At 45.8% G+C, this 57,671-nt stretch carries 46 protein-coding genes, 1 tRNA gene and 1 other annotated feature (1 of these 48 cut by a window edge); of the genes, 30 read left to right on the top strand and 17 right to left on the bottom strand.

The features are described from left to right. Both MKY75_RS15590 and MKY75_RS15585 read left to right on the top strand, forming a co-directional pair. On the top strand, window positions 1-2,075 hold the 3' portion of the coding sequence (locus tag MKY75_RS15590; protein WP_318627886.1) for a beta-galactosidase. It extends 13 nt beyond the left edge of the window; 2,075 of the gene's 2,088 nt are visible here — the last part of the coding sequence; its start codon lies beyond the left edge, outside the window; the stop codon is at window positions 2,073-2,075. A gap of 101 nt (window positions 2,076-2,176) precedes the next feature. After that, complete coding sequence (locus tag MKY75_RS15585) at window positions 2,177-3,229, top strand: glycoside hydrolase family 53 protein (RefSeq protein ID WP_340885860.1); 1,053 nt, start codon at window positions 2,177-2,179, stop codon at window positions 3,227-3,229. Between the two features lie 96 nt (window positions 3,230-3,325). Here MKY75_RS15585 and MKY75_RS15580 read toward each other — a convergent pair whose 3' ends face one another. The 4 genes from MKY75_RS15580 to MKY75_RS15565 all read right to left on the bottom strand — a co-directional run bounded on the left by MKY75_RS15580 (window position 3,326) and on the right by MKY75_RS15565 (window position 9,830). Beyond that, window positions 3,326-5,089, bottom strand: coding sequence for a methyl-accepting chemotaxis protein (locus MKY75_RS15580; protein WP_340885856.1), 1,764 nt, complete (start codon window positions 5,087-5,089; stop codon window positions 3,326-3,328). A gap of 326 nt (window positions 5,090-5,415) precedes the next feature. Further along, a complete protein-coding gene (locus tag MKY75_RS15575; RefSeq protein WP_340885855.1) occupies window positions 5,416-6,375 on the bottom strand; it encodes an AEC family transporter in 960 nt (319 codons plus the stop codon). A 99-nt stretch (window positions 6,376-6,474) separates the two neighbouring features. Continuing rightward, on the bottom strand, window positions 6,475-8,193 hold the full coding sequence (locus MKY75_RS15570) for an NAD-dependent malic enzyme (protein WP_318627887.1): 1,719 nt from the start codon (window positions 8,191-8,193) through the stop codon (window positions 6,475-6,477). Between the two features lie 395 nt (window positions 8,194-8,588). Further along, on the bottom strand, window positions 8,589-9,830 hold the full coding sequence (locus tag MKY75_RS15565) for a nitrate/nitrite transporter (RefSeq protein ID WP_340887096.1): 1,242 nt from the start codon (window positions 9,828-9,830) through the stop codon (window positions 8,589-8,591). A 419-nt stretch (window positions 9,831-10,249) separates the two neighbouring features. On the opposite strand from MKY75_RS15565, the gene nirB (MKY75_RS15560) reads away from it, so the two are divergent. Next, a complete protein-coding gene (nirB, locus tag MKY75_RS15560) occupies window positions 10,250-12,424 on the top strand; it encodes a nitrite reductase large subunit NirB (RefSeq protein ID WP_340885853.1) in 2,175 nt (724 codons plus the stop codon). A gap of 81 nt (window positions 12,425-12,505) precedes the next feature. Next, window positions 12,506-14,686: an assimilatory nitrate reductase catalytic subunit NasC gene (gene nasC, locus MKY75_RS15555; RefSeq protein ID WP_340885851.1), complete on the top strand. Its 2,181-nt coding sequence runs from the start codon at window positions 12,506-12,508 to the stop codon at window positions 14,684-14,686. A 125-nt stretch (window positions 14,687-14,811) separates the two neighbouring features. Here the strand turns inward: nasC and MKY75_RS15550 are convergent, their stop codons facing one another. Then, window positions 14,812-15,885 (bottom strand): anthranilate phosphoribosyltransferase, encoded by a 1,074-nt coding sequence (locus MKY75_RS15550; protein ID WP_029517670.1) that lies wholly within the window; start codon window positions 15,883-15,885, stop codon window positions 14,812-14,814. A 19-nt stretch (window positions 15,886-15,904) separates the two neighbouring features. Continuing rightward, window positions 15,905-16,507 carry an ANTAR domain-containing response regulator gene (locus MKY75_RS15545; protein ID WP_029517669.1) on the bottom strand — a complete coding sequence of 201 codons (603 nt, stop codon included), beginning with the start codon at window positions 16,505-16,507 and terminating at the stop codon, window positions 15,905-15,907. A gap of 445 nt (window positions 16,508-16,952) precedes the next feature. Between MKY75_RS15545 and nirB (MKY75_RS15540) the strand changes: the two genes are divergently transcribed. Beyond that, window positions 16,953-19,385, top strand: coding sequence for a nitrite reductase large subunit NirB (nirB, locus tag MKY75_RS15540; protein WP_340885850.1), 2,433 nt, complete (start codon window positions 16,953-16,955; stop codon window positions 19,383-19,385). A 12-nt stretch (window positions 19,386-19,397) separates the two neighbouring features. Further along, window positions 19,398-19,727 (top strand): nitrite reductase small subunit NirD, encoded by a 330-nt coding sequence (gene nirD, locus MKY75_RS15535; RefSeq protein WP_029517667.1) that lies wholly within the window; start codon window positions 19,398-19,400, stop codon window positions 19,725-19,727. A gap of 249 nt (window positions 19,728-19,976) precedes the next feature. Here the strand turns inward: nirD and MKY75_RS15530 are convergent. Next, window positions 19,977-20,048, bottom strand: a tRNA-Val gene (locus MKY75_RS15530). A gap of 142 nt (window positions 20,049-20,190) precedes the next feature. Here MKY75_RS15530 and MKY75_RS15525 point away from each other — a divergent pair. Both MKY75_RS15525 and MKY75_RS15520 read left to right on the top strand, forming a co-directional pair. Next, window positions 20,191-20,634 (top strand): GNAT family N-acetyltransferase, encoded by a 444-nt coding sequence (locus MKY75_RS15525; protein WP_029517666.1) that lies wholly within the window; start codon window positions 20,191-20,193, stop codon window positions 20,632-20,634. A gap of 87 nt (window positions 20,635-20,721) precedes the next feature. Further along, window positions 20,722-20,958 carry a DUF3892 domain-containing protein gene (locus MKY75_RS15520; protein WP_069010570.1) on the top strand — a complete coding sequence of 79 codons (237 nt, stop codon included), beginning with the start codon at window positions 20,722-20,724 and terminating at the stop codon, window positions 20,956-20,958. A gap of 108 nt (window positions 20,959-21,066) precedes the next feature. Here MKY75_RS15520 and MKY75_RS15515 read toward each other — a convergent pair whose 3' ends face one another. Further along, window positions 21,067-21,825 carry an MBL fold metallo-hydrolase gene (locus tag MKY75_RS15515; protein ID WP_340885848.1) on the bottom strand — a complete coding sequence of 253 codons (759 nt, stop codon included), beginning with the start codon at window positions 21,823-21,825 and terminating at the stop codon, window positions 21,067-21,069. A 201-nt stretch (window positions 21,826-22,026) separates the two neighbouring features. Between MKY75_RS15515 and MKY75_RS15510 the strand changes: the two genes are divergently transcribed. Then, complete coding sequence (locus MKY75_RS15510) at window positions 22,027-22,584, top strand: hypothetical protein (RefSeq protein WP_013310940.1); 558 nt, start codon at window positions 22,027-22,029, stop codon at window positions 22,582-22,584. A gap of 79 nt (window positions 22,585-22,663) precedes the next feature. Beyond that, the gene (locus MKY75_RS15505; RefSeq protein ID WP_007431055.1) at window positions 22,664-22,969 is read left to right on the top strand and encodes a DUF1292 domain-containing protein; all 306 of its coding nucleotides are present in this window, start codon (window positions 22,664-22,666) and stop codon (window positions 22,967-22,969) included. A 110-nt stretch (window positions 22,970-23,079) separates the two neighbouring features. On the opposite strand, the gene MKY75_RS15500 is transcribed toward MKY75_RS15505, so the two are convergent. Beyond that, the gene (locus MKY75_RS15500) at window positions 23,080-24,555 is read right to left on the bottom strand and encodes an aminotransferase class I/II-fold pyridoxal phosphate-dependent enzyme (RefSeq protein ID WP_307346627.1); all 1,476 of its coding nucleotides are present in this window, start codon (window positions 24,553-24,555) and stop codon (window positions 23,080-23,082) included. Window positions 24,556-24,742: 187 nt separating this feature from the next. Here MKY75_RS15500 and MKY75_RS15495 point away from each other — a divergent pair, with 187 nt between their 5' ends. After that, window positions 24,743-26,026 carry an MFS transporter gene (locus tag MKY75_RS15495; RefSeq protein ID WP_340885846.1) on the top strand — a complete coding sequence of 428 codons (1,284 nt, stop codon included), beginning with the start codon at window positions 24,743-24,745 and terminating at the stop codon, window positions 26,024-26,026. Between the two features lie 25 nt (window positions 26,027-26,051). On the opposite strand, the gene MKY75_RS15490 is transcribed toward MKY75_RS15495, so the two are convergent. Continuing rightward, entirely contained in the window at window positions 26,052-26,684 is a 633-nt protein-coding gene (locus MKY75_RS15490; protein ID WP_340885844.1) for a YktB family protein, read from the bottom strand. 279 nt (window positions 26,685-26,963) lie between these two features. Between MKY75_RS15490 and MKY75_RS15485 the strand changes: the two genes are divergently transcribed. Both MKY75_RS15485 and gndA read left to right on the top strand, forming a co-directional pair. After that, a complete protein-coding gene (locus MKY75_RS15485) occupies window positions 26,964-27,563 on the top strand; it encodes a hypothetical protein (protein WP_039270817.1) in 600 nt (199 codons plus the stop codon). Between the two features lie 173 nt (window positions 27,564-27,736). Next, entirely contained in the window at window positions 27,737-29,143 is a 1,407-nt protein-coding gene (gndA, locus tag MKY75_RS15480) for an NADP-dependent phosphogluconate dehydrogenase (protein ID WP_307346611.1), read from the top strand. A gap of 248 nt (window positions 29,144-29,391) precedes the next feature. Here the strand turns inward: gndA and MKY75_RS15475 are convergent, their stop codons facing one another. After that, the gene (locus MKY75_RS15475; RefSeq protein WP_010345522.1) at window positions 29,392-29,697 is read right to left on the bottom strand and encodes a rhodanese-like domain-containing protein; all 306 of its coding nucleotides are present in this window, start codon (window positions 29,695-29,697) and stop codon (window positions 29,392-29,394) included. 269 nt (window positions 29,698-29,966) lie between these two features. On the opposite strand from MKY75_RS15475, the gene aroA reads away from it, so the two are divergent. From aroA to ptsP, 4 genes are all read left to right on the top strand, one after another. Then, the gene (gene aroA / locus MKY75_RS15470) at window positions 29,967-31,259 is read left to right on the top strand and encodes a 3-phosphoshikimate 1-carboxyvinyltransferase (protein ID WP_165150279.1); all 1,293 of its coding nucleotides are present in this window, start codon (window positions 29,967-29,969) and stop codon (window positions 31,257-31,259) included. A gap of 33 nt (window positions 31,260-31,292) precedes the next feature. After that, a complete protein-coding gene (locus tag MKY75_RS15465) occupies window positions 31,293-31,727 on the top strand; it encodes a CoA-binding protein (RefSeq protein ID WP_029517656.1) in 435 nt (144 codons plus the stop codon). A 302-nt stretch (window positions 31,728-32,029) separates the two neighbouring features. Then, window positions 32,030-33,913, top strand: a complete 1,884-nt coding sequence (locus MKY75_RS15460) for a glucose PTS transporter subunit IIA (RefSeq protein WP_340885841.1) — start codon at window positions 32,030-32,032, stop codon at window positions 33,911-33,913. Further along, the gene (ptsP, locus tag MKY75_RS15455) at window positions 33,910-35,655 is read left to right on the top strand and encodes a phosphoenolpyruvate--protein phosphotransferase (protein WP_029517655.1); all 1,746 of its coding nucleotides are present in this window, start codon (window positions 33,910-33,912) and stop codon (window positions 35,653-35,655) included. The genes MKY75_RS15460 and ptsP overlap by 4 nt, the downstream gene beginning before the upstream one ends. Window positions 35,656-35,848: 193 nt before the next feature. On the opposite strand, the gene MKY75_RS15450 is transcribed toward ptsP, so the two are convergent. Beyond that, complete coding sequence (locus MKY75_RS15450) at window positions 35,849-36,379, bottom strand: type 1 glutamine amidotransferase domain-containing protein (RefSeq protein WP_029517654.1); 531 nt, start codon at window positions 36,377-36,379, stop codon at window positions 35,849-35,851. 338 nt (window positions 36,380-36,717) lie between these two features. Here MKY75_RS15450 and MKY75_RS15445 point away from each other — a divergent pair, with 338 nt between their 5' ends. The 4 genes from MKY75_RS15445 (at window position 36,718) to MKY75_RS15430 (ending at window position 39,535) form a co-directional block, all read left to right on the top strand. Continuing rightward, on the top strand, window positions 36,718-37,164 hold the full coding sequence (locus tag MKY75_RS15445) for a hypothetical protein (protein WP_029517653.1): 447 nt from the start codon (window positions 36,718-36,720) through the stop codon (window positions 37,162-37,164). A 101-nt stretch (window positions 37,165-37,265) separates the two neighbouring features. Further along, window positions 37,266-37,607, top strand: coding sequence for a bacillithiol system redox-active protein YtxJ (gene ytxJ / locus MKY75_RS15440; RefSeq protein ID WP_069010576.1), 342 nt, complete (start codon window positions 37,266-37,268; stop codon window positions 37,605-37,607). 107 nt (window positions 37,608-37,714) lie between these two features. Further along, window positions 37,715-38,722, top strand: a complete 1,008-nt coding sequence (gene ccpA, locus MKY75_RS15435; RefSeq protein WP_029517652.1) for a catabolite control protein A — start codon at window positions 37,715-37,717, stop codon at window positions 38,720-38,722. 114 nt (window positions 38,723-38,836) lie between these two features. Then, complete coding sequence (locus MKY75_RS15430) at window positions 38,837-39,535, top strand: 5'-methylthioadenosine/adenosylhomocysteine nucleosidase (protein ID WP_025724019.1); 699 nt, start codon at window positions 38,837-38,839, stop codon at window positions 39,533-39,535. Between the two features lie 13 nt (window positions 39,536-39,548). On the opposite strand, the gene MKY75_RS15425 is transcribed toward MKY75_RS15430, so the two are convergent. After that, window positions 39,549-40,181 (bottom strand): GNAT family N-acetyltransferase, encoded by a 633-nt coding sequence (locus MKY75_RS15425; protein ID WP_069010578.1) that lies wholly within the window; start codon window positions 40,179-40,181, stop codon window positions 39,549-39,551. A gap of 240 nt (window positions 40,182-40,421) precedes the next feature. Between MKY75_RS15425 and acsA the strand changes: the two genes are divergently transcribed. Next, window positions 40,422-42,137 carry an acetate--CoA ligase gene (acsA, locus tag MKY75_RS15420; protein ID WP_340885840.1) on the top strand — a complete coding sequence of 572 codons (1,716 nt, stop codon included), beginning with the start codon at window positions 40,422-40,424 and terminating at the stop codon, window positions 42,135-42,137. An 88-nt stretch (window positions 42,138-42,225) separates the two neighbouring features. Here the strand turns inward: acsA and MKY75_RS15415 are convergent, their stop codons facing one another. Beyond that, window positions 42,226-45,249, bottom strand: coding sequence for a transglycosylase domain-containing protein (locus MKY75_RS15415; protein WP_340885838.1), 3,024 nt, complete (start codon window positions 45,247-45,249; stop codon window positions 42,226-42,228). 135 nt (window positions 45,250-45,384) lie between these two features. Further along, window positions 45,385-45,650, top strand: a binding site (T-box leader). A gap of 66 nt (window positions 45,651-45,716) precedes the next feature. Between MKY75_RS15415 and tyrS the strand changes: the two genes are divergently transcribed. After that, window positions 45,717-46,970 carry a tyrosine--tRNA ligase gene (gene tyrS, locus MKY75_RS15410; protein WP_165150271.1) on the top strand — a complete coding sequence of 418 codons (1,254 nt, stop codon included), beginning with the start codon at window positions 45,717-45,719 and terminating at the stop codon, window positions 46,968-46,970. Window positions 46,971-47,171: 201 nt separating this feature from the next. Further along, window positions 47,172-48,041, top strand: coding sequence for an AraC family transcriptional regulator (locus tag MKY75_RS15405; protein ID WP_029517647.1), 870 nt, complete (start codon window positions 47,172-47,174; stop codon window positions 48,039-48,041). 78 nt (window positions 48,042-48,119) lie between these two features. Here the strand turns inward: MKY75_RS15405 and rpsD are convergent, their stop codons facing one another. Continuing rightward, the gene (rpsD, locus tag MKY75_RS15400; protein ID WP_013310919.1) at window positions 48,120-48,719 is read right to left on the bottom strand and encodes a 30S ribosomal protein S4; all 600 of its coding nucleotides are present in this window, start codon (window positions 48,717-48,719) and stop codon (window positions 48,120-48,122) included. Between the two features lie 436 nt (window positions 48,720-49,155). Here rpsD and MKY75_RS15395 point away from each other — a divergent pair, with 436 nt between their 5' ends. The 5 genes from MKY75_RS15395 (at window position 49,156) to MKY75_RS15375 (ending at window position 54,144) form a co-directional block, all read left to right on the top strand. Beyond that, the gene (locus MKY75_RS15395; protein WP_340885835.1) at window positions 49,156-51,141 is read left to right on the top strand and encodes a sensor domain-containing diguanylate cyclase; all 1,986 of its coding nucleotides are present in this window, start codon (window positions 49,156-49,158) and stop codon (window positions 51,139-51,141) included. Window positions 51,142-51,336: 195 nt separating this feature from the next. Next, window positions 51,337-52,188: a hypothetical protein gene (locus MKY75_RS15390; RefSeq protein WP_165150258.1), complete on the top strand. Its 852-nt coding sequence runs from the start codon at window positions 51,337-51,339 to the stop codon at window positions 52,186-52,188. Window positions 52,189-52,264: 76 nt separating this feature from the next. Continuing rightward, window positions 52,265-53,380: an aminopeptidase gene (locus MKY75_RS15385; protein WP_340885832.1), complete on the top strand. Its 1,116-nt coding sequence runs from the start codon at window positions 52,265-52,267 to the stop codon at window positions 53,378-53,380. Between the two features lie 89 nt (window positions 53,381-53,469). Beyond that, window positions 53,470-53,712, top strand: coding sequence for an HPr family phosphocarrier protein (locus tag MKY75_RS15380; RefSeq protein ID WP_013310915.1), 243 nt, complete (start codon window positions 53,470-53,472; stop codon window positions 53,710-53,712). A 141-nt stretch (window positions 53,713-53,853) separates the two neighbouring features. Next, a complete protein-coding gene (locus MKY75_RS15375) occupies window positions 53,854-54,144 on the top strand; it encodes a YlaN family protein (RefSeq protein WP_007431028.1) in 291 nt (96 codons plus the stop codon). A gap of 141 nt (window positions 54,145-54,285) precedes the next feature. On the opposite strand, the gene cax is transcribed toward MKY75_RS15375, so the two are convergent. Further along, window positions 54,286-55,356, bottom strand: a complete 1,071-nt coding sequence (cax, locus tag MKY75_RS15370) for a calcium/proton exchanger (RefSeq protein WP_029517643.1) — start codon at window positions 55,354-55,356, stop codon at window positions 54,286-54,288. A 314-nt stretch (window positions 55,357-55,670) separates the two neighbouring features. On the opposite strand from cax, the gene MKY75_RS15365 reads away from it, so the two are divergent. Beyond that, window positions 55,671-56,036 carry an Asp23/Gls24 family envelope stress response protein gene (locus MKY75_RS15365; protein ID WP_013310912.1) on the top strand — a complete coding sequence of 122 codons (366 nt, stop codon included), beginning with the start codon at window positions 55,671-55,673 and terminating at the stop codon, window positions 56,034-56,036. Between the two features lie 226 nt (window positions 56,037-56,262). Here MKY75_RS15365 and ftsW read toward each other — a convergent pair whose 3' ends face one another. Then, on the bottom strand, window positions 56,263-57,522 hold the full coding sequence (ftsW, locus tag MKY75_RS15360) for a putative lipid II flippase FtsW (protein ID WP_029517642.1): 1,260 nt from the start codon (window positions 57,520-57,522) through the stop codon (window positions 56,263-56,265). Window positions 57,523-57,671 lie beyond the last annotated feature (149 nt).

Below are 57,671 nucleotides of genomic sequence, written 5' to 3'. Positions count from 1 at the left end.
ACATAACTAAGTACCCCCCGATTAGTGAGCGAATTCCACGTATGCTGCATGGAGCGGACTATAACCCGGAGCAATGGCAGCATTACCCTGAGGTGTTAGCGGAGGATATTCGTCTAATGAAACTAGCCAAATGTAACGTGATGTCTGTTGGCATTTTCTCATGGGTATCATTGGAGCCTGAGGAAGGTGTATTTACGTTTGAGTGGCTGGATCGTATTCTGGATTCGTTTGCTGAGAACGGAATCTATGCATTTTTGGCTACTCCTAGTGGAGCAAGACCAGCCTGGATGTCACAAAAATATCCTGAGGTGCTGCGTGTGGAGGCTAACCGTGTCCGTAATCTGCACGGGTTTCGCCATAATCACTGTGCTACATCGCCTGTTTACCGGGAAAAAGTACGTATCATGAATACGAAGCTAGCCGAGCGTTATGCTAACCATCCGGCTGTGATTGGCTGGCATATTTCCAATGAATTTGGTGGAGATTGCCACTGTGATTATTGTCAGGAGGCATTTCGCGCTTGGGTCCAGGATAAATACGGTACGCTGGACAAGCTAAATCACGCATGGTGGACGACCTTTTGGAGTCATACGATTACGGACTGGAGCCAAGTTGAGTCCCCGGCACCTCACGGTGAAACACAGGTTCATGCCATGAATTTGGACTGGAGACGGTTTGTGACCGATCAGACCGCAGATTTTATCAAGCATGAGATTGTGCCGCTCAAGGCTGCAAATCCAGCAATTCCGGTCACAACCAATTTGATGGAGTTTTTTGAAGGATTGAACTACTGGAAGTTTGCTGATCTGCTCGATGTTATATCCTGGGATAGTTACCCAACATGGCATGATCGTGAGGGAGATGATAGCCGTCAGGCTGCTAAAGTGGCCATGATGCATGATATTATTCGTTCAATCAAGGGAGGTAAGCCTTGGATGCTCATGGAGAGTACACCAAGTTTGACGAACTGGCAAGACGTTAGCAAGCTGAAGCGGCCGGGAATGCATCTGCTCTCGTCTTTACAGGCTGTGGCACACGGGTCAGACACCGTTCAATATTTTCAGTGGCGGAAAAGCCGCGGTTCGAGTGAAAAGCTGCATGGTGCGGTTGTCGATCATGTCGGACATGAGCACACTCGGGTATTCGGGGATGTGACCCATGTCGGTAATACGCTGGAAAAATTGGAGGAGGTTATCGGTACATCTGTACCGGCGGAGGCCGCAGTCATTTTTGACTGGGAGAACCGTTGGGGAATCAACGATTCACAGGGACCGCGGAACAAAGGTGTGAAATATGAAGAGACAGCTGAAGCGCATTATTTGGCGCTGTGGGAGCAGGGTGTGCCTGTAGATGTCATTCATATGGATGCAGATTTCTCCAAATACAAACTTTTGGTAGCTCCGATGTTATATATGGTCCGCAGCGGTGTGGGGGAGCGTATACAGAAGTTTGTTGAAAACGGTGGTATTTTCGTAGCAACCTATTGGTCTGGTATCGTAGATGAACATGATTTGTGCTTCCTTGGAGGCTTTCCGGGCCCGCTTCGTAAGACGCTGGGGATCTGGTCGGAAGAGATTGACGGATTGCATGATCATGACCGTAATCACATTTTGCCGGTTGAAGGCAATGAGCTGGATCTGCAAGGGGAGTATGAAGCTGTAGAATTGTGTGATCTCATTCATACAGAGGGTGCAGAGGTACTGGCTGTGTACGGTTCAGACTTTTATGCAGGACGCCCAGCTTTGACGGTGAACCGTTTGGGACAAGGAAAGGCTTATTACATCGCATCACGCAACATCGGACTATTCCACAGTCATTTTTACAGAAGTTTAATTGATGATGCAGGAATCAGTAAAGCGCTCAATGTGAAGTTGCCTCATGGAGTGAATACGGCGATTCGTACCGATGGAGTTCATGATTATATTTTCATATTGAATTTCACGCATGAGCCGCAAAAGATTATGTTGGATGGACGAACTTATGCGGATATGCTTGAAAATCATGTGATAGAAGATGGTAGCATTCAATTGGATGCCTACGCTGTTAAGGTTTTAAAGACAGAGCGCAATAAATAGAACATGATATATTAAGTGTGATCTCTATCGTTTTCCCGAGTGGGAGCTGGTAGATTGGTCAGAGGCAATGAGAAGTATACAATTCGGATGGGAGATGACTTATGAAAACAGGTAACCGCACGATGGTATTTGCGATGTTGATCTTGTTATCCAGCTTATTGTATCCGTTCGGTTCTGTAGGGTTGGGTGCGGCTTCGGCCGCCCCTGCTTTCGCCAAAGGAGCAGATATAAGCTGGGTAGCAGGAATGGAAGCGCAAGGTATGAGTTGGAAGGATAAGAAGGGTGTTCGTCGAGATATACTGCAAATTTTGCGAGATGACTATCAGATCAACTCGGTGCGTATCCGTGTGTGGGTAAACCCTGACATGAAAGATTATGCAAGCGGATACATGAATGCCGAAAAGGCAGCAGAACTGGCGCAACGAGCTAAAAAGTTAGGTATGAGCGTTATGCTGACTCTACATTATAGTGATTCTTGGGCAGATCCAGGGCAACAGAACAAACCTTATGCGTGGCGCAATTTCACATTTACACAACTTATGGATGCAGTCTGGTCCCATACGGTCTATGTTATGGACACGATGAAAAGCAAGGGGGTAACACCGGACTGGGTGCAGATCGGTAATGAGACGAACAATGGAATGCTCTGGGAAGATGGCAAAGCTTCGGTGAACATGAAAAACTATGCCTGGCTCGTCAATACAGGTAATAATGCTGTAAAATCGGTAAGCAGTAGTACTAAAACGATCGTACATTTAGCCAACGGGGATAACAGTTCTGTGTTGAACTGGAATATCGGCGGGCTGATTGATAATGGAGCTCAGTTTGATCTCATCGGACTGTCTCTGTATCCGTCTCCTTCTGACTGGCAGGGCAAGGTGGATCAGACGATTACCAATGCCAATAACCTCATTGCAAAATACGGCAAAGGTATTGTCATCAGTGAAATCGGGATGGAATATAATGAACCTGCGGCTTCCAAGTCATTTATATTTGCAATCAAAACGAAGGTTCGGGACATCGGAGGCGGTAAAGGTACAGGGGTATTTTATTGGGAGCCTGCTGCAACTCCAGGTTACAATCAGGGTTATAACAAAGGTGCTTGGCAGGCTGACGGTAAGCCAACTTCAGCTTTGGAAGGATTTATAAATTAAGAAGTACGTAAGAGTATATCAAAGAACCTCTGATGCGCATTATATGCAGATTAGAGGTTCTTTACTGTTATCTATGGCTATTTAGAAGTTATAAAATTAGGCTTCTCGGTTTACCTTGAAGAAAGAAATAAGCTCTTCCAGCTCGCCAGACATCAATGTAAGCTTGTCAGAAGCTTTGACAATAGAAGCCATGGATTCAGCTTGTTCTCCAATGGTTTGTTCAATTTGTTTGCTGCTGTCCACTGTTTTGCTAACTGTGGAAGACAGCTCGTCAGAGGTAGCTGACATTTCCTGCGTGCTGGCCGAGATCTGCTCCGTTGCACTGGATACTTCCTGGATTTGTGACGACACTTTATTAGACGCATCTAAAATTTCAGAGAACATTTCGCCTGTCTGCTTTGTAACTTCCAGCCCGACGTGAACTTCTTTTGTACCAACGCTGATGCCTTTTACAGTTTGCTCAATTTCTTTTTGGATTTCTTCAATAAGCTCTGCGATTTGTTTGGCAGACTCTTGAGACTGCTCAGCCAAATTACGCACTTCTCCCGCTACGACTGCAAAACCTTTGCCTTCTTCACCGACTCTGGCAGCTTCAATAGAAGCGTTCAGTGCAAGCAGATTCGTTTGACTGGCAATGCCTGTAATGATGCTGACGATATTGCTGATTTCGTTCGAACGGTTCTGCAGCGCATTAACGGAATCAGCTGTACTTTCCATTGTAGTGGAGATAGAGTCCATTTGAGCGGAAAGCTTTTGGGCTACCTGATTGCCTTCAACGGAGCGTTTTTCCATAGAATAAGCTTGATCAGCTACGGAAGAGGAGCTCTCCGCAATGGTTTGGATAACTGTCGACATTTCATTCATAGCTCTGGAGCTTTCATGTGCTGCGTGATCCTGAGCTTCAAGCCCCTGGGTTATTTCCTGAATATTGCTGTTAATGACGTTCGTATTCGTACTGTTTTTCTCGCTAATGCTTAACAATTCTTGGGCAGATCCCGTAACTTCTTGTGTCGTATCCTGTACTTTCACCATAGTATCGTTAAGGCGTTTGATCATAGAATTAAATTTTTGATTGATAATGCCAAGGTCGTCCTCGCCTGTCTTGATTTTTACATTCAGATTACCCTCGCTGACTTCTTCAATGCCCTTCATCAGGCTACGAATCGGGGAGAGGGTGCGCTTTACCAGTAAATATTGAATCGTTAAGAAGATGGCAAGAAACAGAATGAGCAGTGAAACACCGTATACAAGCAATTTATGAAGGCCGGTAGGTACAGAGCTCGCATCTACGTCAAAGTAAATCGCACTTGTGACTTTCCCGCTTGCATCTGTAATCGGGTAAACAATGGTAGTCCATGTGCCATATTCGTCCGTGTAAAAGCTGCTTAATGCTGATTCATTAGATTGAAGCATTTTATTTACGGCTTGTGCATTTTCGTCAGGAAGAGTGTACATGTCCCCAATGTTCATCTTTAAGTCTTGGAAAGCTTGGACTAAATTTGTGGGAACGCCAATAATGGAGGTCTGATTACCTTCTGTTAGCTCTGTACCAAATATGTAAGCTTGGGCAACATTCGGATAAAAGGCGTGAATAGAATCGAGAAATTTGCGTAGATCTTGTTGAGCAGAGCCGTTATAATCTTTTTCATTCAATGCTTGTTGTACTTTTGTTTTATCAACATCTTCTGCCCATTTTTTAGTCAATACCTTAACTTGATCTTGCAGCTGCGTGGTGAGAATGTTCTTTTGAAGTATATAGCTGGATGTGATGAGAATAGCTCCTATTAATACGATGTTAAGAAAAGAGATTAATAGATTTTTACCAAAAAAGGACATAGTTCTCCACTTCAAGTTTTTCACGTTTTCTTCTCCTTTGAATTAGCAATTTAGTTTCATATACAACCTACCCCATATATATTTCGACAATTTGCTTTCTAAATGTTAGGTATTTATTAAAAGGGAGAGTAGAAGGTTATTCAAAAAGAACGGCGGCCCCCTAGTGAATGAAACGATGGGGCCGCCGCTTGTCGGCAAACTGGATTTATGTTGTTTTTCCAACTCAATTCTTACTAAATCACTTTATTGTTCAGACAATATTTAAAAAATAAGATAAATGAGGACAAACGGGTTTGCTTTACACCTATAAATACCTGGATTGCATTGAGGGTTCTTAACTTTTCTGTCCCTTATAAAAGAAGTGAAATGAGCAAGGGTAGTGAAATGAGCGATAAGACTGAGCTAATAACAAATGCAGATGCAGCTTCCGTTTCCAGTGTTTCATAACGGGTAGCAATCATAGCGGCCACAGCCGAGCCGGGAAAAGCGACAAGCAGTACGGCTTTGCTTACATCTTCATGGGATAGTCCTATCAGAACAGCAATACCGAGCATAACAATAGGCATTACGATGGCTTTCAGCACAGCAATGCTAAGTGCTTTTGGACTGAACGTAATCTTCTTGATACCAATGGTTACCCCGATGGCAAATAGGGCTGTACCGGCAGTAACATTGCCGATTTGATCAAACATGGATTGTAAAAGTTTCGGAGCGTGGAATCCACATAGAGTCAATATGACACCAAACAAAGGTACGCAGGCAAGTGGCTCGCTGAGTCCATGAAGGACTGATTTCATAGTGACTTTAAATAAGTTGCCTTTAGTGCCGTCGGATTCTGTTGTTTTGCGCTGGCCGACCGTTCCCAAAATACTTGCAAGCGGATCAAGAATGGCATTAACGACGATCCCGGTAATCGCAATCGGGATGGCGACTGACGCACTTCCGAACAAGCTGCCCAGAACCGGAATTCCCATGAATGCAAAAGAAGGCTGTGTTGAATTCAATGCGAACATGGAGGATTCAGTCAGGCCTTTTTTGGCAATTAAGCGATAAACAATGAGCAATACAATATAAAAGCCGATTACACCAAGTAGCAAAGCCACAAGAAAGGGCCACTTTTGAATCAACGTCTCTCTTGGTGTCGTCGTAATCCCAATAAACAAATGTGCGGGTAGAGCAAACTTCGTCACGAGTGTATTTAATCCCTTAGAAGAAGCGGGGTTAAAAGCTTTAAACAATCCTGCGAAATAACCAATTAAAATGACAAAGAAAATAGGAATTAAGATAATAAAAATATGACCTGTAGCCATGATGTCGCCTCCAATGAAGATGTCCGCCAAAAATGGCGGACATCAGTTAAATAATCACTTTGCGTATGCAAGTATAAATTTGATGTTGTTCGCTATTTTTTAAACCAGGACCGCTTCCTGACCATATTGTTTGATGGGTTTATATTTACAGTCCCACATCGCATCTCGAACTGCTTGTGCGATATCGTCCGGTTGATGACGCGCTACTCCATCCTGAACTGCTGCCTTGGCCACAGCCACGGCTACCGCTTCAGATACTTCGCGTAATTCATTGATTTTTGGCAGCAGGGAAGCACCAGGCTGCGACAAATCCACCATTTGAGCTACTGCATGGGCAGCTGCAGCAAACATGCTATCTGTTATGATTTTGGATTTTACCACGATTGCGCCAAGACCAAGACCCGGGAACACGAAAGCATTGTTGGATTGCCCAATTTCAAACTTAATATTGTTATAGATCACCGGCTCAAAAGGACTTCCTGTTGCAATCAGGGCTTTTCCTTCGGTCCAGTGGATCAAATCTTGCGGAGTTGCTTCTGCAAGTGGAGTCGGGTTGGACATAGGCATAATTATAGGACGTTCTGTATGTTTGGCCATTTCTTTAACGATTTCCTCACTAAATGCCCCACTAACACCGGAAGTACCAATCATAATCGTCGGTTTCACGCGGCGAATGACTTCAAGCAGAGGGATTTTTCCATCTTCAGCATGTTCCCAGTCACGGCATTCTGCAGCATCACGCGCATAAGGAACCTGAAATGGAAAAAGTCCTTCTGTTTCGTTGGTAAGCAGGCCACGGTAATCATAAGCCCAGAAGTTACGTCTTGCTTCTGCTTCTGACAGTCCTTCCAGCATCATGGCGGCGCTAATTTGGTCTGCATTGCCGATTCCGGCAGCTCCTGGACCAAAGACTAGAACCCGATGCTTGCTCAGTGGGATTCCGGACAATTGAACACCGGACATCACACCTGCGAGTGTAACCGCTCCAGTACCCTGAATGTCGTCATTAAAAGTCAAAATACTATTTCCGTATTTATTGATAATGTTCCGTGCATTGACATTGCCCAAATCTTCCCAGTGCAGCAGAGCATTCGGGAAAAAGGAAAGTGCAGCCTGAACATAAGTGTCAATAAATTGATCATATTGTTCTCCACGTACACGTTTGTGACGATTCCCCATATATAAAGGATCTTCCAATAGCTTCTCGTTGTTTGTACCTGCATCAAGAACAACTGCCAGCACCCGGCTAGGATCTATACCAGCAGCAGCTGTATACACAGCAAGCTTACCAATAGAGATATTAATACCTCCGACTCCCCAGTCCCCGATTCCCAAAATACTCTCGGAATCTGTGGCTACGATCAGGTCGATATCATCAGGGTCCAGGTTCAAATTCTTAAAAGCCTCTTCGATACCCGCCAGATTATCAATAGATAAATACATACCACCGGGCTTGTGATATTCATGACTGTATTCCTGTATAGCCTGGCCTACTGTTGGTGTATAAACAATCGGGAGCATTTCGCTTAGGTGCTCAGAGAGCAAACGATAATAAAGGACCGTATTGCGATTAAAAAGATCATTTAACGCAACATTTTTACGCAAATTATCCGGTTGGCTCTGAAATTGCTCGTAAACCCGTTGAACCTGCTCCTCAATAGTTAATATCGTAGGAGGAAGGAGACCGTCAAGTCCAAGTTGTTTCCGTTCTTCCAAGGTAAAAGCCACTCCTTTATTCAGCAGTGGGTTGGCAAGTAGATCTTTTCCGGTTAATTTGGTTTCGATAGATCCGTCTTCCGTAAAATGAAAAGCACGCATTTTTAATTCCTTCTTTCTAGAAAATTACATTTAGTTCATCCTTGAACAATTCGTGAACAAGTATACGCCTTATTTTAAACCAAGTGAACAAGTATGTTGTGTGAAAAATGGTTATATAAGTGTTTACATAAGAGAAATTATGAAAATGAAAGCGATTTTCAATGTTTTTAAATGAAAATTTCATTTAATTTTCATAATATTTTCGGAAAATATTGATCTAATGTGATGTTTATCATAGTTTTTATAGGTGTGATTCGATTGAGTGTGCATAAAAAATAGCTTAACTTCATTTTATATAAACGAAGTTAAGCCATTTTTTGGGCTATAGGGATGTTTGAGGAACAATTCAATGCTTCGCAGCTTTATATTTTTCGCAGCTTTATATTTAATGAATATCAGGCATTTAATTCTCCAATGCGATTGACGGCTTCATCAGTAGCTGTAGCAGAGCGTCGCATCCAGCTGTTACGCCATTTCAATTGCATTATGATGACGAGGGTAAAGGCACAGAACGTAAGTAGGCTCAGACAGATGAAGCCCGGCATATAGGAACCCGTTGATTTGTACAGATGACCCAGTATAAGAGGGAGAAAGTACCCGCCTATGCCACCAGCAGCGCCGACGATGCCGGTCATGAGCCCGATTTCGTTGCCGAAGCGCTGCGGCACGAGCTGGAATACAGAGCCGTTGCCAGCGCCAAGGCACATCATGCCTACGAACAGCAGCACAACTACCACGGTAAGTGGCGGTAAAAACGCAATGCCGGCGAGCATAATCCCGGCCCCCGCATACAAGTACATTAGCATGCGTGAACCACCAATCCGATCGGATAAAAAGCCACCTACAGGACGAAAAAAGCTTCCGGCAATCACACAAACGGTTGCAAAATCGGCGGCATGTACCGCGGAGAGGCCATACTGGGTATTGAAGAAAATAGTCAAATAATTAGAAAGGCCAACGAATCCGCCAAACGTCACGCAATAAAAGGCACAGAATACCCAGGCATCCCTCTGTTTGAGCACCGAAGCATATTGCGACAGATTTTTTGGTGCCGGGCGGTGAGGGCTGTTGCGGGCAAAAATACTGAACAGAATGAAGACGATTAAGATGGGGAGGATGGCCAATCCGAAAACGGCTTCCCAACTGCCAAAATGTTGAGCAATGCGGTTGGCGAACAAAGTCGCAAGGACGGTACCACTATTACCGGCTCCGGCAATTCCCATAGCCAAGCCTTGATGCTCTTTGGGGTACCATTGACCGGCTAACGGCAGCGCAGCTGCAAATGAAGCTCCAGCTACGCCCAGGAGTAGGGCAACAACGTATAATTGCTCCAGCGAATCAACCCACAGCCAGCCGAGCAAAAGCGGGATGATCGTGACAAGCATACCAATCTGTCCTGTGAGCTTGGGACCGATATAATCCGACATGAATCCGAGCACGAGCCGCAGCAGGGAACCACCGAGTATGGGTAGAGCGACAAGATTGGCTTTTTGTACAGGGTCCATTGGATAATCATTGGCAATTACAACGGCCAACGGTCCGATCATCCCCCATATCATAAAACTGATATCAAAATACAGAAAGGAACCAAATAAGGTGGGCTTGTGTCCGCTTTTCCAGAAACTTTTTTTGTTCATTCTCCATCTCTCCTGTTCTAATTGTTGTTCTTTGTCTGCAAAATGTAATTTGAACATGAAAAGCCGCAAATCGCCCCTACATGGTATCTAGGAAACGGTTTGCGGCTTCATTGCCGTGGTTGACACACTTCATTGTGAGTCGACTTGGTATGATCACGTTGGAGTGATTTTAATTCAAATTATAAAAAAGGATCTATTGTATGTCAATATACATAACACAAATGCGAGAAAAAAATTAAATAAAAGGTGAAAATATAGTTTTCATGTATTGAATGTTGACATGACATTCTCAATTCAGTAATCTTAGATACATATCGGCACAACGATGTGCCGACTTTTACGGCAACGGTGCCCTTTTCCATTGAATGGAGAAGGGCTTTTTCTGTCTTATTTTATTCTGAGAATGGGGCTGGTTTAACATGATGAAAAAACTGGTCGTCGTCGGCAATGGTATGGCAGGCATCAAATGTGTGGAGGAAATACTCAATTTGGAGCCAGAGCGGTTCCAAATCACGATATTTGGTGCAGAGCCCCGTCCCGGGTACAACCGAGTGCTCCTGTCCAAAATGCTTCAGGAGGAGAGCTCATTTAAACATATCGTTACCCATGACTGGGACTGGTATGAAGAGAACGGGGTAAAGCTGTACGCGGGTGAACGCGTCTGTCGTATTGATGTTGCAACCGGGATGGTGGAAACGGAATCCGGCATGAAAGAACCTTATGACATGCTCATATTGGCAACGGGCTCATTACCTTTCATTCCGCCCATTCCTGGAGTGCGAAAACAGGGAGTAATTGCTTTTCGTGATGTGAATGATTGTGAAACCATGGCTAGATATGCCAAAACATACCGCAGGGCCACGGTTATCGGAGGGGGGCTGTTAGGACTTGAAGCTGCTCAAGGCCTGCTGAATCTAGGGATGGAAACTGAGGTTGTTCATAATGCGCAGTATCTTATGAACCGTCAGCTTGACCGGACGGCAGCTGTGCTTCTGCAGCGAAAGTTGGAGGAACAGGGCATGAGGTTTCATTTGGCGAAGGAAACGGTCAACATCATAGGCCGAAACAGGGCGCAAGGCTTGATGTTTGCGGACGGGAACAGGCTGGACACGGATTTGGTTGTGCTGGCGGTTGGTATCCGACCGAATATCGAATTAGCTCAGGACAGCGGTCTGACCGTAAACCGCGCCATTGTCGTGGATGATTATATGCGCACGAGTATTCCTGGTATTTATGCCGTCGGCGAATGTGCTGAGCACCGTGGGATTTCATACGGACTGGTGGCGCCGCTATATGAGCAGGGCAAAGTGCTGGCAAAAGTTATTTGTGGTCGTGAAACGGCTCCCTATGAAGGGACGGTTCCGTATGCGCAGCTCAAGGTAGCGGGGATCCATGTGTTTTCCGCAGGAGACATTCGCGATGAGGGAAACGAGACAGCGGTCATGGAATATAACGGAATGCTGGAGGTTTATAAAAAAGTGATGATGCGCGGCGGCGCTGTCACTGGCGCCATTTTGTACGGAGATACGGCGGAAAGTACCTCGCTGCTCGGAATGGTACGGCGCGGGGCGTCCGCTACAGAGCTTGCATCCCGGGATAACAGCCGGAGCAAAGCAGAGGATGCGGCAGCCGCACTGCCGGAAGAAGAAACGGTATGTGCGTGCAACGGCGTGAGTAAGGGAGCTATTTTGCGAGCGATTGCCACGGATAAGCTGAAGACGGTGGAAGAGGTGAAAAGCCGGACCAAAGCATCTGGTTCCTGTGGGGGCTGTCGGCCGCTGGTGGCTGCACTGGTCAAAAATAGTTTATCCCGATCCACAGATTCCGGACCTGTAGTTACTCCGACCGCCCAAGAAGTTGTCCCTGTGTGCGGATGTACGCATTACGATCATGATTCGCTTAAAACAGCTATGGTGGACGCAGCCTGTCAGACTCCAGGTGAAGTAGTATCCCGTCTCGGTTGGACCAGGCAGCAGGGGTGTGAATTGTGTCGTCCGGCTGTACTTTATTACTTGGAATCCCTTGGGTTGCGCGACAGATCTGCGACAAATCCATTAGGTGCTGGCGTTGCGGTTCAGGTCACACCGCAGTATGGAGGGGAGGCCTCTTCTACGGGTCTGCGCTTTACGAACCTAAATGCCGAGGATCGGTCTTTTGTTGAGTCGGACCTGATGGATCAGGCATTTGTAGAAGTAGCCTGGCTAAGAGAGCGGTTGGCAACTTTATGGGGAAGTCTCGCATTGCCAGCGTTAGTTACAGTTGCTATTTGTCCTGGATCGGCGTATCCCGGAGGTGTACTTGTCCACGATATTGGAATATCTCGTTCTCCAGCAGGCTGGGAGGTCTATGCCGGTGGCCATGCAGAGCATCCGGTTCGCCAGGGGCAGCTGCTTGGATTGGAGGAAGACCCGACAGAAGCGGTTCTGCTGACGGCAGCTTGCTTGCAAATATACCGACATAGTGCCCGGTATGGGGAAAAAATGTGGGAGTGGATGGAAAGGACTGGCGTTCTGGCATTACGGGAAAGTGTGCTTGACGCTGCTCTTCGAAGTGGACTGGCGGGTAGCCTGCGGACCACAATGCTGACAGGATGACGGGTTGAGTTGGAGTTGTGGCGAATTCTCTATCGTGCAGACGATAAAATTCCAAAAAATGGCGAAAGGGAGGTGGCTTTGATGTGTCAGTCAGGAGAAGGCAAACCGGAAGCTGGGCTACATGTACCGTCAGTAATGGATACGCAGTGCCCGTTTTGCAGCGTGCAATGTAAGATGACCGTTAGCACGGGTACAGAGACACTTGCGGGTATCATCCGTACAGTGTATAAGGCGGAAGGGAAGCCTAATGCAGCCTCGCAGGGTAGGTTGTGTATCAAAGGAATGAATGCGCATCAGCATGCGACTCATGCGGAAAGGCTGGTACAGCCCCTCATTCGCAAAGAGGGCCAACTGGTTCCCGTCAAGTGGGAGGAGGCGTTGGATACTATAGCTAGCAGGTTCTCTACGCTACTGTCCACACAGGGTCCTGATGCAATCGGAATTTACGGTGGAGGTTCACTCTCCAATGAAACGGCTTATTTACTCGGTAAATTTGCAAGAGTGGCTGTAGGTACGCGATATATCGACTATAACGGGCGCTTCTGCATGTCGGCAGCGGCATCCGCTGGCAGTAAAGTGTTTGGCGTTGATCGCGGACTGACCTGCAGACTTGCTGATATTCCGTTGGCTCGTTGTATTGTGCTTGCAGGTACGAATATCGCTGAATGTCAGCCAACGTTAATGCCTTATTTTTACCAAGCGAAGGAAAATGGTGCGTTTATCATCGTAATTGACCCGCGCGCGACACCAACGACGGCGGCCGCCGATTTGCATCTGCAAATCAAGCCGGGTATGGATGCTGTGTTGGCCAATGCCATGCTAAAGGTCATCGTGGACGAAGGATTTGCGAATGAAGAGTTTATCCGCAAGCGGACCAATGGCTATGACCAGCTGTTGACTCATTTGAAGGGTGTGGATCTGAGAGAATCGGCTGCGTTGTGCGGAATTGAGGTAGAAATGATCCAGCAGGCAGCACGTGCCTTTGGCAGTGTGGAGACTGGCATCGTTTTTACGGCCAGGGGTGTTGAACAGCAGACAGATGGACATATGGCGGTGCGTGCATTTCTTAATCTGGTGCTGGCCACTGGCAAGATTGGAAGGGAAGGATGCGGTTATGGAGCTATCACAGGTCAGGGAAACGGGCAAGGGGGGCGAGAGCACGGCCAAAAAGCTGACCAGCTTCCTGGTTACAGATCAATTGAGGATGAAGAAGATCGAGCCTATGTGGCATCCGTGTGGGGAGTGGAACCAAATAGTTTGCCGGGTAAGGGAGTGTCTGCTTATGAAATGATGGAGCTTGTCCATCAGAAAGAAATCCAAGCCTTGTTCGTGATGGGCTCTAATCCTGTAGTATCTAACCCGAATGTCCGGCTGGTGGAGAAAGCCCTCAAAAAGCTGAATCTGCTGGTTGTGGCGGATATGTTTCTCACGGAAACCGCGCGAATGGCTGACGTCGTTTTGCCTGTGACATCTTATTTGGAGAATATGGGGACGATGACCAATCTGGAGGGCCGCGTTCTGCTAAGGGAAGCGGCGAGGCCCGCACCAGGCGAGGCTAGAGATGACTGGAACATTTTGTGTCAGGTGGCTGCAAAGCTAAACAAGGGCGGCTATTTCTCGTACAGGGATGCCGAGCATATCTTTGAAGAACTGCGGCTCGCCAGCCGGGGCGGTCCTTCCGATTACTACGGGATCACATACGACAGGCTGCGTCGTGAAGAAGGAGTATATTGGCCATGCCCGTTTACGGACAGAGCCGGTATGGATACAATGTTTCGGGAAACCTTTGCCCATTCTGATCAAAAGGCTGTTTTTACGGTGGTTGAAAGCTGTGGAGCAGGAGAGGAGATATCAGAGGAGTACCCGCTTATTTTGACGAACGGCCGTGTACTGGCTCACTATTTGACCGGTGCACAAACGCGCAGAAGTCCGTCGCTGGCCGCGCGAGAGATTGAGAATTATGTGGAAATTCATCCGCGGACAGCGCGACGCTGGCACATCAGGGACGGGGAGTGGGTAGAAATAGCATCACAGCGCGGCAGCTTCACTGTCCGCAGCCGGATCAAACCACATATCCGCGAAGATACGCTCTTCGTGCCCATGCATTGGGGTGGGATACAAAATGTTAATCGGGCGACCCGCCCTGATCTTGATCCGTTCTGTCGGATGCCTGGCTTCAAAACGGCAGCTGTACGCATCCGTCCCCTTCATCTGGCTGCAGCCGCAACCAGTGCAGATAACGAGGAATGGTCGGAGTTCTAGAGCAGGACGGAGTAAGTGACTTTTTCTTTGCATAAAAGGCCAGCCCCCTTGTATGAGTGAGGGAGCTAGCCTTTTTGAGTTGGACAGTTTAGGGCTCGTAATCACAGACTGCGTGACGCCAGTAATTATAAATGCAATCGGGTTTCAGATCTGTCTGCTCCCGTTTTTATTTCTGTTCTGAGCATGGCTTCCCGCCAGTGACAATACAAACCCCAGGCGTGCCCATTTTCTAGCAGCGGTTTGCAGGTATACAAACCTTCCTCTATGGAGTCAACTCGCCCTGCAACGAACAGTCGGACCGCACTGTTGAGTAACACTTGATTCGAAAAGGCTAAAGAAGCTATGCCTTGTAGCACTTCCTCCGTAATGCGCAGTTGTTCAGCGGGGGTCCAGTTATGCTCTGGTACCACCGAATCCAGTCCGTACATTTCCGGATCAATAACCTGTAATGATACCTCGCCGTTAGCAAGCAGGTAAGTCCGGGTCGGCCGATCGATGAACAGATCCTCCGATCCTTCGCTCCCCTGGACGATCAGAGCTCTGTGGTAATTCAGATTTTGTATGAGTTTCGCCGTCTTTTCGAACACAGTATTGTGGAAAACGCCGAATACAATATATGGGGAAGAACCGTAATCAACCAGTTTCTCGGCAGTATTCAGCACTGTGCGAAGCCCCAGTTCTTCGCGAATGGGCCGCATATCTCGCAGGGGCACACACCACTGTTCGGAGGCTACGAACAGTACACCAGTCAGCTTCGCGGCATGAACGGCGATTTCACGCGTCATGTTCCGGGGCGTTACTCCCATTTCCTGCAATAAAAGCGGGAGCGTAACACCCCATTTGGGAGGGAGGGGTGCACTACCATGCATCGTTACAGGAATTCCGCATGAGGCGAGTAGAAAGGCCGTTGCGAAGGTGGCAATAAATGAAGACTTCCTGCCATCATACGGACCGGCGAAATCAATACCTTTATGCATCGGGTAGCGATGGGTATATTTACGGCAGACGTTTACGAATGCTTCCAGCTCGCCAACACTCTCCATTTTAATGCGCTCCGCGGCAAAGAAAGCTCCGATTTGAGCAGGGGTTGCTGACTGGGTCATAATAAGTTCGGCAGCAGCTTCGGCTTCGGCGTAATTCAGATCCCGGGCGCCCCTTTTGCCACGACCCACTTCTTTTAATATTTCTATGATATTCATGTTCAGGCCCCTTTCAGATTTATGCTTTTAGCATTTGCTGTGCTTTGACGATGGAAATTGCCACATCAACGATACGTTTGCGTTCGTTCATTGCTTTTTTCCGCAGCACATCATATGCTTCCGCTTCCGGGATACCGTTTACTTCTCCAAGTATTCCTTTCGCCATATCAATCCATTTGCGTTCTTCCAACCGAGCGGTCAGTTGCTTGCGTTCACTTTGCCAGTGCTGGCGTTCAAAAAAGCGTTTGGCACTAAAATGAAGAGCCCAATTCAGCTCATGGGCTGCCATAGAAGGGGTTAGAATGCCATCAACAGTGACATCAGCTTCACAAGCCTCTGTCGATGATAACGCTGATTCTGCGCTGCACCACCAGAGCAACGGGACTGCTTTGGCTTGCTCCAGCCTGCCACCCCACATGCTGATCGTGCCGACAGGCATGTCTAGTACCGCCGCATCTGCATTAAGGATTAGCTGTTTGATTTCAGATTCATTGCGGCAGGGCAGAGTTAGGTATCCGTTGGATTCTAAAAGGTTTTCAGGTCCTGCCTGCCATGAGGAAACGGCGTGTGTCTGCTCAGATACATGGTCAGAATGTAAGTGAATTACCAACAAGGAACGCAAGCGGGCTCCTCCTCTCTGTAATATGAAGGGTAGTTAGCGATGGGGATGGTATTCATTGATAACAAATATGACATTGGATTTTATCCGTTTGCTTTATTTTTCCACCATCATCAAGTTAAAACGGACTTTTAAACCATTTTGGCGTGTTTTGGTCTGAAAATCAATCCTAATTTTGTAGGGGAGTGATATTTTATACGTCATAGACATGTTACATGGTGATAAAATATAATTTTTTATAAGTTAATGCGTAAGGAATGTTGACATATCATTTGAACCATTATATATTAGCTACAATACTTTTTAATTCCATACTCTGATGGATACAACGGCGTATTCGATGAAACGGCAATGGAGCCTGTTTTCTCATGTGGGGGATATTTTGAATCCCCATATGTGAAGCGGGCTTTTTATGTTTTGAGGATACAAATGGAAAGGGAGTGACCTGATGAACAATATCCAAAAGTTAGTGTTGATCGGCAACGGAATGGCGGGGATACGCACTCTCGAACATTTGCTGAAGCTTGCACCAGGTAGCTATGAGATTACGGTATTCGGGGCCGAGCCCCATCCAAACTATAACCGGATCATGCTGTCTTCCGTTCTGGCGGGAGGGGCTGGTTTGCAGGATATTGTCATCAACGACTGGAGTTGGTATGAAGACAACAATATTCGATTGTATACCAATGATCCTGTCACAGCTATCGACACGGAAAAGCAGCAGGTGACATCACGCTCCGGCGTATGCATCTCTTATGATTTGTTGTTGTTGGCAACGGGGTCTAAAGCCTTTATTCTGCCGCTTCCAGGGGCCGACAAGGATGGTGTTATCGGTTTCCGGGATATTCGTGACTGTGAAACGATGATGGAGACGGCGAAGACGCACAAAAAAGCAGCCGTCATCGGTGGCGGATTGCTTGGACTAGAGGCAGCCAGGGGGCTGCTTAACTTGGGGATGGACGTCACAGTTATCCATATTAACGGATATATTATGGATCGGCAGCTGGATGAGGCTGCTTCCCTTATGCTACGGCGCGAGCTGGAAGAGCAGGGAATGACATTTCTGGTCAATAAGCGGACGGCGGCTATAACAGGACGTCGCCGCGTGGAAGGGTTGAAATTTGCCGATGGCAGCGAGTTGGAAGCGGATCTGATCGTTATGGCGGTAGGCATCAAACCAGACATTGAACTGGCGGTGTCGGCGGGAATCCCTGTAAACCGCGGGATCATCGTAAATGATCACATGGAAACGAATATCCCCGGCATCTACGCCGTTGGAGAATGTGCAGAACACCGGGGAATCACTTACGGGCTGGTTGCTCCATTATATGAGCAAGGTGGTGTACTGGCTCAGCGACTCGCGGGAATGGAGACTCCCGGCTACAGTGGTTCAGTTACCTCGACAAGGTTGAAGGTATCGGGTGTCGACGTGTTTTCAGCAGGGGATTACAAGGATGAACCGGGAACACGTTCCCTGCGGTATCAGGATGATATTGGTAGCGTCTACAAAAAAATCGTAATCAAGGAAGAAAAACTGATCGGAGCCGTTCTGTTTGGGGATACGTCTGACGGAGCCATGCTGTTTTCGTTGATCAAAAGTGGCGAGTCGGTGGTTGGCCGAGAGAAAGAGTTATTACTTGGCTTCAATCCTGGTCAACCAGAAGCTAGTGGCTCCATGATGCTGGAGCAGATGCCTGATGACGAAATTGTATGTGGATGTAATGGTGTATCCAAGGGTGACATTGGAGAGGCGGTTGCGGCTGGCTGCCGGAGTGTCGGGGAGATTAAGGCATGCACAAAAGCATCGGCCTCATGTGGCGGCTGCAAGCCATTAGTGGAGGGACTCTTACAGCTATACGCAGGCGCAGAAGCCGGAGAAACGATGAAAGAGGGTATTTGTAGTTGTACGACGCTTGACCGGGAAGCGATCATTGATGGCATTCGGGAGATGGGATTAAAGAGTGTCAAAGAAGTGATGAATGTGCTGGGATGGAACGAACCGGAAGGTTGCACTAAATGTCGGCCGGCCCTCAATTATTATCTAGGTATGCTATGGCCACTGGATTATGAAGATGAGAAGGAATCCAGATTTACGAATGAACGGTACCATGCCAATATACAAAAAGATGGCACCTATTCTGTCGTGCCCCGCATTTATGGAGGAGTTACTTCACCTGCCGACCTGAAGAAAATTGCTGCTGTCGCGGAGAAATACAATGTGCCTCTGGTTAAATTTACGGGTGGTCAACGTCTTGACCTGCTTGGTGTGAAAAAAGAGGATTTGCCAGGGATCTGGGCCGAGTTGGATATGCCGTCTGGATATGCCTATGGAAAGACGCTGCGAACGGTTAAGACGTGTGTAGGTAATACCTTTTGCCGCTTTGGCACGCAGGATGCTATGGGGATGGGCATCCGGTTGGAAAAGGCATTTGAACGTCTGAATGCTCCATCCAAAGTCAAACTGGCTGTGTCCGGTTGCCCGCGTAACTGCGCTGAAGCGACGATCAAGGATTTGGGCGTCGTTGCTATTGACGGTGGCTGGGGGATCTACGTTGGAGGTAACGGGGGTATCAAGGTTCGGGCAGCTGAACTACTTTGTACCGTTAGAACCGAGGATGAAGTGATGGAATGGACCGGTGCCTATCTGCAGTATTATCGTGAGCAGGCCAATTGGAACGAACGCACAGCCCATTGGTTGGAACGGGTCGGAGTGGAATCCATCAAACAGGTACTTTCGGATGCAGAGACGAGGAAGCAACTGGTGACCAGAATTGAAGAGACATTAAGCACGACGACTGATCCGTGGCACGAAATTATTCACAACGAAGAGCTGCGCAAAAATTTTGTGCAGCTGCCGGAACTTAAGCCAGTAATGGAATAGGGGGCTGACAAAATGGAGACCAATACGACAACCAACAGAATCAGAATAGCTAATTTGAACGAAATTGACCGACGTGGAGCAAGGACAGTTCGCATTCATGATACAGAAATAGCTGTATTCCGTCTGAGCGATGGCAGCGTGCATGCACTTGAGAATCGTTGTCCGCACAAAGGGGGACGGTTATCCGAAGGAATGATATGTGGCTCAGCAATCCATTGTCCGCTCCATGACTGGAAAGTTGACCTTTCCACTGGCCGGGTGCAAGAGCCAGATACTGGATGTGTGACTGCTTACCCGACGGAGATTGACGGTGAGAGCGGGGCGGTTTATATCGTAATCTAAGAGTTCTATGCGTATTGTGCTGAGGTCCTGTTTTTTTTCTTCTATATAAATAGAAGGATTAAGGTGAAAAGCTTTGCTGAAGAAAAAATGACATTGTTAAATTACAACGATCTGAGTATACAGAAAAGTCGACCCTATCTTTCCGGGCGGCTTTTTTATCTTATAAGTATCATTTTGATTAAAAAACAGGATAACTGGATTTATCTCTAGACAAACAAAAAAGCCTTGAATATCAAGGCTTTTGACGAATAGGACGGATGGGGATCGAACCCATGACCCTTACCCTGTCAAGATAATGCTCTCCCGCTGAGCTACCGTCCTTCGGTTATTAGATAATATCATGTATTAACCATATATGTAAAGTGAAAAAATAGAAGTCAGCCTGTACTTCATGACCATTTATATATATAATTCGAATTTAGTGAGTTTACAAATTTGGAGTTAATGATAGGGGGAACAGGTGATGGCCGCAGAAATTATAAGTGTAACAACAGAGGAGCAGCTACAGGAGGCAATATCGATCCGTACCAAAGTGTTTGTCGATGAGCAAAAGGTTCCTCTCGATTTAGAAATTGACCATTATGACAAGCTGGGAGATACGGCCCATCATTTGCTAATTTGTGAACATGGTGAAATGGTGGCCACTGGTCGGTTGACATACTATGAGGAAGATACAGCTAAAATGCAACGTATTGCCGTTCTCAAGGAGCATCGTGCCGCAGGCTATGGACGTGTATTACTGCTAGCACTGGAGGAACGTGCACGTGAATTGGGGTTAAGATACTCGTTGCTAGATGCCCAATGTCAAGCCGAGAAGTTTTACGAAAAGCTTGGCTACGAGACGATCTCCGATGAACCTTTTGACGATGCGGGAATACCGCATGTTCGTATGCGCAAAAAGTTGTAGTCGGCAGCGCAAGGTGCATACAAATCTGTACAATGCGCATGCTAGTAAAAGTTCCTCCACTATACTATGGATAAGGAGCGATACAGCATGGCTAATACAGAACGGGAGCAAATTACAGCAGTACGTAAAAACGGGGATGGCGACCTTATGTCTTTTCAGACATCTACCGGTCGGATTTTAGATTATAGCCAGGCTTTGAATGAGATTGAGACAGGCTCAATTGCAGGCGTTAACGTTTTCAAGGCCAAGGATGGCAGCAAACGAATTCGGGGAGATGCCGACGGAGATCCTTCTAATAACCTGGATCAACTGCCATTGTTCTGACCTTAACTCGCAACACTAGCATTATATTTAAGAACAGCAAGCCGCCTGGCTTTCCTACAAAGGATAACCAGGCGGCTTTTTGTTAATTGTTAAGCTGTATTTAGCATGCTACTCTGCACGTTCCAACTCTGCAAGTTGATATAATCGTTGCTGTTCCAGAAAGGACATGACGCCAGCTTTATCCCTGAATTGTTCCATATCATCACTATAGTGCATCAGACGAATCAACTCTTGAAGAGATGGCGCCAAGCTTAGCAGCTCGTTCAACGTCGTATGGACTTCTCCGGCACCTTGTAATTGAACCTCATGCAGAATACTCCGACATCCTCGTTCATGCACCAGATGATGAAGCAAATCAGGGTCAAAAACCATATCTGCACTATAAAAAAGTCGGTCATTTATGAATAAGGAATAACTGTTTTTACCAGGAATATGCCGTGTAGGGATCAGCTCCACCTGGATACCGGATACTAATGTAGTGGGCACACCAAGCGTTATTACGTTTACCTCGAATACATCTTCAAGCTTTTCAATCATACCCTGCTGTGACATCCCGCCCTTGAGTGTATGCTCCCATAAAGGGTGGATTAGGGGTTCGGCGATATAAAGTAGAGGCTTGCGACGATGGAGAATGTTCATTTGAAAACCGAATTCCTCCAAACCTCCGACATGATCTGCGTGAATATGTGTGATTAAAATGGCGTCAATATCAGGCAAAGGAACGCGCATTTGGTGTAATGCTAACGAAGCGGTTGTACCACAATCGATTAGCAGTTTGCCTTCTCCGCTGTCCAGCAGCGCGTTGTTGTTGTAATAATGTTTGGCAAAGGCACTGCCTGTGCCAAGCATTTGTATCGTTAGGCTCATTATGGATTTATCCTCCAGACTTTGTGTACTAGGACATTCTACAGTCGTATTTTACCACCTATGCTGCTGGAACTAAAGATTTGGCTCCTTCTGTAAAAACTTTGGACAATTTGTGAAACACAGCGCAACTTGTGCGGCTGAGCTAGGTATAAATGTACGACAGAAGGTTTTTAACAGATGACGATGGAGGGATTAGTAGTGATGAAATGGAGAAGAGTGATGGCCCTAATGATGGCCTTTTCAATAATGGGAGGGACCGCCATTTCGGCGGAATCCGCCAAGGACCAAGTGCAGTTGATTATTAATGGAGAGGTGTCAAAAGATGGTGCAGTTGTCATTGATGGGAAGACCTATGTGCCCATCCGTGATTTTAACGGACTTGTAAATTTTGATCCATCCGGTGGAAAAGTTGTTTTCGACCAGCCTAACGTGCATATGTTCCTGTTCAAGGGAGATACTGTGTTTGGTAACGTGAATAAAGGCAATAAAGTGAAATTTAATGTATTTAGTCAAATTGATACCTTGAAAACAGATATCTCCGGAGTGAAGGTAGCGATCACCGACCCTTCGGGCAACGTGAAGGATATTCAGTCCCAAGATATCAAAGGAGCACAAAAGGATAACTTCTGGTTCCGTACGAACGACTTTACGTATGATTTCAAAACAGCAGGGAATTACCGGGTTGGTTTCTATATTAAAGAGAGCAAAGACGGCAGCTATACCTTGGTGTCCGAAAAAGTCATTACAGCGATAAATTAGGCATACCACAAATTGACCTGCACCCTTGATCATGTTACGATACGGGGGAAAATAAAACAATTTGAAGGTAGGTATTTCCATGAGTGATCACAAACATGAACACGGTGAAGCCTGCAACCACGATCATGACCACGAACATGAAGAAATGGTTCTTACGCTAACTGATGAAAATGGTAAAGATGTAGAAATGGTGCTGGTAGAGACCTTTGATGTAGAAGATCACGTTTATGCTCTTCTGCTTGAGCGAGGCAATCCCGAAGCGGATGGCATTATTCTTCGTATGGAAGAAGAAAACGAAGAAATGGTGCTTTACAATATTGAGGACGAAGATGAGTGGAAACGTGTAGAAGCTGCATATAGCGAGCTTGTTGCCCAATACGAATAGAATTGGAAATAGCAGCTGTTATAAGCTCTTCAAGAAAAAAAAGCCCCCAAATAGGGGCTTTTTTTGTTAACTATCAACATATTTTGTAAGCATGTGTTGTCCGATCAATATTATGAAATAGCGTCAGTCTCGACGATAACCTTCACCTGATGTACTGTTCGGTCCTCAGGTCCTTTAACAGGCAGGCCTACTTCTACATGATCAACAATATAATCAATATTGTCCTGCGAAATAACTTCTCCTGGCAGTAAGATCGGAATACCCGGTGGATACACATAAATGAATTCTGCAATAATGCGACCAGCAGATTCCTTGAAGGGCACGATTTCCGTATCTCCATAAAAAGCGTCTCTTGGAATGAGGGAGAGCTGAGGGATATCTGGTATCTTTACAACCAGCTCATGCTCCTGACCTGTGGAATAGTGCAGAGAAGCCAGCTCACGCAGAGCTTTCAACAAAATTTCAATTTCCTCTTTGGTATCCCCAGGGGTCACCAAACAAAGAATATTGTACATATCGCTAAGTTCAACCTCGATATTATAGTGATCTCTCAGCCAATTTTCCACATCGTATCCGGTAAGGCCCAAATGGCGGATATGAACCGTAATTTTGGTTGGATCATAATCGTAGGTAGCTTCCGTGCCGAGAATTTCACTACCAAAGCAATATAGCCCTTCAATCTTGTTAACCTCTGAGCGGCAATATTCAGCCAAATCAAGGGCGCGTTGTGCTATTTCATGACCGTTAAGGGCCAGATTACGTCGGGATGTGTCTAACGAAGCCAACAGAATATACGAAGTCGACGTTGTTGTCAGCATACTGAAAATCGTTTGTACACGCTGCGGATTAACGAATCCGTTTTTCGTATTTACATTCAGGATTGAGCTTTGAGTCAAGGAACCACCCAGCTTGTGAACGCTTGTAGCTGACATGTCTGCTCCCGCCTCCATGGCGGACATCGGTAGATCAGAGTGAAAATGAATCAGTACTCCATGAGCCTCATCGACCAGGACCGGCACATTATAGCTGTGAGCGAGATCTACAATTTCCTTCAAATCGGCGCACACACCGTAATATGTCGGGTTGATAACAAGGACGCCCTTGGCGTCAGGGTGGCGTTCCAATGCCCGGCGTACGGACTTGGTTGTAACCCCGTGGTGAATACCGAGATTCTCATCACTGACTGGAGAAATAAACACCGGCTTCGCACCAGCGAAGATAATGGCAGACATTATAGATTTGTGTATGTTTCGGGGTACAATAATTTTATCACCAGGCACGCAAATCGACATAATCATGGTGATGATGGCTCCGCTTGTCCCCTGTACACTGTAATACGTATAATCAGCTCCGAAGGCCTCTGCTGCAAGCTTTTGAGCTTCTTCGATGACGCCTGATGGCTGATGCAGATCGTCCAATGGAGCGATGTTGATCATATCTATGGAAAAGGCATTATCCCCCATAAATTCGCGAAATTCCGAATCTGCTCCCACTCCCTTTTTATGACCTGGGATGTGAAATTGAACCGGGTTGCTCTGAGCATGCTTTTTCAAAGCAGTAAAAAGCGGGGTGTTGCTTTGATTCATTAGTGTTGTCACAACCTTTCGTGCAGGATTTCGACAATCCTGTGCAAGTGATAATAGAACAAAATTGAGTATAGCAGTTTAAAGTAGGAATGCAAGCGATTGAGGGCGCATTTATTTGCGAAAGAGTGGAGTAGGCGGAGAACCCGGTCTTTATAGCCAAAAAATGAAGGTGGAGGATGTGGATTAGATGAGACAAAGAGGACGAAAAAAAGCTCCGCAGCGGTTGTGGGTTCCTTTCTTTACTAAATTATGGGTTTTGGTATTTCTGGTCGAATTTATGAAAGGATCACTTCTGGTATCCATCCTGCCGGTATATATGGGAGGAACGCTTGGTTTGTCGGCCGGGATTATTGGTTTGGCCTTTTCACTTCAGTATTTTGGAGACAACGCGTTTCGGGCACCGGCGGGCTGGATGGCTGAACGACTCGGCTACCGTGGAACGATGTCGACCGCGCTGTTGTTTACGCTTGTAGCGATTATTATGCTGAGCGTACTGACAGAGCCTGTGTGGCTCGTCGTCGCGTGTCTGCTGCTCGGTCTAGGTACTTCTCCGCTCTGGCCTTGTGTTATGACCGGAACGACTGAAATGTCCGGGCCTAATAACAGCAATGGCGCGGCGATGGGTACACTGGAAATTGCGTCTATGGGCGGAACAGGATTGGGCCCGCTCATTATGAACTTCGCCATATCCCACTATGGACATTCTTACGGCATGGTGTTCATGATGTTGATAGGATGCAGTATTGTGTTGTTGTTGGTTGCTCTCATGCTGCCAGGACCGAAAAGGTCTGCTGACAAAGTTGACCTCGAACAGAGCGCTCTAGTGTCGTCTGATGGGTACATAAAGCAGAAGCGGGGGATTCTAAGGGGAATCCAAGAGACGATCGGCGTACTCAAAACAAAGCTTAACGTCAATCCGTTAATTTACCCGGCGCTGTTTTTGCAGTCTTTTGTTATCGGTTTGATCAGCCCAGTACTTACGCTATACGCTCGGACGGACCTTGGGATTTCACCGAACCTGTACAGCGTGCTCCTGATTGCAGGCGGTGGGGTGACTGTGCTGGCACTGATCCCTTGCGGCAAATTGGTCGACCGACTTGGAACGGAGTATTTTCTACATGTTGGCTTTTTGTTAGCCGGAATTACGCTGTTTTTCTTCTCAATCGTTCGATCTATTCCGCTGGTGTTTGTATCCGTAGCGCTTATTGGTTTGGGATATGCGCTCATTTTGCCTGCATGGAACACGTTTCTTGCCCGACTGATTCCGGAAAACGAGCGAGCAACGGTATGGGGCTTTTTTTTAACACTTCAAGGCTCCGGCATGGTTATAGGCCCGCTCGTTTCAGGAGTGCTATGGGACCGTGCTGGACACACAGCTCCATTTATCATCAGTGGGGTCGTGATGCTGCTCATGTTTGGCTGCCACTTGGCTCTGGCGCGGAATCCACGCAGGAAGACTGTGGAGGCCTGAACAGCGCCTTGAAAAGCAGCGAGGGCTACTCTTTCGAGAAAGACATTCGGTACAGCGGCAGCAAATGCTCAAAGGTGGAACGCACCGTCTGCAGCAATGCTGCTCCGTCACTGGCGAGAGGGTCATTACGATCAATACGGAGCCCACACATGACCTCGGCTTTTTTTACCTGTTGCAGCTTTTGGATGATCGTTTGAAACTCTTCAGTGTCCATGTGGTGCTGTTCTGTACCTTCTGGAGCCATATGATCCATGGACCAGTAAAAATGGCCCGGTATGTTAGAGCGCACATCGCTCAGGTTGGCTTCAAGCGCCTGGGCAAACGTTATTTTATTGGGACTTTCATAAATGACTGCGAATATGACGAAAATATGGGAAGCAAACATACCTACCTCGAAATGGGGCAACGCCTTATACCCGCGTTTATTTGCCGCCCAGGCTACCCATGTATCTATCGGGGGATTGACTTTGCGTCGTGCATGCTTGGCAACGTGAACATGCATAGGCTCCCCACATAAATCTGTTAGAAATGGAGCTAATTCCTCGCCAATCGCTTCCAGCTTGGGCCGAATCTGCTGAATCAGCACTTCCATACGAGGCTCCAACCCCGGTATTTCAAAAACATCGAAGTCCTTTGCAGTAAATCCACTAAATGTCATTCCTTTTCCTCCTGTAAATGGGTTAAGCCATGTCGTGTGGCGTAATATGTCCGATTATAGCATAATGTCAGCGGGCTTGACCGACTTTAGGCCAGGCTCGGTACAAGCATATAAGGCAAAAGTAGGATTGTGCGCTGTTACTCATAAAAATAGGTCAAATAACCAAGTACCCTTACATAAAATGAAGTATAAAATAGAGCAAGGGAAGATCAAGCGGGAAAGCCGCAGGCTTGCTGTAGCCGGACTTCTTGAATCGGACTTGAAAAAGGAGGGAATGCCGTGAACAAGGGCTGTGAGGTAGAATATTGCAATCTAGAGCTCCGGTTTAGCCGTCGGCATATCCATAATCTGATCAAGGATTTGATATCGGAAGGGTATTCGCTGTACTGGAGCGAGGATGAGTCGTATCTGGTTTTGTCGGTGAGAACCGGGCGCAAGCTGGTGAAGCTCCGTTTTCAACAATTGCGCACAGGACACTACAAGCTGGCTGGAGATTATGTAATTCGCGATGCCAAGCTGGCTGAGTGGCTGGAGAAGCTGATTGGAAGCACCCGGGGCCATGCCATTGTCAAAAGAGTCAAGGACCATCATATTTTAGTAGAAAATATTTTGTTTGGTGAGGTCATTCGTCTGGTCGAGGTTACAGGCTTTAAGCAGCGTGTTATTTATCAGAAGGGACCGGTGCTGTCAGCACAGGAAATGGAGGATATGTACGCTTCCAATGAAGGAGAAACCCGACTGCTGCTGCTTAAAATGGAAGTGGACGATGCATTGGAGAAGCTGTTCACAGCGATGACAGATGGAGATAAGGCTGAAATCGGGAATTGCCATGAGCGCCTGCAAACGCTATCCCACCAACTGCTGATGATGGAAGCGTAGTACATCTGAACACCTCATGTAAATGGGGTGTTTTCATCTGTGAATAGACAGGGGTTCACTTCTTACACCAAAAACGTTAAAATAGAAGTGCACGTATTCCGATTCACATAAAGTGTAATGCGGTAAAGCGGCGATATAGAAGACAAAATATGTTGCAAAGGATGAGGAACCAGATGGCAAAACAGCAAATTGGTGTGATCGGCCTGGCGGTAATGGGTAAGAATTTAGCCCTTAATATTGAGAGCAGAGGCTTCACTGTCTCGGTTTTTAATCGTTCTCCAGAAAAAACGCACGATCTTATCAAAGAAGCAGAAGGTAAAAAACTGACGGGTACTTTCTCCATTGAAGAATTTGTGAACTCATTGGAATCGCCCCGTAAAATCCTGATCATGGTTCAAGCTGGTAAAGCTACAGATGCCACGATTGAACAGCTTGTGCCTCATCTGGACAAGGGCGACATTATTATAGACGGAGGCAATGCCTACTTCCCTGATACACAGCGCCGCAGCAAGGAGCTGGAGGAAAAAGGACTTCGCTTTATTGGTACAGGCGTGTCCGGTGGTGAAGAAGGTGCCTTGAATGGTCCTGCGATCATGCCGGGTGGACAAGAAAGTGCCTATAAACTGGTAGAGCCGATTCTAACGGCAATCTCTGCTAAAGTGGAAGGCGACCCATGCTGTACATATATCGGTCCCGACGGTGCTGGTCACTATGTAAAAATGGTGCACAACGGTATCGAGTACGGTGACATGCAATTGATCGGTGAAGCGTATCACCTGTTAAAATCAGTTCTAAACGTGAATGCAGAAGAGCTGCATGAAATCTTCACGGAATGGAATAAAGGGGAACTGGACAGCTACCTGATCGAAATTACAGCTGATATCTTCTCCCAGTATGATAAAGAAACAGGCAAGCCTATGGTAGATGTGATCTTGGATGCTGCTGGTCAAAAAGGTACTGGTAAATGGACAAGCCAAAGCGCTTTGGATCTGGGTGTGCCATTGTCCATGATTACTGAATCTGTATTTTCCCGCTTCTTGTCTGCTATGAAAGACGAGCGCATTGCGGCAAGCAAAGTGCTGAGCGGTCCTAATGCTGAGTCCTTCAGCGGCGACAAGAAAGAATTTATCGAAAGCGTACGTAAAGCACTGTTTGCAAGTAAAATTGTGTCCTATGCTCAAGGTTTTGCTCAAATGCGTGCAGCTTCCGATGAATATGATTGGGATTTGAAATACGGAAAAATCGCTATGATCTTCCGCGGCGGTTGCATTATCCGCTCGCAATTCCTGCAAAATATCAAGGATGCATATGACCGCGATCCTGCCTTGAAAAACCTGTTGTTGGATTCTTACTTCAAAAATGTAGTTGAAACGTATCAAGATGCATGGCGTCAAGTGATTTCCGTGGCTGTATCCCAAGGTATTCCAGTGCCTGGTTTCTCCAGCGCGCTTGCATACTATGACAGCTACCGCACTGAGCGTTTGCCAGCAAATCTGTTGCAAGCACAACGTGACTACTTCGGTGCCCATACGTTCAAACGTGTGGACAAAGAAGGCGTATTCCATCATCAATGGTTCTAATGAACGGATGGATATGCATGAATAGCATTATGTAGTACAACGGAAGCTTTTTTGCCCTATGGGTAGAAGAAGCTTCCGTTTTTTAATTTATAATTATGGATACGATTATGATGGCAGTAGAGGATTGTGTAATCTTTTGACGCTATGGTATGATAGGGACAAAATATTTTAATGCATTACCGCGTCTAAGCTTTGAGTTAAAACAAAAGAGACGGGAAGGTTCCCGTCTCTTTTGTGAAGTAGGTATTCTATTGCTCCTGTGACCATTGCAGCATGCCGCCAGTCATGTTAGTACAGCCTTCATAACCTAGCTGCTGTAGATATTCGCAGGCTCGTTCACTGCGATAACCGCTCCGGCAAATAAAGATAATTTCACCGGTGCGTTCAATTTCTTCAAGACGACCCGGAAGCTGTCCGAGCGGAATGTGCTTGGCACCTTCAATCATGCCTTCCGCTACTTCTTCCGCTTCGCGGACGTCAATTAGTTGCAATTGCTCTCCTGCTTGCAGACGTGCGCGCAACTCAGAAGGTTCAATCAGGGCGATTTGCGTCATGGCCGGACCTCTTTTCTGATATATAATGGGTGCTACGTATGTTTTTGGCGTGTGCAAAATGTCACACACACTCTATGTATGATAGCTAAGCTATCTCTTGGATGTCAATCGGCTTAATCTTGAAGGCGGGTATAGATTAATTAACCGACGGGATTCACTCGGGCGACCTAGATTAATATTTCTTATTTTTTTGGGTGGAGAAATGAATGCTACAACTTGTATAATTAACGTATAATAGGATGGTTGAACCGAAAAGGAGCATGTACATTATGGATGTTATCGTTAGACCTACCCCTTCCTTGCAAGGAGAGATTGGGGCCCTGTCCTCTAAAAACTACACTACTCGTTATCTGCTCACTGCGGCACTTGCTGAGGGACAAAGTACCATTTATTATCCTGCCCATAGTGAAGACAGTGATGCTATGCGTCGTTGTATCGCCGATCTGGGTGCAGTACTGGAAGAGGATGATGAAAAAATAGTTATTACAGGTTTTGGTAGCCATCCTCAAGCTGTGAAGGAATTGAATGTGGGAAATGCAGGAGCGGTGCTCCGTTTTTTGATGGGTATTGCATCTCTATGTCCGGATGTTACATTTGTTAATACATATCCCGACTCATTGGGCAAAAGACCACATGATGATCTAATCGATGCACTGGGGCAATTGGGTGTGAAAGTAGACCATCGTGAAGGTAAGTTGCCAATTCGTATTCAGGGTGGTCAGGCGAAAGGCGGTAAAATTCAGGTGTCCGGCTCGGTTAGCTCACAATATTTGAGCGCCCTGCTATTCCTTACGCCTTTACTGGAGGAAGACAGTGAAATCGAAGTGCTGCATGATTTGAAATCCAAGGTGGTCATTGGGCAGACTCTGGAGGTATTGCAAGAGGCTGGTATTATCATTCATGCAAGCGATGATTACATGTTTTTCCGTGTCCCGGGACGGCAATCCTATCAGCCACGTACGTATACGGTACAGGGAGACTATCCAGGGAGTGCAGCGGTGCTGGCGGCTGCTGCAGTAACGAATTCCGATGTTACCATCCATCGTCTTAAGGAGCAGAGCAAACAGGGAGAACGCGCTATCGTAGATGTGCTGCGCATGATGGAAGTACCACTGACACATGAGAACGATACCGTCGTTGTGAAGGGCAATGGTCGATTGAAAGCAGTCGAATTTGACGGTGATGCTGCAACAGACGCTGTGCTTGCAATGGTGGCTGCGGCTGTATTTGCTGAAGGCACGTCCCGTTTTTATAACGTGGAAAATTTACGATATAAGGAATGTGACCGCATTACCGATTATTTGAATGAGCTGACCAAGGCTGGAGCTCAGGTAGAAGAACGCCAAGCGGAAATTATCGTACATGGCAGACCGGAGGGTGTCGAAGGTGGCGTGGAAATTAATGCGCATTTTGATCACCGTGTTATTATGGCCTTGACGATTGTTGGTTTGCGCGCACAGAAGCCGTTAGTGATTAAGGACGCACATCATGTCGCCAAATCGTATCCGCAGTATTTTGACCATCTAACGACGCTTGGTGCTTCTGTAGAATGGGTAAAATAAAAACAAACGAAGATGCGAATAGGAGGGAACAGGATGGCTTTTGAAAATCCGTCGAGAGAAGAGATTAAAACCATTTTGGAACAAGTAGGCAATATAGCGGTTGTTGGTTTGTCTGATAAATCAGATCGAACTTCTTATATGGTTTCTTATGCCATGCAGAAGCGGGGATACCGGATTATTCCGGTTAACCCTGCAGCGGCAGGGCAAACGATCCTTGGGGAGACTTGTTATGCCAGTCTTGCTGAAGTACCTGAGCCTGTGGAGCTGGTCAATGTATTCCGCCGCAGTGAATACTGTGCAGAGGTTGCGCGTGAAGCAGCTGCTATTGGAGCTAAGGTTTTGTGGCTTCAACAGGGAATTATAAGCCAGGAAGCCGCTGACATTGCGCAGGAGCATGGAATGACGGTTATTATGGATCGTTGCATTAAGGTGGAGGACTCAGTGACCCAGGCTGTGCGTAAAGGATAAACATGGATCAGTAATCTGTGCTATACGCAGATGAATAAAAACCTTCTTCCCTTGCTTCACAGGGTTGAAGGTTTTTGGTGCGAAATGAGGAATATGGTACAGTATATTATCCTCTCAGGAATTCATATAATGTATGTATGCCTTGTTGATGAAATGGATCTAAACGGATTCATAGTGTTATCTTGTGATGATAAAGCTTTGGACCTGTAGTAGCATAAATAAATATTTTGGCAGATGGAATCATTGCTTTGACAAAAGTATTTATTCGGCTTACCATCAGGGATAGAAAGGAGAGGAATGCCATGAATTGGCTCGGATCCTTACAACAGCTCGGTCGTGCTGTCATGCTCCCGACGATGGTGCTACCAGCCGCTGCAATATTGCTAAGTCTCGGCAGCCTTCCTTGGTCGACATGGGGATTCCCCATGGTGTCTGATATGGCAAATGCGGCAGGACACGGGATTTTTTATTTTTTGCCATATTTGTTTGCGGTTGGTGTTGCCCTGGGTATGTCGAATCAGGCAGGTCAGGCGGGACTGGCAGCATTGGCTGGTATGGCTATATACGATCAGGTCACATTGAGATTTGGAAACGGACTCATTCAACCGGCGACGCTCATTGGTATCATTTTGGGGGTCATTTCAGGGGTGGCCTATAATCGCTTCAAAAGCATCAAATTGCCCGAGGTGCTTCAATTTTTTGGAGGTACCCGATTTGTTCTGCTGCTTATTGGCCTCTTCTCGGCTGTGTTTGCAGGACTCATGCTAATTATTGCCCCACTCATACAGAGAGGGCTGCAATTTATAGTAGGTTTGGAATCGAGCTTGGGCGGCTTTGGACTGTTTATCTACGGTATTCTATACCGACTACTGGCGGCCTTTGGTCTTCACCATCTGCTTAATAATATTTTTTGGTTTCAACTGGGTACATATAAAACACCGTCTGCTAACGTTGTGCAGGGAGATTTACCCCGGTTTTTTGCTGGCGATCCGACAGCGGGCTATTTCATGTCCGGGTTGTTCCCCATTATGATGTTTGCGATCCCTGCCATTGCGCTGGCGATCATTCAGGAAGCGCGTGAAGATTTGAAGCCAAAGGTGCAAAAAACATTTTTGACAGCTGCGCTTGTTTGCTTTTTTACTGGAGTGTCGGAACAGATTGAGTTTGCCTTTTTGTTTGCTGCTCCTTATTTGTTCCTCGTGCATGCAGTTATGTCTGGGCTGGCCATGTGGCTTACCTTTGAGCTGGATATTCATCACGGATTTTCCTATTCGGCGGGTTTTATAGATTATGTCCTTAATTTTCATCTCTCACATAACGCCTGGTTGTTAATTCCAGTGGGAGTCGCGTACGGGCTTGTGTATTATGTACTGTTTCGATGGGCTATCCGGCGGTTCCGTATTCCAACTCCTGGACGCGAGGAAGGTTCGGTTCTGGAGGATTGGGCCGGCAATATTCCTTATAGTGCTCCGCTTATTTTGGAAGCACTTGGCGGGAAGGAAAATATTGTGCAAGTAGAGGCCTGCATCACACGTTTGCGGCTGACCGTCCACAATGACAGGCTGATTGATACCGGAGCGATGAAGGCTTTGGGATCGGCTGGGCTTATCAATCTGGGTGGGGGTAATTTGCAGGTTGTATTCGGAACGTATTCAGAACTGATTCGTGAGGAAATCGCGAAGCTGATGGAGCGTGATCTCCCTCAAATTTTGTTCAACGCTCCTGTACATGGAAAAATGCTACCGATTCATGAAGTGCCTGACAAAATTTTTGCGACGAAGCTGGTTGGGGACGGTGTTGCTTTTGTTCCTGAACGCGGTGAACTTGTTTCTCCGGTGTATGGTACTGTGATGCATTTGTATCCGACCATGCACGCTTTAGGCATCTCCACACGAGAAGGACTTGAAGTTCTACTTCACATCGGGATTGATACTTCACAGCTAAAAGGGAATTTTACTGCTATGGTAGAAGCAGGCGATACGGTGGAACCGGGGCAATTGCTGATCAAATTTGATTTGCAGGCGCTACGAGAGCAAGCTCCATCGCTGGTGACTCCTATGGTCATCACGAATCCGGATCGCGTCAAGTCGTGGAGCTTTGCTCCGTTTAAAACAGTGAAAAAAGGTCAGGCCTCGGTAATGTCCGTTGTGCTGCATGACAGGAATGTTGGAGGGGTAGAAACATGATAGAAGGCATCGGCGCCGCAGCAGGTGTGGCAATCGGGAAGGCATTTGTCCTGCCGAGCTGGGAGTGGGATTTACCTGATCAAAAAATGGATGCGGTAGATCTTGCAAAGGAATTTGAACGTTTGTATGAAGGGATACGCACATCCAAAAGTGAAATCCAGTTTATTAAGGATGAGTTTCGAGAGATGGTGGGGCCAGAAGAATCCAGCATCTTTGATGCTCATCTTGCGATATTGGAAGATCCGGAATTCATGAATGAAATTCGTGGAATTATTGAGCGTCAGTACAAGGCGGCCGAGGTGGCCGTGAAGGAAGCCATTGATCATTTTGTGACAATGTTTGATTTACTGGACGATGAATATATGAAGGAGCGGGCAATCGATATCAAAGATGTGGGGAACCGGCTGCTCAAGCATTTGCTGGGTGCACCGGAGGTGACTCTTCCCAAGGACACACAGCCCTATATTCTGGTAGCCAAGGAGCTCTCACCCTCCCAGTCGGCACACTTGAATCCTAGCTATGTTTTAGGGATTGTAACTATGAATGGTGGTAAAACTTCGCATTCTGCGATCATGGCCCGTGCACTTGGGATTCCACTCGTTTCAGGACTGGAGAGCAATCTGAATTTGCCCGTTCAAACGGGAGACATAATGGTTGTGGACGGAGACCTGGGCAAAGTTTATGTGAATCCGGAAAAAACGGTAACTGATCATTATAAAATTTTGCGCGACGAGCAACGACGTAGAAAAGAGCAGCTTCAGGTACTTGCTTCTGTAGATGCCGTGACTAAGGATGGAACCACCCTGAGGCTGGCGGCCAATATTAGTTCGATTAAAGAGCTGGAGGCAGCTTTGAAGCATGGCGCTCAAGGTGTAGGACTGTTCCGCACGGAATTTTTATACATGGATCGCAAATCTGCTCCAGATGAAGAGGAACAGTATGAAGTATATCGGCTGATAGCAGAAAAGGCAGGAAACCACTCTGTGGTCATCCGTACCTTGGATATCGGTGGAGATAAGCCGTTGGACTATCTTCAACTACCAGAGGAAGAAAATCCTTTTCTGGGTTACCGTGCTATACGGATCAGTCTGGATTGGAAAGAATTGTTTAAAACCCAGTTGACTGCAATTTTGCGAGCCAGTGCAATGGGAAATATCAAGGTAATGTATCCGATGATCTCATCTGTAGAGGAGGTCCGCCAGGCAGATGCTCTTTTGAAGGAGGCTATGGCGGATTTGGATGCAAGAGGGCTTGCCTATAATCCGAACATTCAGCGAGGAATTATGATTGAGGTACCGGCTGCAGCGATGATCGCTGATTTATTGGCAGCTGAAACCAATTTTTTTAGTATCGGAACGAATGATCTGGTTCAATATGTGCTGGCTGTAGACCGTATGAATGAGCAGATTGCACATATGTACCATCCATACCATCCAGCTGTACTTCGAATGCTGCGCATGACTGCACAAGCGGCACATCAAGCAGGAATTGATGTGAGTGTATGTGGTGAGATGGCTGGAGATGAACGGTCCGTTCCGCTTTGGCTGGAACTGGGGATTCATCAACTCAGCATGTCTCCCCAATCTTTATTGCGGGTCAAGCATCGTGTGCTGAATACGACTGCATCTGAGGCAACGACGGTCGCTCAGGTTTGCTTTGGCATGTCCACTGGTGCAGCGATTGAAGACAAGCTGACTGCAGCTAATGTCAGCTGCACTCCGGCCGGGCCTGGACGGCAGTAATATGTAATGTCCGCAAAGCTTCGCAATTAGCATACACTTTTGGGGGGAGCCAAAAACTCCATACTGTTAGACTTGTCGTGACAAACCTTAATGGCGTAGCATGGTTTGGACGAAAAAGAACCTTCAAAACCACCTCATTCATGGTTTTGAAGGTTCTTTTTTCATCTTGTTGACAGTCTGTTGTGATTACGGTTTAGGTGTTATCTGCTAACAAATCGCAGAACGCTTTTCCGTAAGGTGGAAGATCGGGCGGCCGACGAGCAGAAACAATATGCCCATCCGTCACAACAGCTTCATCCTTCCAGGTAGCTCCTGCATTTTCCATATCATCACGAATACCTGGTGTGGAAGTTACCGTAACACCATCCAAAATTTTAGCAGAAATCAGTACCCAGCCTGCATGACAGATTTGTCCAATCGGCTTATGAGCAGCATGAAACTCCTGTACGAGTTGAATTACTTTGGGATAGCGGCGCAGTTTATCAGGTGCCCAACCGCCAGGGACGAGAATCCCGTCATAATCACTGCTATTCAGTTCCTCAAAGGCATATTCCGCTTCAGCAGGTACGCCATATTTTCCAATATATTTTTTACCCTTTTCCGCACCGGCTAAATGCACTTCTGCACCTTCTTCACGAACACGGTAAATTGGATACCACAGCTCCAGATCCTCGAATTCCTCATCCACTAGGGCGATAACCTTTTTTCCGGCAAGTCTTGACATCCAACCATCCTTTCGTGCGTCACATGATGACACCTCTGTTTTGTAATCTGTACTTTTACATCTTAAGAAAAAGAACGCCCGAAGTCCATTCCTTCGCAGATTCTTATGTTAGTAGTCTGCTCTTTGACGGCAATTGTCGTCATTTTCTGACCCGCCAAAGCTTTGGTAATTTGTTCATAGCTGCAACGTGTGGAAGGATTTGAAGTCCCAAAGTCGAAATAAAACAAGGTATGATAGATTTAATGGAGTTAACAAATATTTATTAGACTAGTAGATAGATATATTTGGATTCTGATGAGATCCTCGTATAGTTTGATCCTACGTAATGAGGTGGTTAAATGCATAAGCAATGTCAATGTGGCAAACCGATGGGACTGGAACTGCGAAAGGTAATCTATGCGGACAAGGTTGAAATTTTGCACGTCCCTGTATTCTCATGCTCGTCATGCTTTTCCAGTGAGGTTTTGCAGCATGTGACGAAGGACATTAAGGCACTATTACAAAGTCTAGGGAGCAAACCTACGGCGCGGAGAATTTCTTTTGCTCGCAACAATGAACTGGCAGAAATCATTCGCAAGCTTGTACTGGAGGAAGCGGACAATCCCAATGTAGATTGGCAATCTGCTTTGGAGGAGCGGATGGAGCTTCGAATTAATCTCTTACTGGATCTTTATCGCTATGCGAGAAGTCTGGGAGACGAAGATTGGATGAATGATGTAGAGAAAAAATTGGTCCAATTATCCGGTTTTACCAGTGAATCGGTATTTACAAATACAAAAAACTAAAAAATATGAAAATTTTCATGGTCACCATTGGATTTTACATGTTCTTTTTGTTACGATGGGAATAGGCCATACGACAAGACACAGAAAGGAATGTATATCCAATGGCGACGATGACAAAAATGACTACTGTTCAACAATTAGATACGGCTCTGGAAGCGTCATCAGACAAGCCGTTGCTTCTCTTTAAACATAGCACACGTTGTCCGATAAGTGCAGGCGCATATCAGGAAGTGGAGTCCTATTTGCATGACGCTCCCAACGAAAATATTGAATACGGTATCATTTATGTAGTAGAAGATCGGCCGGTGTCCAATGAAACCGCGGACAGGCTTCAGGTGAAGCATGAATCCCCGCAGGCCATTTTAATCAAGGGCGGAGAAGCTGTTTGGCATACATCCCATTCGAATATTACAGCCCGTGCACTCCACGATCATCTCACATAGATAGAATGTGTGCTGTCGTTGCATAAAGTAGTATTTTGTCGTATCATGGTTCTAATTAGTTGATCTAGGATTCGGTTGAAAATTTATTGGCAATGGAGAGAAGGAATGTGACGGTAACGATCTATGATGTAGCTCGCGAAGCTGGTGTCTCAATGGCCACAGTGTCCCGCGTAGTTAACAATAATCCTAATGTGAAACCTCAGACCCGCAAGAAAGTGTACGAAGCGATTGAACAATTGGGATATCGCCCAAATGCGGTCGCTAGAGGTCTGGCCAGCAAGAAGACAACGACCGTCGGCGTGGTTATACCGGATATATCGAACTCAATTTTTGCAGAAATTGCACGCGGTATTGAGGATATAGCGAATATGTATCACTATAATATTATTTTGTGTAATGCCGACAAGCGAAAAGAAAAAGAGATTCGTGTCATCAACACATTGCTTGAAAAGCAAGTGGATGGTCTTCTGTTCATGGGTGGTACAGTAACGGACGAGCATATTCAGGCGTTCCATACAGCTGCGGTCCCTATCGTTCTATGTGCAACGAGTGATGAAAAAGGAAGCTATCCTTCGGTCGATATTGACCATGAAGCGGCTGCTTTTGATGCAGTAAACACGTTGATCCGCCATGGACACCGTCAAATCGCAATGATCAGTGGTACGCTTCAAGACCCTGCAAACGGCTATGCACGTTTCCAAGGTTACAAGAGAGCATTGGAAGCAGCCGGAATTGATTATCAGGAGGATCTGGTGCGAATCGGGAACTACCGTTATGAATCTGGTGTTGAAGCCATGAAATATTTTCTCGGCCTGAAGAAGAAGCCAAGTGCGATTTTTGCTGCAACGGATGAAATGGCAATTGGTGCGATCCATAGTATTCAAGATGAGGGATTGAAAGTTCCTGATGATTTTTCGGTAATCAGTGTTGATAATATTCGTATGGCCTCTATGGTTCGTCCTCAGCTGACAACCGTCGCGCAACCGATGTACGATTTGGGTGCGGTAGCGATGCGTTTGCTGACCAAGCTGATGAAAAAGGAAAACGTGGAGAACCCTCGCGTTATTTTGCCGCATGAAACTATTTTGCGGTTGTCAGTTAATTATTTAGACTAGACGCAGTGCTGAATAGGATATACCTTCGATGAAAGCTCCTTTGATGGAGCTTTTTTCGTGGATATAAAGCTTCTTCTGGACATCATCATCAAACTAAGAATAGAGGGATGCGTAATGAGCCGACTTTATGGATTAATGGGTGCTATGGATGAAGAGATTGAATTGCTGCTGGCAGCGATGACGGAAGCGAGTAAGACGGTCAAGGCTGGAATCACTTACACTACAGGAATCATTCACGGGCAAAGAGTCGTCGTCTGTAAATCCGGTGTAGGCAAGGTTAATGCGGCGGTAACAACACAAATCCTGATTGATCATTTTGGTGTAGAACAGATTATATTCACGGGAGTGGCAGGGGCGGTTCATCCTGATTTAAACATTGGGGATATTGTCATCTCATCAACATGTATGCAGCATGATATGGATGTAACGCCTTTGGGTTATGCCAGAGGGGTCATTCCTTATCAGGACACCTCAGAGTTTGTGGCTGATCCCGAGCTTGTAAGTCTAGCTGAGCAAGCCTGCAAATCGTTTGGCGATCGGTATATTGTCGGCAAGGTACTTTCTGGCGATCAATTTGTTGCAAATCGTGAGTTAGTGACTGCATTGCATCAGGAAATGGACGGCGCTTGTACCGAAATGGAGGGTGCGGCTGTGGCTCAGACAGCTCATATGAACGCTGTGCCTTATGTTGTACTACGATCTATGTCAGATAAGGCTGATGGATCGGCCCACGTTAATTATGCTGAATTTACGGTAGAAGCTTCACATCGTTCGCATCGTATTGTGGAGTTCATGCTCAAGCATTTGGGCTAATGGTATAATTTTTTTAATACATGAATCTTCGGACAAATCGGATATGGTCAAACTGCTCTTGTGATGCGAGGGGCACATCCTTTCCCATTCGTACCATCAGACAGTTAGCAGGATGTGAGCATATTTCAGGATCATCCGTGGCGTACCAGACCATATCTACAGTTTTCATTAGACGCTCCATCATGCGGCGGTATTCCCATACGGAGAGACCGCTGCCTTTTAAATCCCAATGCCAATAGTATTCGGTCGTAAAAATAATATAGGATTCAAGCTGTCCATCCTCAAAGGCAATCCGAATCATTCGGCTACCCAGGCCTAGACCACGATAGTCATCGGCTACCTCAACAGCTCCGAGTTCCAATAAATCCTTCATGCCAGCTTCCGACCAGCGCTCCATCTCATCTGGGTAATGAAAAGTAACATATCCCAAAAGGGTTTCCCCGTTGTGGGCAATGATAATTCTGCCTTCTGGCAGTTCCGAAATATCCACCAACGCGTCGAATTGCTCCCTTGGTTTGCGAAAGGCATCTAATTGCTTGTGCATTTGAAATGAACGCAGTTGATCCGCGGATACGGGGCCTTCTACATAGATTGTTTGTCCGTTATGATCCAGCGTATCCGAGTGGTACAGTTTTAAATGCTGCATACGTACGCCCTCCTTGTTCGCCATGAGCTCGTTCCTCATATCCCATACTTATAGCAAAAAAACAATTAAATGAAAAGGATGGTCGTCACATCGTGACCTATGATATACTGTTTTAGACATAAAATGTTCACAATTTAAATCAACCAGTAAACCAAAGGAATCTATCTGCTTTATTGATTTTTGTAAGCGTTATCTTGTCCTGCGTGTTTCTCATTAATCCATTGTGAGGAGGCTGAACGCATGAAGATTGAAGAACTCCAGACTGTAGTTCCCACATCCAACATGGGCCCGTATGAACAAGCTTACAACAACTTTCAGTGGGAGGATGCAGAGCGTCATTTTACGTGGTATGAAACAGGCAAGGTAAATATGGCACATGAAGCCATTGATCGACATGTACAGGAAGGACGGGGTGAGAAAGCGGCACTATTGTATTGTGACGCAAACCGTCATGAAACCTACACCTTCTCTCAGCTTCGTGCTAGCTCTAACAGGTTCGGAAATGTGCTGCGCAAATACGGTATTGGTAAAGGGGAGCGGGTGTTTATTTTCATGCCACGTTCACCTGAGCTGGTTATTAGTTTACTTGGTGTTCTAAAGGTAGGGGCTGTTGTCGGTCCATTGTTTGAGGCGTTTATGGAAACTGCGGTTAAGGATCGATTGGAGGATAGTGGGGCAGTTGCATTAGTGACCACACCTGCGCTTCTGTCACGGGTAAAACGTGAGGAGCTTCCTGAGCTACGGCATATTTTTGTGGTTGGTGATATGGATGAACGCGAGCAGGGAATTATCGATTTTGAGACAGAAATGCTTACGTCCTCAGAGGAACTTGAGCCTGAATGGTTGGATCGTGAAGATGGATTAATTATTCACTATACATCAGGCTCAACAGGCAAGCCCAAAGGCGTGTATCATGTGCAAAATGCAATGATTCAGCATTACTATACTGGCAAAATGGTGCTGGATTTGCGGGAAGATGATGTGTATTGGTGTACTGCTGATCCTGGCTGGGTCACGGGAACGTCATACGGTATTTTTGCTCCATGGCTAAATGGAGCGACGAATGTCATTCGTGGGGGGCGTTTCAGCCCGGAAGACTGGTACCGTACGATTGAGCGTCACGAAGTGACCATATGGTATAGTGCTCCTACAGCGTTTCGGATGCTGATGAGCGCAGGGGAGCAGGTTGTTTCCAAATATGATCTCAGCAGTCTGCGGCATGTATTATCCGTTGGGGAACCGCTGAATCCCGAAGTGGTGCGATGGGGATGGCAAGTATATACACAGCGCATTCATGATACTTGGTGGATGACGGAAACAGGCGCACAGTTGATCTGTAATTACCCTGAGCTGCCGATTAAGCCGGGTTCGATGGGAAAGCCACTCCCAGGTATTCAAGCTGCTATTTTGGACGACAGAGGGCAGGTGTTGCCTCCTAACCGGATGGGTCACTTGGCGATCCGTACACCATGGCCATCCATGATGAATCGTATATGGAACAATCCGAACAAGTTTCAGGAATATTTCCGCTTTCCCGGTTGGTATGTATCGGGTGATTCGGCTTACATGGATGAGGACGGATATTTCTGGTTTCAGGGTAGGATTGATGATGTCATTAACTCCTCTGGAGAGCGAATCGGCCCTTTTGAGGTGGAAAGCAAGCTTCTGGAGCATCCTGCTGTAGCGGAAGCCGGAGTCATTGGAAAACCAGATACCGTGCGGGGAGAGATTATCAAAGCTTTTGTTGCACTGCGTGAAGGCTATGCACCGTCTGAAGCTTTACAGCAGGACATCTATCGCTTCGTTAAGGAAGGGCTGTCTGCCCATGCTGCTCCACGCGAAATTGAATTTAAGGAAAGGTTACCCAAAACCCGCTCTGGTAAAATTATGAGACGCGTGTTGAAAGCCTGGGAGCTTAACCTTCCTACAGGTGACTTATCTACCATAGAGGATTGAAGTACAGTGTATATTAGAATTAAAAAAAGGAGTCTCCAAAGCCTTAATGGCTAAGGGGACTCCTATCACTTTCTACTCTTGTCTTCAGTTATGGACGGACGGCTCCAGAAGGAGCCGATTCCCCCATGGCATTCATGGAAGTGACACGAAACCAGCCTTTTGGCTTTTTCTTCGACTTATATTCAAAGCTGGTAGATGCGGTAGAGCCTATATTTGTAAAAGGCTCCGCACCGCTTTCGCTGTAATACACGTTATAGCCTGTAATAGCGTCCGCCGACTTACCTGCGCTCCATTGGAGCGCTACGGATGAGCCTGCGGCTTTAGCTTGAGGCTGTCCAGGGGCAGTAGGGACCTCTGTAGGCTGCTCACCTGTTCCATCTCCCTCGCCCGGAACGTCTGGAGACTCAGAATCTGCAGGTGGCACTACAGGTGTTGCGCTTGCTTTCGTGCTTGGACCGGACTCATGGCCGCCCACATCAACGGCGGTCACGTAGTAGCTAGAGCTGCTGCCCCCAGGGCTGTCAGAGAACACCTTGGAGCTGTCAGCCATAACGACCTTGCCAAGCCGTTGGAAGCTCCCCCCATCTGTAGAACGATACAGACGGTATCCTACGACGTCGCTGTTTCCGCTTGGGCTAAAGCTGATTATGGCTTTACCATCACTATAGCTTACGTTGACGCTAGATGGAGCGTTAGGAGCTGCTCCATCGTCCTTGCGTGGATCAATCTGAGTAGGAGCTTCCTTATCTGCATCCTGAGGCAGATAGTAGGACAACGAATTATGTCGTCTCATCACCTTAAAGGCTTGCTGAAGCTCTTTAATCAATTCTGAGATTGACTTTTCCCGTTTCCTAACGGTCCGTTCATATAACATATCATCCGGTGTACCATCGCGTGGAATATAATTCACACCTTGGTAGGTAATATATTTCGCACGACTCACACCATTTTCACTGTTTTTAGGTGGATACTTACTGTTATAAATGTCCGAACCATACGCGGATGCTGTACGGCTTACAATGCCGTCAGGTCTCTTGAAGCTGTCCGTTTGGAACAGCTGAGCATCTTTAGTTGTTACTTCATTCATGATTAGAGCCCATAAGCGGCGAGCCCGCTCTTTTTGGACTTTCGTTTCAAGCTTATTGACAGGTTGCTTGTAACCAACCCATACACCCAGTGTGACGTCAGGCGTAAAGCCCTCGAACCAAACATCAGTGTAGGATTGCGTAGTGCCTGTCTTGCCGGCAATCGGAATCTTACCGGATTGATCAAAGTTCCGCTTCACCAGTCTGCCTGTGCCCTCCGACACGGCTGTACGCAACATATCTGTCATCAGGTAGGCGGTTTGCGGTGAGAAGGCCTGCACAGGATTAGGCTGATGCTTGTATATAATATTGCCTTGCGAATCCACAATCTTTTCGATCATATAGGCGTCATTAAACACACCGCCATTTGGAATGGCTCCATATGCATTCGTAAGCTCCTCGACGGTCACCCCATGGGCCAAGCCGCCAAGTACACCCGTTTGGGCGTTGTTATCACTGGATTCCAAGGTGGTGATGCCCAGCTTCTTGGCAAAAGCCCAGGCTTTGCTGATCCCTACTTTTTCGTTAAACAGCTTGAGTGCTACCGTATTGAGCGATTGATTCAGTGCATAACGCGCCGTGACCAATCCTTGATAGCGGTTGTTAGAATTTTTCGGAATGTGATACCCATTACTGCCATCTTTCAAAATAATAGGGGCATCATCCACGATACTACCAGGCTGCACAAGACCGCTGTCCAATGCAGGGAGATAGGCAGCAATCGGTTTCATTGCCGAACCCGGCTGACGAACCATCTGGGTGGCATAATTCATCTGCTCCTTTTGGAAGTCCCGACCTTCCATCATTCCAAGAATGGCGCCTGTTTTATGCTGAATCAGAATAGCCGCTGCTTGTTCGTCACCCTTGGTTTTACTAGTGGCAGAGAAGTTATTCTTATTTTCTGCAATTTGACGCATAGATTTGTATACGCTCTTATCAATGGTGGTGTACACCATATAACCGCCTGTGCGAAGCTGCTGTTCAGCTTCTTTGAGCAAATCATTATCGTCCTTGGTTTTGGCATCTGCACTGGCATTAGCTGCTTGACCCGGATTAGTGACAGACATGAGTGCCTGCGCAGCTTGTCGTTCTGTTTCTATCATAAGATATGGATAGGTGTTATAAGCCTTAACAGTACGTGGTGCGAGAGATTTTTTGATATCAAAAGCCATCGCTTCATTATACTGTGCTTTATTGATTTTGTTCTCCTCCAGCATTCGACTGAGCACCAGGTGCTGGCGGTTGATGGCTCTTTTAAAGCCAGCTTCATTAAACTCACCCTTACCGTTGTAAGCAGAATAGGAAGAAGGAAGCTGTGGCAAACCTGCCAGATAGGCAGCCTGGGCTATATTAAGCTCGTTCAGATCATTCTCATTAAAGATACCTTTGGCCGCTGCTTTAATGCCAAAGACGTTGTAACCGCTTGAACCGTTACCAAAAGGTACTTTATTAAGATAGGCCGTAATAATTTGTTGCTTGCTTAGGAAGCGCTCAAGGCGCAGAGACAGCAAAATTTCTTTGACCTTGCGATCATCCGTGCGATCGAGATTTAGAAAGACACGACGCGCAAGCTGCTGGGTGAGGGTACTACCCCCGGTTTGTACGGATTCATGCAGCGCCTTTTGCTTCACAGCACGCAGTGTTCCCGATAGATCGACACCTTTATGCTCGTAAAAATGATTATCTTCAATGGCAATGACTGCGTCAATGACGAGTTGTGGAATCTCCTTAAACGTGACAGGTCTTCGATCTTCTTCTGTCCGGAGTTGTCCGATGGGAGAGCCATCATTGAAATAAGCGAAGCCTGTAATTGCATTCTTATCTACTTCCTGTAGGATCATGGATCTGGAACGCACGGGTTCGCTTTTTACAATAGAAGCAACATAGCCGGCGGCCGCTCCTCCTGCAAATAGTGCCCCCATAAAACCGATGATGACGACCCACTTTATGACACGGCCGAGCCTTCGCATGGTTGTCCGCAAGCGGGAAGGCTTTGGCTCTGATACATTGTTTTTTTCTTCAACCATTAAGTCTTCCTCCTTTATAACAGCCATTATTATAGCATAAAATTACAAAATGAACCCATATGCTAAAAAGCCTGTCTTTTGGTGTCGTTGACTACATAAAAGCAGTGTGTTATAAATAGGTCAAAGTAAATATCGTGAAAAGCAGAGAAAGACTTCAGTAGAAGGCGGATTCACGTTGTACAGAGAGCCGATGGGTGGTGTGAATCGGTAGCGTCCCTCCTTTGAATTACCGTCTGGAGCTGTCTGGATGAATGGAAAGCTTTTGCAGGTTTGCGAAGCACCATAGTAATCCAGTACCGGGTGTAGGCCCGTTATAGGAATGAAGTGAAAGAAATGTCTGTCTTTGACATGCGTTTCTTTAATTAGGGTGGTAACGCGAGTAGCTCCTTCTCGTCCCTTGGGATGAAAGGGGCTTTTTGGTTTGTCTAATATGTAATATTTTGGATGAAAAATAGGAGGTATACAGGATGAAGTGGGAAGAATTGAAGCCGGAGCAGCAGGTAGAGGTAGAACGACAGCTAGAGGTGATACAGCGGGGTGTAGCGGAAATTGTACCGGAGGATGAGCTGAAGCGTAAGGTGATCAAATCGGTCGTTAGCGGCGAGCCACTCAAAATTAAGCTGGGCCTTGATCCATCTGCTCCCGACATTCACATCGGACATACGGTTGTTATGCACAAACTGCGCCAGTTCCAGGAATTAGGCCATCAAGTACAACTGATTATCGGAGATTTTACAGGCAGAATTGGTGATCCGACAGGTAAATCGGAGACTCGTAAGCAACTGACTGAGGAAGATGTACAGCGCAATGCCCAAACATACAAGGAACAAATTTTTAAAATTCTCGATCCTGAAAAAACAAAGGTATTTTACAATTCCGAATGGTTAGGGCCAATGTCTTTTGCTGATGTAGTAACCCTGTCGGCCAAAGTAACGGTTGCCCGTATGTTGGAACGGGATGATTTTACCAAAAGGTACCAAAACGGATTGCCGATCAGTATCCATGAGTTCTTTTATCCGCTGATGCAGGGCATGGATTCCGTGGCTCTCCAAAGCGATATTGAATTAGGGGGAACGGATCAGAAGTTTAATCTTCTGATGGGTAGAACCCTGCAAAAAGAATACGGAGTTGAGCCACAGGCTACTATTACTTTACCATTGCTTGAAGGGCTGGATGGAGTTCAGAAGATGAGTAAAAGCTTGGGGAATTACATTGGTGTTGATGAGGAGCCGAACGAAATATACGGAAAATCCATGTCCGTTCCTGATGAGCTGATGCTGAAATATTTTGAGCTTGCAACGGATATCAACAACGAGGAGTTGGCAGAGCTGGCGAAAGGTGTTAAGGAAGGCTCAGTGCATCCACGTGATGCCAAAATGAAGCTGGCTGGAACGTTAGTGCGCATGTACCATGGTGAAGAAGCAGAGGAAGCAGCGAAGCAGCATTTTGTGACCGTATTCCAGCAGCGCGCGCTGCCTGACGATATTGAAGAGTTCACCTTGACGGCTGATCAGTTAGAAGAAGGTGGCATTCGTGTGATCCAGTTGCTGACTCATCTGGGCTTTGCAGCATCTAACGGTGAAGCCAAGCGCAGTATTCAGCAGGGTTCGGTCAAAATTAACGAAGAGAAATGGACCGATGTGAACGAAGCATACACGCCGAAGGAAGGCGACATTGTGCAGGTAGGTAAACGGAAATTTGCTAAAATCAAGCTTGGATAATGAAAATATATTCAAAAGCAGCTCTGAGATTGTCTCGATCTCAGCGTTGCTTTTTTATTTCTGCCAAGTGAAAAGTCATGGTAAACTTAGCACAAATAATCAAACATGTAGGTGAAGAGTTATACATAATGAAAACGTGGGTTGCACAATTTGAGTGTAGGATCGATAATCAGAACAATTACGAGTGTGGGGAAGGATTATATGGACTATTTTAAACGAATTCAGTGTGCGATTGAGTTTATTGAATTGAATCTCCGGGAGGATCTAAAAATTGCCGATATTGCTTCACAGGCATGCTTTTCAGCTTTTCATTTCCAGCGGGTTTTTCAGGCCATTTCGGGTTTTACGGTTCAACAGTATATAAGAAGGAGAAGATTGTCCGAGGCGGCTGAACAGCTAAAACAATCCAATCAAAAAGTGTTGGACATTGCTATTGAGTTTCAGTACAACTCGCAAGAAGCCTTTACCCGCGCTTTTGAAAAGAATTTTGGGATCACCCCTGGGAAATATCGTAACAGTGATATTGAGCTTCCTGGACAAAGCAAAATTAATTTTCTGGATTATCAAAAAAATACGAAGGGGGATTTGGATGTGAACAAGCCAGTGATATTGCAGCTCGAAACGACCAAAATTATAGGGTATGAATATAAAACAAATCTGAATAATGAGCAGCACTATAAAGAAATTCCAGGATTTTATGGGCACTTTGGAGCCAATGAATATTTTATGTGTATCCCGAACAAGATCGCACCGGGAATGTCATATGGGGTTGCCTGTCGATTTGAAGACAATGGTGCATTTTCATTTGTGGTGGGCGAGGCAGTTGAAAAAGAGTCAAATGAACTGGCAGAGGGTTTCATATATATGGAGATTCCAGCAGGGAAGTATGCTGAGTTTGACGCTTCGGGTTCAGATGGACGGGTTCAGAATATACGAGACTTTATCTATGGCACATGGCTTCCTAATTCTAATTTTGAACGGAGGGAGGGACCAGATTTTGAAATTACGGACGTGATGAATTCCTCCTATCCAGATCATTTGAGCATGAAAGTATACATCCCCATTGAATAAAACTCTCAGGCTCGATCATAAGGAATATAAAAAAAGCACCCGAATAAATTCGGGTGCTTTTTGGTGCTAATGCAGGGATTAGCGGTTGTAGAATTCGACGATTTGTTTTTCATCGATATCTTGGGACAATTCGCCACGCTCAGGCAAACGAATGAATTTACCTTCCAGAGCTGCGTCATTGTACTCCAGGTAAGCTACCAAGTGGTTGCGGTTTTCCAAAGCTTCTTTGATGGAAGACAGGGAACGACTTCTTTCACGAAGACCGATCACGTCGCCAGGGCTTACTTGGTAAGAAGCGATGTCAACTTTTTTACCGTTCACAGTAACGTGACCGTGAGCTACCAATTGACGTGCGCCTGCACGGGAATTAGCAAAGCCAAGACGGAATACAAGGTTGTCCAGGCGGCTTTCCAGCAAGAACATAAAGTTTTCACCAGCGATACCGTGCATGTGTTGAGCTTTGTTGAACAGGGTACGGAATTGTTTTTCACCCAAGCCGTACATGTGACGCAACTTTTGTTTCTCTTGAAGCTGCATACCGTAGTTGCTGATTTTTCTCCGTTGGTTTGCACCATGTTGTCCCGGAGGGAAAGGGCGTTTCAATTCTTTACCTGTGCCGCTCAGGGAAATACCGAGACGACGGCTCAATTTAAATTTAGGACCAGTGTAACGTGCCATTATAGAGTTAACTCCTTCATAATTAAAATTTGAGTTGGGGCTCTCTTTGCGCTCCAATTTGTTCGGCGCTACCTATTAAGGTGAGACGCACTACTGACAGAAAAGTTCAGCCGCTGTCCTGTCAGCAACAAAAAAGATGAGGGTGACACAAACTGTTACGCCCAAAATTTAAGATCCGCACAGTAGATAGTTCTGCCGTACAGTCTTTTTCAATAATATATACTACATGTAAGAGTAGGTCAATGTCAAGAAGAGAAAAAGAATGAAAACGTCAAATTTTGTCGATAGGGCTTTAGAACTAAAAAAGTGGGACGAATTTCTGGAAAATGGATGCAAATTTCTAGAGTTGGGAGTAAAATAGATCATATTATGAGCTATAGTGGTGTATAGCCGCTGTCTTGGTACAGCTAATTTTGCTGTGAAGGAGCGCCTTAATATGTCGGAATTTTCAACAACGGATCAGCAAATGCTTGACAGTAAAACGGTCCAGGCTAGCGGTGCTCCGCTGTTTGATGATAAAGGATATACTTCTTTTGCCTGGCTCCAGAACATGGATATGACACCCTATGATTTCCCCTATATTAACCAGCTGCTTGTTCAAGGATATCGGAGTTGGTTACAACAGGGCAATGGTATATCCTGGATTAACGAAGAATATACTGCTGTTTTTAATTTTATAGGTGTTCGTGTTGCTGGTAAAAAAGAAGATGATGACGAGGATCTGGATTTGGTCGAACGTTGTTGCATATCTAGAGAGATGGAAGTGAGCCAGCGCAAACTTCGTGATGGAAGCCTTGCGTTTGTGTATATGGTTCCCATACTATGCCGTAATTACAAGAGCGAGCCCTTTGCCGCTCTTCGTTTTACACGGCCTGCTCAACATTCTGTCCCAAATCTGGACACATTGTTATCAGCTGCTTTACATTTTAAATCCTGCTTTTACACGAAGTTTGAGTACATATTTATGGAAGATGTCCTTGGGATGCGGAATCGAAGCGATCATGAAGGTAGACGCCGTTCTATTTTATTTCAGATTGTAAAACGGATGCATGACAAAATTGACGTAGAAGGCGTGCTGGATGAGGTATTCGGGAGCATCGCCTATTTGTTTCCCCATGTAGATATCACCTTGTATATGAGTCAGGATCGACATAGTCGCAATCCGCAGGTCAAACCTTTACTGCTGCATGAACGGGACGAAGATGTATGCGTCCGTGCATTTATGAAAGGGCAAATGGCTGTGAATGAGCCTGTCGGTACACAAGATGAAATAACTGAAATCGGCATCCCATTACGTGGTAAGCAGGGCGTATACGGTGTTTTCCATATGATTCTTCCATCGGGCGCGGATAGTATGAAAAAAGTGGATGTAGAGCTGATTGCCATGATGGCGGATACGGCTGGCACCGCATTTGAAAATGCAAAGCTGCTTGAGCAATCGAATGTACTTATCCATGAATTGCGTCTCATTAATGAACTGGTTCAGCGCTTGAATCAGAGCCTGAAGTTAAATGAAATATTTGAATTTGCCGTGCAGGAGTTATTAAAAATGTTCATGGCGGACTTTTGTTGTATTGTACAGCTTGACCAGGATGGAAACTGTTTTAAGGTCATGTCGAGTAATGTGGAAAGCTTAAGACTGGAAAGTTACCCTCTTGAAGATGGATTTGCTGGACTAATACGCTTAACAGGGGAACCAGTGATTGTGTCGGACTATAGAAAGGATGGGAAGATATCCTCTCATTTTATGGATGCGACGCACTCCCAGTCTTTGATGGCTGTACCTATGAAGACCAGCGGTACTCCTAAAGGGGTTATACTATTGTCCAGCAAGCTTCCGCACTTTTTCTCTTACGATAATTACAAAATGTTGCAAATGCTAGCCCCTCATATCGGGTTGGCGGTAACCAATGCTATGCTGCACGCTGAGGTGCGGCGGTTGGCTAATATGGATATGTTAACAGGTCTGTATGTACGTCATTATGTGGACCAAATCATTCAGCAACATCAGGAAAAGGATTTCTGTGGATCTCTTATTTTGGTAGATATTGATCAATTCAAACAGGTGAATGATACGCATGGGCATCAGACGGGTGACGAAATTTTGAAAAGCGTCAGCAATATCGTTCGTTCGGCGACTCGCGATGAGGATGTATGTGCGAGATGGGGCGGCGAGGAGCTTGCCATTTATTTACCGCAGCTGGGGGTACAGCAAGCGCTCGGATATGCAGAAAAAATACGTTACCGCGTACAGCATGAAACTGAGCCTCAGGTGACTGTTTCTTGCGGGATTGCTGAATGGAACTGGCTGGACGAGCAGATCAGTATTGAATCTTTATTTTATAGGGCTGATATGGCCTTGTACGAAGCGAAAAATGAAGGACGCAATCGAATAGTTGTTGATCATGTAGCCAATGTGTAGAGAATATTCCTTAGGGAATGTTCTCTTTTTGTCTTGCATAACCCTTTGCAGACAGGTAATCCTAAACGCAGCTATATCGTGTGTATGATTGAACTATAGGGATAACGCGATGAAGTGAACCAGGTAGCATAACTGGCTTGAAGCAGGATTATTGCTCATGAGTACAGCTATGTTCAGGATAGGACGGATGATGGGATGCATTGGAAAAAGCAATGGATGATGAAGGTTTGTGGTGTGTTGCTTGTAATAGGTGTGTTAAGTGGTTGTGCACTGGATCGACAATATACGCCTGAGCAGATTTTTAAGAGAGCTGTTGCAGGAATGGCTGGCAAAGAGATGGTAACGTTTACTGGACGGACTGCAATTAGAGCAGACAGTGGTCTGCCAACGAATAAGCAGTTTGAATATCGCGGTAGGCTAAGAAATCACGATGAATTGACCATGCACTGGGGTTCTGCAGAGGCTTTCCGTAAGCAAGGTGGCTACACAGCTCTGAAACAAGGTAAGTCCGAGCATGATGTTACACAGGAACGTTTTATTCGTCAGAGTGGGAAATGGGTTTCGCTGACATCCGGTTATCCTCCTGTGGTTGGAAATGGTATGTTAAATCGCTTCAATCCGATTCAGGAGCTTGAGGAATTAAATACACTGAATAAGAGCATTCGTATGGAAACGGGAGCTGCCCGGGGAACTTGGGTGTTGAGGATTGAACCGGAATCTGCTTCGGCAAAGCGCTGGTTGAAAGATCGTTTAATAAAAGAAATGAATACGTTAAACCCTCAAATCGTGATATTAAAAACGCAGCAGACAGGAACGAATCGAGAGCTGCGAAAGAAGCTGAGCCAAATATGGGCGCAAAGTTGTGAGGATATGAATAACCAGCTGGAGCAATCCATTGTGCATACGGTGTATCATTTGACCATAGATCGCCAAACAGGTTTACCCTTAAAGCTTTCATCCGAATGCCAGATTACCCGACAGGGAGAAAATGAAGATCTGCATCAAGAGGCTTTGATAACCAGAGTTACTTTTGAGGACTACAAGTAACGTGGCGGGCGTGATACAATGGACTTTGAATTAACCATTGTTCAAAAAGAATGAAATAGAGAAGGAGAGACACTACATGAAAGATCCTAGAATACTTAAGCTGGCGGAAAATTTAGTAGGTTACTCTGTTGAAGTGCAGCCTGGAGAAAATGTATTAATCGAAATGATTGGTACAGAGCGCGACTTACTTAACGCCATCATTCATGAAGTTGGTAAAAAAGGTGGAAATGTTTTTGTACAACTTACAGACCGTAAGGTACAGAGCGCCATGCTTCGTCACGCGACAAAGGAGATGCTGGAGACCTGGGCTGAGATTGACCTTAACCGGATGAAGCAAATGCACTGCTATATCGGAATTCGTGCAGGTGAAAATGTAAATGATTTGTCAGATGTGCCGGAAGATAAAATGAAATTGTATAATTCCATTTATCAGCATGCGGTACATAGCGAACAACGGGTGAAACACACCAAATGGGTAGTGCTGCGTTATCCGAATGACAGCATGGCTCAATTGGCGAATATCAGCACAGAAGCGTTCGAAGATTTTTATTTCGATGTGTGTAATCTGGATTATGCAAAAATGGACAAAGCTCAAGATGCATTGGCAGACCTGATGAATCGGACGGACAAGGTACGGATTAGTGGACCGGGTACGGATTTGAATTTCTCTATTAAGCAAATTGGAGCTATCAAGTGTTCAGGTCAATGTAATATCCCGGATGGCGAAGTATACAGCGCGCCTGTACGTGATTCCGTTAACGGAACGATCAGCTACAATGCACAAACCCTGTATAATGGCATTACTTTTGAAAATGTTAAATTCCGTTTTGAAAATGGTAAGATCGTGGAAGCAACGAGTAACGATACGAAGCGGCTGAATGATATTCTCGATTCTGACGAGGGAGCACGTTATATTGGCGAGTTTGCCATCGGGTTTAATCCGCACATCTTACATCCAATGAAGGATATTTTGTTTGACGAGAAAATCGCCGGCAGCTTACATTTTACACCGGGTCAAGCTTATGAAACAGCGGATAACGGTAATCGTTCATCGATCCACTGGGATTTGGTGTTGATTCAGCGTCCAGAATATGGCGGTGGTGAAATTTATTTTGACGATGTTTTGATTCGTAAAGATGGCATCTTTGTACTGCCTGAGCTGGAGCCATTAAACCCTGAAAATTTAAAATAACGATATCCGTTCTTGCTGAGAAAGCGATTTCAATGTATCATTATGGATGAGTAACGATACATGACAATTCAGTAAAGCGAGGGATTTCTATGTCCAATAATAACGCGGCGGTTGTTGAAATTGCACAGACGGCGAGCAAGTTCACCTCTTCCATCGTCCTTCATTCCGAAAATAAGTATATTGATGTGAAAAGTATACTGGGCTTGTTTACGACCCTAGTCAGCAGCCATAGCTATGAACTACACGTTCATGGACCAGATGCGGAGGAAGCCAAGAAAGCGATCATCGAGGTGTTCGAGAAGCACGGACTTCATATTTCAGTAGCCAGCTAACTTTATTCTTGAAGCAAAAGCATCCCTACCTGTAACTGTAGGGATGCTTTTTTTGTCAGGTTCTTGTATTAGCCTGCAATTTGGTCTAATATTAAGGATAGGACGTCTTGTGCGACATTGAGACATAGGGGGGAAGAATCCATGACTTCATCTGATTTGCAGGAACAATTGAATATCAAGGCTATTAATCTGCTTCAGGAAGATGCAGATAAAATAAAGAAGCTTATTGAAGTACAGATGGAGAATCTGGCAACCCGTTATTGCCCTCTCTATGAGGAAGTGCTGGATACTCAGATGTACGGATTTTCCAAGGAAGTGGATTTTGCGGTTCGCGCTGGACTTCTTCCGGAAATGGTAGGTAAACAGCTGGTCAGTGAGCTGGAACGCAATCTGGCTATTCTATATGAGGCCATGAATAATAAGGCCAATTAGGAAGACGGTTGAATTGATGAGAGCATGCGGAGCTTGAGAGCATGCTTTTTTTGATGCCTTTTTTTAAAAAAATGTTCTTTTAGGATGGTAAAAGCGCATCCCCTTCCACCATCCTAATGAACATTTTAAAACCTTAAAAAGCTACACAAGAAAGAAGGATACACCTAACAATACATACACTACCAATAGCATGAGCCCCTCATACCAGTTGGTTGAGCCGTCTTGGGTGATGGATTTGGCGATAAATACAGCGACAGCAATGGCGACCAGCTCAATAGTAGTGAAAACAATATTCATCGTGTTTCCCATAAAGTAACTGACAAATATCAGCACAGGGGCAACAAATAGCGCAATTTGCAAACTGCTGCCGACAGCTATTTCAACCGATGCACCGATTTTATTCTTCATCGCCAGTAAAATAGCAGCGCTGTGTTCGGCTGCATTACCAATAATAGCGACGAGGAAGGCACCTACGAACAATTCGCTGAGCCCAAATTGGGTCGTAAACACCTCCAGCGTACCTACCAGCCATTCGCTGACAAAAGCGACCATGACGGTAGCAAGTATCAAATAGGCAATGGATTTGTTTCTGGACCATACAGGGGCATGCTCATGTGGTAATTCTTCATCTTTTTGTTCGGTCACATCAGATAAATAGTCCTTATGCGTAATCATAGAAAAAATAAGCCACGCAATATACGCGACAATGAGCGTGCCTGCGACAATGAGGCTGAGCGTATCTGATTCGCTATCCGTGATAACGTGTGTGTTCAAAAAGACAGCTGGAACGAACAAGGCAATAACAGCCACAATCATCAGAGAACCACTTAATCCAGCCAGCGATATATTGAAATTTTGTACTTTGTACTTTAAACCGCCAGCGAACAGACTTGCTCCTAGCACCAACAGCAGATTGCCGATGATAGAACCAGTAAGACTAGCCTTTACCATATCGTAAAGACCTTCTTTAACAAGAAAGATGGCGATGATCAGTTCGGCTGCGTTACCAAAGGTGGCATTTAAGAATCCACCTAAACGTTGGCCAGCATAATGCGCGACGCTTTCGGTCGCCCTGCCGAGGAAACCGGCTACGAATACAACAGAAATTGCACAAATGACAAATTGGGCTATAGCGTTCCAATGCGTGTAATGAGCGACTGCGCTAAGAGCAAATGTCGCTATAAGCAAAGCGGGAGATAACCATTTTTTCAATGAAGAGCACCTCGATATCAATAAATGTGTACAAGTTTGGTGAAAGCTGTCACTTCAGCATTTTGCATAATTCGATTCCCATCGCACATAAGTACAATATATAGACGAACTAAAGCGTTTCGATCTATATATTGCTGATTGGAAAACACTCTTGGGGTTTATGCAAAATGCTCACTTGTATGGATTTTCTAAATTAATATACCCAAAATGATATAGGTTGTAAACGAAAGTTGTTTTTCATACGTAGAGTTTGCATTTGGAGTGGCTGAGGCTTTACAATACAAATAAAGGATGGATGAAGGGGGACATAGGTCATGGCAGAGCAAATTCAACAACTGGAAGCAGGAAACATCAAGATTTCCAACGATGTCGTAGGTAAAATTGCCGGGATGGCCGCATTAGAGACACCGGGCATTGCTGCAATGTCAGGTGGCTTATCGGAAGGCTGGGCCAAAAGGCTGAGCGGTAAAAATGTGCAAAAAGGCGTATCAGTGGAGGTTGGACAGCTGGAAGCTGCCATTGATCTACGTATTATCGTACTCTACGAAACACCTATTCATGAGGTGTCCCGAATTCTTCAGCAAAATGTGCGAGAAGCCGTCGAAAGTATGACAGGTTTGCGGGTCGTGGAAGTGAACGTAAAAGTGGAAGGTGTCGCGTTCAAGGACGACGCAGTGTAATAGAATCAAGGACCGATAATGCTACATTTTTAACCAATTGTATACATGCCGGGAATTCCGTAGGATAACCCGAATAAAAACACGAAAACTGGTGGTTATAGAATCGCCAGTTTTCGTTTTATGAATCAACAGCATAGCCATTTTTGCAGAGGGTTTCCGTATTTTTATACATAACCAAAAGAACTTCCAAAGCCACCGTTGTAAGTGGTCCTTGGAAGTTCTTTTTTTAGCGAAAACGGTTGGTTCTACGAGTTTGAAAGCGATTGGGTACTTCATTACGGACAGCTACCCCTGTGGTGCGTTCCTGCACCGCTTGTTTGGTGTTCTCACGAGAAATACTGAGCATAATGCCCATCGAAAACATCATGACAAGCAAGGAGGAGCCACCAAAGCTGATAAATGGAAGCGTTACGCCAGTGATTGGAATTGTTTGGGTTACACCGCCGATATTAATGAAGGCCTGAATGGCGATCAAACCCATGATACCGGTGCCTACCAACGTTCCGAACGGATCATGGCAACGCAGAGCAATGATCATGCCTCGCCAAATGAAATACAAATATAGCATCAGGAATATGGCTGTTCCGATAAATCCGAATTCTTCACCAATTACAGAAAAGATAAAATCATTAAATGAATTAGGAAGATAGTGAAGCTTGATAATACCTTTACCAAATCCTGACCCGTTTAAGCCGCCTTCACCTATAGCTTGCAAGGACTGTACCAGATTGTATCCCGTTCCTTGTCTATATTTCTCGGGATTAAGAAAGGCCTGAAAGCGTCCGATTTTGTAATCTTGCTTGGCAGCAGCTTGTCCATCTGTGGTTCCAGAATCTCCTCCAAACAACGACCCAATACCAAATACAATGGAGGCGCCTAGCACGAGCAGAACAATTGATGCTGTAATATGCTTGACACTGGCTCCCCCGGCATAAATAATCAGACCACTCGTAGCAACCAAAATGAAGCAGGAGCCTAAATCAGGTTGAAGCATGATGAGTCCTGCAACACAGCCTACAATGACGGTTACAGGTATGTAGCCAGTCCGCAGATCTCTAAAGCGATCTCCTTTTTTGACAATCAGTGCAGATAAGTAAAGAATGATGGAAATTTTCGCAAGCTCCGTTGGCTGGAAGCCAACACTACCAAACCTGAGCCAGCTTTTTGCGCCGTTAAGTGAGCCTGTAAAAAGAACGATGATTAGCAGTAATATAGTTATGAAAAATAAAGGTACAAAAAGCTTTTTATATTTTTCCATCTTAATATTCATAGCTACCAACATAATAAAAAGTCCAAGTACAGCAAATGCAGATTGGCGCTTCACAAAATATAAAGAGTCAAAATTGTATTCTTTATTCAGCAAAGCTACGCTGGAGCTGGAGCTAAATACCATAATTACACCGAATCCAACCAGTAACAAAGTGAGGATCAGCAATTGGAAATCCGGTGTGCCTCTTCTTCGAGTCTCCGGCTTCGTATTTCTCATATCAGCTTCCCCCGGTATTCGCCACAAGGTATATTCCTCGCAGACGGTTATCATTTTATCGTTTACCCATTTTATCATATTATGTTTGATGGGCTTCTGCAACCTCCCTGGAGCAACAGATATCACAACAATTCCATATCTGCTACAAT

It is taken from the genome of Paenibacillus sp. FSL L8-0663, from assembly GCF_038008125.1.
GTDB lineage: Bacteria > Bacillota > Bacilli > Paenibacillales > Paenibacillaceae > Paenibacillus > Paenibacillus polymyxa_D.
This window is presented reverse-complemented; position numbering and strand designations above follow the sequence as displayed.

Coding starts and splice junctions, on each gene's coding strand:
- MKY75_RS15585 (WP_340885860.1), top strand. CDS start 2,177: ATGAAAACAGGTAACCGCACGATGGTATTTGCGATGTTGATCTTGTTA.
- MKY75_RS15575 (WP_340885855.1), bottom strand. CDS start 6,375: ATGGCTACAGGTCATATTTTTATTATCTTAATTCCTATTTTCTTTGTC.
- MKY75_RS15570 (WP_318627887.1), bottom strand. CDS start 8,193: ATGCGTGCTTTTCATTTTACGGAAGACGGATCTATCGAAACCAAATTA.
- MKY75_RS15565 (WP_340887096.1), bottom strand. CDS start 9,830: ATGAACAAAAAAAGTTTCTGGAAAAGCGGACACAAGCCCACCTTATTT.
- nirB (WP_340885853.1), top strand. CDS start 10,250: ATGATGAAAAAACTGGTCGTCGTCGGCAATGGTATGGCAGGCATCAAA.
- nasC (WP_340885851.1), top strand. CDS start 12,506: ATGTGTCAGTCAGGAGAAGGCAAACCGGAAGCTGGGCTACATGTACCG.
- MKY75_RS15550 (WP_029517670.1), bottom strand. CDS start 15,885: ATGAATATCATAGAAATATTAAAAGAAGTGGGTCGTGGCAAAAGGGGC.
- nirB (WP_340885850.1), top strand. CDS start 16,953: ATGAACAATATCCAAAAGTTAGTGTTGATCGGCAACGGAATGGCGGGG.
- nirD (WP_029517667.1), top strand. CDS start 19,398: ATGGAGACCAATACGACAACCAACAGAATCAGAATAGCTAATTTGAAC.
- MKY75_RS15525 (WP_029517666.1), top strand. CDS start 20,191: ATGGCCGCAGAAATTATAAGTGTAACAACAGAGGAGCAGCTACAGGAG.
- MKY75_RS15520 (WP_069010570.1), top strand. CDS start 20,722: ATGGCTAATACAGAACGGGAGCAAATTACAGCAGTACGTAAAAACGGG.
- MKY75_RS15515 (WP_340885848.1), bottom strand. CDS start 21,825: ATGAGCCTAACGATACAAATGCTTGGCACAGGCAGTGCCTTTGCCAAA.
- MKY75_RS15510 (WP_013310940.1), top strand. CDS start 22,027: ATGAAATGGAGAAGAGTGATGGCCCTAATGATGGCCTTTTCAATAATG.
- MKY75_RS15505 (WP_007431055.1), top strand. CDS start 22,664: ATGAGTGATCACAAACATGAACACGGTGAAGCCTGCAACCACGATCAT.
- MKY75_RS15500 (WP_307346627.1), bottom strand. CDS start 24,555: ATGAATCAAAGCAACACCCCGCTTTTTACTGCTTTGAAAAAGCATGCT.
- MKY75_RS15495 (WP_340885846.1), top strand. CDS start 24,743: ATGAGACAAAGAGGACGAAAAAAAGCTCCGCAGCGGTTGTGGGTTCCT.
- MKY75_RS15490 (WP_340885844.1), bottom strand. CDS start 26,684: ATGACATTTAGTGGATTTACTGCAAAGGACTTCGATGTTTTTGAAATA.
- gndA (WP_307346611.1), top strand. CDS start 27,737: ATGGCAAAACAGCAAATTGGTGTGATCGGCCTGGCGGTAATGGGTAAG.
- MKY75_RS15475 (WP_010345522.1), bottom strand. CDS start 29,697: ATGACGCAAATCGCCCTGATTGAACCTTCTGAGTTGCGCGCACGTCTG.
- aroA (WP_165150279.1), top strand. CDS start 29,967: ATGGATGTTATCGTTAGACCTACCCCTTCCTTGCAAGGAGAGATTGGG.
- MKY75_RS15465 (WP_029517656.1), top strand. CDS start 31,293: ATGGCTTTTGAAAATCCGTCGAGAGAAGAGATTAAAACCATTTTGGAA.
- MKY75_RS15460 (WP_340885841.1), top strand. CDS start 32,030: ATGAATTGGCTCGGATCCTTACAACAGCTCGGTCGTGCTGTCATGCTC.
- ptsP (WP_029517655.1), top strand. CDS start 33,910: ATGATAGAAGGCATCGGCGCCGCAGCAGGTGTGGCAATCGGGAAGGCA.
- MKY75_RS15450 (WP_029517654.1), bottom strand. CDS start 36,379: ATGTCAAGACTTGCCGGAAAAAAGGTTATCGCCCTAGTGGATGAGGAA.
- MKY75_RS15445 (WP_029517653.1), top strand. CDS start 36,718: ATGCATAAGCAATGTCAATGTGGCAAACCGATGGGACTGGAACTGCGA.
- ytxJ (WP_069010576.1), top strand. CDS start 37,266: ATGGCGACGATGACAAAAATGACTACTGTTCAACAATTAGATACGGCT.
- MKY75_RS15430 (WP_025724019.1), top strand. CDS start 38,837: ATGAGCCGACTTTATGGATTAATGGGTGCTATGGATGAAGAGATTGAA.
- MKY75_RS15425 (WP_069010578.1), bottom strand. CDS start 40,181: ATGCAGCATTTAAAACTGTACCACTCGGATACGCTGGATCATAACGGA.
- acsA (WP_340885840.1), top strand. CDS start 40,422: ATGAAGATTGAAGAACTCCAGACTGTAGTTCCCACATCCAACATGGGC.
- MKY75_RS15415 (WP_340885838.1), bottom strand. CDS start 45,249: ATGGTTGAAGAAAAAAACAATGTATCAGAGCCAAAGCCTTCCCGCTTG.
- tyrS (WP_165150271.1), top strand. CDS start 45,717: ATGAAGTGGGAAGAATTGAAGCCGGAGCAGCAGGTAGAGGTAGAACGA.
- MKY75_RS15405 (WP_029517647.1), top strand. CDS start 47,172: ATGGACTATTTTAAACGAATTCAGTGTGCGATTGAGTTTATTGAATTG.
- rpsD (WP_013310919.1), bottom strand. CDS start 48,719: ATGGCACGTTACACTGGTCCTAAATTTAAATTGAGCCGTCGTCTCGGT.
- MKY75_RS15395 (WP_340885835.1), top strand. CDS start 49,156: ATGTCGGAATTTTCAACAACGGATCAGCAAATGCTTGACAGTAAAACG.
- MKY75_RS15390 (WP_165150258.1), top strand. CDS start 51,337: ATGCATTGGAAAAAGCAATGGATGATGAAGGTTTGTGGTGTGTTGCTT.
- MKY75_RS15385 (WP_340885832.1), top strand. CDS start 52,265: ATGAAAGATCCTAGAATACTTAAGCTGGCGGAAAATTTAGTAGGTTAC.
- MKY75_RS15380 (WP_013310915.1), top strand. CDS start 53,470: ATGTCCAATAATAACGCGGCGGTTGTTGAAATTGCACAGACGGCGAGC.
- MKY75_RS15375 (WP_007431028.1), top strand. CDS start 53,854: ATGACTTCATCTGATTTGCAGGAACAATTGAATATCAAGGCTATTAAT.
- MKY75_RS15365 (WP_013310912.1), top strand. CDS start 55,671: ATGGCAGAGCAAATTCAACAACTGGAAGCAGGAAACATCAAGATTTCC.
- ftsW (WP_029517642.1), bottom strand. CDS start 57,522: ATGAGAAATACGAAGCCGGAGACTCGAAGAAGAGGCACACCGGATTTC.